We start from the raw sequence: 53,353 nt of genomic DNA, 5'->3' as shown, positions 1-53,353 counted from the left end.
TCCGGCGCGCCTTCTTTGCCTACTTTCTTGGCAAGACAAGAAAGTAGGTCGCCGCCCCGCAGGGGTGGTGAAACCGCAGTTGCTTTTGACGTTAGGCAGTCGCAGTTAAGCAGTTGCAGTTACCCTTGACGTCAAGCCAGCTGAAGCCAATTTTGCTGCTGCAGTCGCCATTTCAAACCCCGCCAAACCTCCCCTATCACTGCCCCCAAACCCTTTTAGTGTATCCTTCAACCGATATCCACCCCGCGCTCGTCGCGCCATGAACGACCCTTATCCCAGTTCGAAGTCAGCCGACCGTCCCCGATCCCTGCTCGAACGGCTCTCGGATTTCATCTCTCCGGAGCCAGACTCCCGTGCCGAATTGCTCGAGGTGCTCCAGGATGCGCATGCGCGCAACCTGATCGACGCCGACTCGCTTTCCATGATCGAAGGCGTGTTCCAGGTATCCGAACTCACCGCGCGCGACATCATGGTCCCCCGCGGCCAGATGGACACCGTCAATATCGCCGATGCGCCGGAGAGCTTCATTCCCTTCATGCGGCAGACAGCGCACTCGCGCTTTCCGGTCTATGAAGGCAGCCGCGACAACATCATCGGCATCCTGCTCGCCAAGGACCTCTTGCGGTATTACACCGATGAAGAGTTCGACCTGCGCGAGACCTTGCGCCCGGCGGTGTTCATTCCCGAGTCCAAGCGCCTCAATATCCTGTTGCGCGACTTCCGCATCAACCGCAACCACATCGCCATGGTGGTGGACGAGTACGGCGGCGTCGCCGGCCTGGTCACCATTGAGGACGTGCTGGAGCAGATCGTGGGCGACATCGAGGATGAGTTCGACCTCGACGAAGACCATGACAATATCGTGCAGCTGCCCGATGGCAGCTGGCGCGTGCATGGACTGACCGAAATCGAGCAGTTCAACGAAACCTTCGGCACGCAATTCTCGGATCACGACGTCGATACCGTGGGCGGCTTGCTGAGCAACCACCTGGGTCACGTGCCGCATCGTGGCGAAGTGGTGGTGTTGCCGCCGATGCGCTTTGAAGTCCTGCGTGCCGACGCCCGCCAGGCGCACCTGATGCTGGTGCGCCGCGAGGCCCCGCCCGACGTGGACGGCGCATGAAGCGCGTTGTCCAGGCATGGTCCGGCGCCGCTAGCGCCGGACGCGACGACGCGCGCGGCGTGAGCCTGCCCCGCCTGCTGCTGGCCGCCGTGCTGGGCGTGGCCCATACCCAGGCCTACGCGCCGCACACCTGGTGGTGGCTGCAACTGCTGTCGCTGGCGGGGCTGGTGGCACTGGTCGCCGATGCGCCGCGCACCCGTGGCGCGGCCGCCACCGGCTACGCCTTCGGCCTCGGCTGGTTCCTCTCCGGCATCTGGTGGCTCTATATCAGCATGCACGTCTATGGCGAGATGCCGGCGTGGATGGCGATGCTTGCCGTGCTGCTGTTCGGCGCCTTCCTCTCGCTCTATCCGGCACTGGCCGCCGCCACGTGGCACTGGCTGGCTGCCCGCCGTACGCGGACAACCTCATTGGCACTGCTTGCGCCACTCGCCTTTGGGGCGGCCTGGGGGCTGTCGGAATGGCTGCGCGGCGTGGTCTTCACCGGCTTTCCGTGGCTGTCGAGCGGCTACGCCCATACCGATGGCCCACTGGCCGGCTTTGCGCCGCTGGTGGGCGTCTATGGCATCGGCGCGCTGGCCGCGACCGTGGCCGCCTTGCTGGTGGCCGCCGCGCGTGGCTTTGGCCGTGGTCGCAATGAGCACGCCAACCCGCATGGCATGCGTGCCGGCGCGATCGCCCTGGCGGCCGCCGTGGCGCTGCCGCTGGCCGGCGCCGCGCTGGTGCCGATCGCCTGGACCACGCCTGCCGGCAAGCCCATTTCGGTGCGGCTGCTGCAGGGCAACGTAGCGCAGGACATCAAGTTCGAGCCGGTCGGCGTGCAGCGCTCGCTCGAGCTTTATCGTGACCTGATCACCGCCGCTCCGGCCGATCTGGTCGTGACGCCGGAGACGGCGTTCCCGGTGATCTTGCAGGACCTGCCTGTGGACATCGCCATCGCGGTGCGCGATTTCACCGTGGCCAGCGGTACCACCGTGCTGTTCGGCGCCGCCGGCGCGGATTCGCCGGTCGATTTCACCAACAGCGTCTTTGGCCTGGGCCCGTTGACCGAACGGCTGTACCGCTACAACAAGCACCACCTGGTGCCGTTCGGCGAGTTCATTCCCTTCGGCTTCCATTGGTTCGTGGACATGATGAAGATGCCGCTGGGGGATTTCCGCCGCGGCGGGCTGGACCAGGCGCCGCTGCCCGTGCGCGGCATCCTGGTGGCGCCCAATATCTGCTACGAGGATCTGTTCGGCGAGGAAATCGCCGAGACCCTGCGCAGCCAGAAGGTGCCGGCCAATATCCTGGCCAACGTGACCAACCTGGCGTGGTTCGGCGACACCATCGCGCTGGACCAGCATCTGCAGATCTCGCGCATGCGCGCGCTGGAAACGCGCCGGCCGATGTTGCGCTCGACCAATACCGGCATGACGGCCGTGGTGACGCCGGACGGCGTGGTGGCGGGACAGCTGCCGACCTTCACCGTCGGCACGCTCACCGCCAATGTGCAGGGCACGCAGGGTTTCACCCCCTACGTGCGTTGGGGCAATGTACCGGCGCTGGCGGCATGCCTGCTGGTGCTGGCACTGGCGGCCTGGCGCCGCCGCCGGCAGGGCTGACGGCGGGCGGGCGGGCCTGCGCCGGGCCAGTCGTCAGGCAGACGCCCCCGCTGCTACCGATAGCAAGGCGGCGGCAATCATCACTGCAATGGCGACGAGATAAGGCTTGCGAGAAAGTAGCGACATGACCGGTGTCCCCGTAACTGGATTGATTCAAACGGTTGCGGCTGTTATGCACAGCTCTGCCTAATACTGTATACAAAAACACTAACGGCCAGTATCCGGCAGGCCTTTAGCACCCTTCGGTGTTTACCCGATTCGTTGCAAAACGCCGACACCACATGCCAGCCCCGCGGGCGGGATTGGACGCCCTGACGTATGCAAGGGCCGTGCCGATGGCTGGCGGCGGCAAAAAAACCGATAGAATTCAGGGTTTGGCACGATCTTCGTGAGGCGCCGCGGCAACTTTGCCGCCACGCCGTCCGCCCTTGCTTGCTGGCCTGCGTGCAGGCCCTTACTAGTCTTCGCCTATGCTGACCTTCCAACAAATGATCCTCACCCTGCAGGCCTACTGGGACCGGCAGGGTTGTGCACTCTTGCAACCTATCGATCTGGAGGTCGGCGCCGGCACCTCGCACGTGCACACCTTCCTGCGCGCGATCGGCCCGGAACCGTGGCGAGCCGCCTATGTGCAGCCGTCGCGCCGCCCCAAGGACGGGCGCTATGGCGAGAACCCCAACCGCCTGCAGCACTACTACCAGTACCAGGTGGTGCTCAAGCCGGCCCCCGAGAACATCCTGGAGCTGTACCTCGGCTCGCTGGAAGCGCTGGGCCTGGACCTCAAGCAAAACGACATCCGCTTCGTCGAGGACGACTGGGAGAACCCCACCCTCGGCGCCTGGGGCCTGGGCTGGGAAGTCTGGCTCAACGGCATGGAAGTCACTCAATTCACCTACTTCCAGCAGGTTGGCGGCATCGACTGCAAGCCCATCACCGGCGAGATCACCTACGGCATCGAGCGCCTGGCGATGTACCTGCAGAAGGTCGAGAACATCTATGACCTGGTGTGGACCGAGTGGGAAGAAAACGGCAAGACGCGCCGCCTGACCTATGGCGACGTCTATCACCAGAACGAAGTGGAGCAATCCACCTACAACTTCGAGCAGAGCAACACCGAGATCCTGTTCCGCCACTTCGCCGAGTACGAGTCCGAGGCCAAGCGCCTGATGGGTGCCGCCGAAGCCACGCAGCAGGACGCACCGGCCGAAGTCACCAAGCGCCTGGCGCTGCCGGCCTACGAGCAACTGCTCAAGGCCGCTCACACATTCAACCTGCTGGATGCGCGCGGCGCGATCTCGGTCACCGAGCGCGCGGCCTACATCGGCCGCATCCGCAACCTGTCGCGGCTGGTGGCCCAGGCCTACTACGACTCGCGCGAGTCGCTCGGCTTCCCGATGTGCGAGCGCGAGGCCACCGCATGACCCGCACAGCGCGCAGCGCGCTATGCCGAGGCGCTGCCCTGGCACTGCTGGCCTTGGGAGCGCATGGCGCCGCCCAGGCCACCGCGCCGATGCCGAGCCCGCAAGTGCTGTACCTGCCGGCCGACCTGTCCAATGTATGCGAGGCCAATCCGCAGGCCCTGCAGCAGGCGATCGACCGGCACTGGCATGGCGCTTTCGGCCCGAACAACTCGCTGGACCAATGGACCCAGCTGGTGCGCACGTTCTCGTGCGATCTCTCGGGCTCCAAGGACCTGGGCTGGCACCGCGTGCCGCTGCGCGCCTATGAAAGCGCAATCCGCTACCCGCTCTCGTGGATTGAGACCGAGACGGTCAACGGGCGGGTGCGCAGGCAGATCAGGACATACTACTCGGCCGCGCAGCTGCCACCCAGGATCGACTTCTGGGTGAGCGGCCGCATCGACGAGATCCGCTACGACAAGCGGCTGCGCCGCCTCGATGCCCGCTTCTTCGCGCCTCGTCCCGCCCCCGGCGGCCGTGGCAGCAGCGCAAGCAACGGCACCAATGGCACCAGCGCAGACACGCAGTGCGTAGCAACCACGCTGCAATTCCGCCAGCAAAACGGCCTGTGGCTGTTGTCCGGCGTAGAACCTACTATTGCACCGCGCTGCTAAAGCGCAGCGCGTGCCACAACTTGTTGGAAACGATTCATGTCGCAACTCCTGACCGATTCGAACGATACGCTGCTGATCGAACTGCTCACCGAAGAGCTGCCGCCCAAGGCGCTGGCACGCTTGGGCGACGCCTTCGCGCAGGGCCTCTTCGCCGGCCTCTCCGAGCGTGGCTTGGTAGGTGACGGCGCCGCCGTGACCGCGTTCGCCACGCCGCGCCGGCTGGCTGCGCTGGTCACCAAAGTGCGCCGTAACGCGCCCGACCGCGAGCAGCGCGAGAAAGTGCTGCCACTGACCGTGGCGCTGGACGCCACCGGCCAGCCCACCGCCCCGCTGGCCAAGAAACTGGTCGCCCTGGCTAAATCGGTAGGCGTCGAGGCGATCGACTGGCAAACCCTGGAGCGCGCCTCCGACGGCAAGGCCGACGCCTTCTTCTACCGCTACACCGCGCGCGGCGCCGAACTGGGCGCCGGGCTGCAGGCAGCGCTGGACGACACCATCGCCAAGCTGCCCATCCCCAAGGTGATGAGCTACCAGCGCCCGGACGGCAGCACGGTGCATTTCGTGCGCCCCGCGCACAGTTTGATCGCACTACTTGGCACCGAGGTGGTGCCGCTCAGCGTGCTGGGGCTGCAGGCGGGCCGCACCACGCGCGGCCACCGCTTCCTCTCCAGCGGCGAGATCGAGATCGCGCATGCAGGCGAATACGCCGCCGTGCTGGCGTCGCAAGGCCACGTGCTGGCCAGCTACGCGGATCGCCGCGAACGCATCCGCACCGCACTGCTGGAGCAGGCGGGCGCCGACCAGGTCGTGATGCCCGATGCGCTGCTCGATGAAGTCAACTCGCTGGTGGAATGGCCGGTGGTCTATCCTTGCCACTTCGAGGAGGCCTTCCTCGAAGTGCCGCAGGAATGCCTGATCCTGACCATGCAGACCAACCAGAAGTACTTCGCGCTGACCGATGCCGCCGGCCACCTGCGCAACCGCTTCCTGGTGGTTTCCAACCTGGCCACCGATACGCCGGAGTCCATCATCAGCGGCAATGAGCGCGTGGTGCGCCCGCGCCTGGCGGACGCCAAATTCTTCTTCGACCAGGATCGCAAGAAGACCCTCGCCTCGCGCGTGCCGCAACTGGCCAACGTGGTCTATCACAACAAGATCGGCACGCAGCTCGACCGCGTGCAGCGCCTGCAGCAGATCGCCGGCCACATCGCCGACGCATTGGCCGCAGCCGGCATTGCCGTGGAAAAGGCGGCCGCCATGCGTGGCGCCGAACTCGCCAAGGCCGACCTGCTGACCGACATGGTGGGCGAATTCCCGGAACTGCAAGGCACCATGGGCACGTACTACGCGCGCCACGACGACGAAGCGCAGAGCGTGGCGCTGGCCTGCTCAGAGCACTACCGCCCGCGCTTTGCCGGCGACGCCCTGCCGGGCAGCCCGGTGAGCCTGGCCGTGGCGCTGGCCGACAAGCTGGAAACGCTGGTGGGCATCTGGGGCATCGGCCTGTCGCCCACCGGCGAGAAGGACCCGTTCGCGCTGCGCCGCCACGCGCTGGGCATCCTGCGCATGCTGGTCGAAACCCCGCTGCCGCTGTCGATCGACGCGCTGCTGGAACTCACCCAGCAAGCCTTCGCCGGCATTGCCGCGGTCAAGCCCGCGCAAGCCGCGATTGCCGATTTCCTGTACGACCGCCTGCGCGGCTACCTGAAGGACAAGGGCTACACCACCCATGAGGTCGAAGCGGTGGTGAGCCTGCGCCCGCAGCGCCTGGACGATATCCTGGCCCGCCTGGAAGCGGTGCGCACCTTTGCCGCCCTGCCCCAGGCCGAAGCGCTGGCCGCGGCCAACAAGCGCATCACCAACATCCTGCGCAAGAACACCGACCCCGTAGGCACGGTGCAGCCGGCCCTGCTCCAGGAAGCCGCCGAAAGCGCGCTGCACAAGGCGGTGGAAAGCGTGCGTCCGCAAGTGGATGCCGCCTTCGCCAACGGCGACTTCGCCACCGCGCTGCGCGACCTGGCACAACTGCGCGAAGCGGTCGACCAGTTCTTCAACGATGTCATGGTGATGGCCGAAGACCCGCAACTGCGCGCCAACCGGCTCGCGCTGCTGGCCTCGCTGCACGTGCTGGCCAATCGCGTGGCCGACATCTCCAAGCTGGCCGCGTAAGCGGGCCGGCACCACAACGGGAAGCCATCATGCCGCAGACACCGCCCAAGCTTGTCGTGCTCGATCGCGATGGGGTCGTCAACCTCGACAGCGACCAGTTCATCAAGACGCCGGACGAATGGATCCCCATCGATGGCAGCCTGGAAGCGATCGCAGCGCTCAACCAGGCCGGCTATCGCGTGGTGATCGTCAGCAACCAGTCCGGCATCGGACGCGGCCTGTTCGAGATGAGCGCGCTCAACGCCATGCACGAGAAGATGCACAAGGCGCTGGCCAACCTTGGCGGGCGCGTCGACGCGGTCTTCTTCTGCCCGCATACGGCGGCGGACGGCTGCGATTGCCGCAAACCCAAGTCCGGCATGCTTGAGCAGCTGGCGGAGCGCTTCGGCGTCGAGCTCAAGGGCGTGCCGCTGGTGGGCGACTCCCTGCGCGACCTCGAAGCCGGGCTGGCGGTAGGCTGCGCCCCGCACCTGGTACTGACCGGCAAAGGCCCCAAGACCGAGAAAAAGGGCGGCCTGCCGACCGGCACGCTGATCCACGACGACCTGCGCGCCTTTGCGCGCTGGCTGCTCACCGGCGATGGCGCCCCGCGCCAGGCCGGCTCCTGAACCCAACTCCCGTACCGATGATTTTTCTCCGCTCCTTGCTGTTCGCGTTGTTCCTCCTGGTACTGACGCCGCCCTATGCCTGCGCGTGCTTCATCGTCTTTCCGTTCATGAACGCCGACCGCCGCTACCGCTTCGTGCGCGGCTGGCCGCGGCTGGTGACCGGTGCGGCCGCGCTGATCTGCGGCATCCGCTACCGCTATGAAGGCCGTGAGCATTTCGATGCCATGCTCGACAAGCCGGTGGTGGTGCTGTCCAAGCACCAGTCGGCGTGGGAAACCGTGGCCTACCTGGCCACCATGCCCAAGCCGATGTGCTTCGTGTTCAAGCGCGAACTACTGATGGTGCCCTTCTTCGGCTGGGCGCTGGGCATGCTCAAGATGGTGCACATCAACCGCAAGGAAGGCACCCGTGCCTTCGCCTCGGCTGTGCGCCAGGGCCGCGAGCGGCTGGCCGAAGGCGCCTGGATCATCATGTTCCCGGAAGGCACGCGCACCCCGTCGGGCCTGGAGAAAACGCGCTACAAGAGCGGCGGCGCCCGCCTTGCGGTGGAGACCGGCGCATGGGTGATCCCGATGGCGGTCAACTCCGGCCGCCTGTGGCCGCGCAACTCGTTCCTCAAGTACCCGGGCCTGATCACGGTCTCCGTCGGCGCGCCGATCTCGTCGGCCAACAAGACGGCCGACCAGGTCAATCAAGAGGTTGAGGCGTGGATCGAACAAGATATGCGTAGAATCGACGCCGAGAGCTACCGGAGCAGAACGCCCGCATGAAATTGCTGCGCCCGACCCCCGACTCCCCCGGTTCCCAGATGGAGCTGCCGCTGTCCGACGCCCTCACAGGCGAAGACAGGGCGCCCGGCATGGTGCCAGGCGGGTTGGCGCCGGCGCAGCCCAACTCCCCGACGGCGCAGCCCTGGCCCCAGCCGCAGCCCAATGCACGACGGCTGCTGGTGGGCGAGCGCGCCGTGCACTACACGCTCAAGCGCTCGTCGCGCCGTACCATCGGCTTCACCGTGGACGACCGCGGCCTGTCCATCACGGCGCCGCGCTGGGTCACGCTGGCCGACATCGAGTCGGCCATTCTGGAAAAACAGCGCTGGATCTTCAACAAGCTGGGGGAATGGCAGCACCGCGAAGCCCGCCGCGTGCTGCCCACCGTGCAATGGCGCGACGGCGCCAGCCTGCCCTTCCTGGGCAAGCCCATCACGCTGCAGCTGGAGTCTCCGGCCGGCGTGCTGCTGTTCGATGCCCAGACCTGCATCCTTCATCTCGCGCTGCCCGTGCATGCCGACGAGCAGCAGATCAAGGATCGCGTGCAAGGCTGGCTGCAACACCAGGCGCGACGCCTGCTGGCACAGCGGCTCGATATCTACGCGGAAAAGCTCGGCGTGCGGCATAGCGCGTTTGCGCTGACCTCCGCCGCCACGCGCTGGGGCAGTTGCACCGCCGACGGCAAGATCCGCCTGAACTGGCGTTTGATGCATTTTCCGCTGTCGATGATCGACTACGTGGCCGCCCATGAGTTGGCGCATCTCAAGGAGATGAACCACAGCCCGAGGTTCTGGGATACGGTGGCATCGATCTTTCCGGAGTTCCGTGATGCCCGCGCGCAATTGCGGGCCCACCCGCCCGAGTTGCTGCCCACGTTCTAGGCTGGGCCTTTGATTTGAAACGGGGAAATGGCACACCTGGGCCAAGGCAAACCGATTGCTTCCATCCCGTTTAGAATAATCGACCTATCCCAAAACAAGATCAGGCCTCTCCCAAAATGCGACTCCTCCACACCATGCTCCGCGTCGGCGACCTGCAACGCTCGATCGACTTCTACACCCGCATCCTCGGCATGCAGCTGCTGCGCGAGAGCGACAACACCGAATACAAGTACCGCCTCGCCTTCGTCGGCTACGGCCCGGAATCCGAAACCGCCGTGCTAGAGCTGACCTATAACTACGGCGTGGAAAAGTACGAGATGGGCACCGCCTACGGCCATATCGCGCTGGAAACCGATAACGCGGCAGCCACCTGCGAGCGCATCCGCGCCGCCGGCGGCAACGTCGTGCGCGAGGCCGGCCCGGTCAAGGGCGGCACCACGGTGATCGCTTTCGTCGAAGATCCGGACGGCTACAAGATCGAGCTGATCGAGCGCAATTCCACGCGCGACGCCAGCCGTCCTTGAGGTGAGCGCGTCGCTGCCAAGCCGGCGCCCGCTCGACGGCACAGCCGTCACGTTGATGGTGGTCCTGTGCGTGGCCTGGGGACTGCAGCAAGTGGTCATCAAGGCGACGGCGCCACTGATGGGCGCCGTGCTCCAGGCTGGCGTGCGCTCGGCGGTGGCAGCCGTGCTGGTGTTCGGCTTTGCCGCCTGGCGCCGCACGCCGCTGTGGCAACACGACGGCACGCTGGGCGCCGGGCTGCTGGCTGGCCTGCTGTTCGGCGCCGAGTTCTTCTGCATCTTCGTCGGGCTCGGCCACACCACGGCTTCGCGCATGGCGGTGTTCCTCTACACCGCGCCCATCTTTACCGCACTCGGCCTGCATCTGAGCGTCGCCGGCGAACGCCTGCGGCGCGGGCAATGGCTGGGCGTCGGGCTAGCCTTCTGCGGCATGGCCCTGGCCTTTGCCGATGGCATCGCCACACCGGCCGTGCATGGCGGCAGCACGTTACGGGGCGATGCGCTGGGGATCCTGGCCGGCTTCCTCTGGGCCGCTACCACGGTGGTGGTGCGCGCCAGCCGGCTGGCTTCGGCAGCGCCCAGCAAGACGCTGCTCTATCAACTCGCAGTGTCCGCGGTGATGCTACTGTCCATGGCGCTTGCAGCCGGGCAGCATCTGCATGCGCGCGTCGACGGCATGGTGGTCGCCAGCCTGTTCTATCAGTCGGTGCTGATTGCATTCGCCAGCTACCTGACGTGGTTCTGGCTACTGCGCCAGTACCTGGCTTCGCGCTTGTCGGTGTTTTCGTTTTTGACGCCGCTGTTCGGGGTGGCGTTTGGCGTGGTGCTGATGCATGACGCCGTGGGCATGCGGTTTGCGATTGCCGCGGTGCTGGTGTTGGGGGGGATTGGGTTGGTGAATCGGCGGGAGTAAAGGGGCTGGGTGTAGTGGCTGCAACTGCAACTGCAACTGCACCTGCAAAATCAGCTTCAGATTCAAGGGCTTAACTGCAAATTCAACGACAGTTTCACCACCCCTGCGGGGCGGCGACCTACTTTCTTGTCTTGCCAAGAAAGTAGGCAAAGAAGGCGCGCCGGATGGGGCGACACCCCCTCGGGATTTCATGAAAAGAGCGGCCGGGACCCAAACTCGCATCGCCTTAAGGCGATACTCAGACATGGGTCCCTCTTCTCCGCTCTTTTCATGAAATCCCGAGGCGCCCCATACGGCCTAGGTGAACCTTTACGGCTCGCTTCGCATCGCCATGGGTGTTTCCCGCCCCCAGGCGGGAAACACGGCAGAACCAGTGGCCGTTGGGATCAAACACCATTCGGTGTAGCCGTGATTTCCGCCCCCAGGCGGAAATCACCTCCCCGCGATGCGAAGCGAGCCGTCTGGGTTTTCATCTCCCGTTATGGGGCGCCTCGTCGGCAGGCAAAAAGAGCGGAAAAGAGGGGGCCATGTCTGAGCATCGCCCTAAGGCGATGTGAGTTTGGCCCCCGGCCGCTCTTTTTGCCTGCCGACGAGGGGGGGGGCGCCCCATCCGGGTCGCTTCTTTGCCTACTTTCTTGGCGAGACAAGAAAGTAGGTCGCCTCCCCCCAGGGGAGGTGAAACGGCAGTTGAAGTTGACCTTGACGTTAAGCCGTTGCAGTTGCAGTTGCAGTTGCCATTAACCTACAACCCCCAACAATTCAACCTCAAAACCTAAAAGTCCCCAACGCCTCGCGCACTTCATCCAACGTAGCCTGCGTCACCAACCGTGCCTGCTCCGTCCCCTGCTTCAAAATGTCAAACACAGAGGCCGGATCCTTGGCCAGCTCCTCGCGCCGCTCACGAATCGGCGCCAGCAGCCCTTGCAGCACACCATCGAGCCTGCGCTTGAGGACCATGTCACCCAAGCCGCCGCGCCGATAGTGCTCCTTCAACTCGGCCACTTCATCGACCGCCTCGTCGAACGCGTCGAGGTAGGTGAACACTACATTGCCCTCCACCTGGCCCGGATCGGACACCTTGAGGTGGTTGGCGTCGGTGTACATGCGCATGACCGCTTCCTTGACCTGCTCGGGCGAGGCCGCCAGCGAGATGGCGTTGCCTTGCGACTTGCTCATCTTGGCCTTGCCGTCGACGCCGGGCAGCCGGCCAAAGCGCGGGATCAGCGCGGCGGCTTCCGGCAGCACTTCGCGGCCAACCTGGTGGTTGATTCGGCGCGCGATCTCGTTGGTCTGCTCGATCAGGGGGGCCTGGTCCTCGCCGACCGGCACCACGGTGGCCTTGAAGCCGGTGATGTCGGCAGCTTGCGAAGCCGGGTAGCACAGGAAGCCCGCCGGGATATCGCGGCCGAAGCCGCGCGCCTGGATCTCTTCCTTGATGGTCGGGTTGCGTTCGAGCCGGGCGACCGTGACGAAGTTCAGGTACATCAGGGTCAGCTCGGCCAGCGCGGGCAGGTGCGACTGCACCGTGATGGTGGTCTTGGCCGGGTCGATGCCGACCGCGAGGTAGTCGAGCGCCACTTCCAGCACGTTGCGCCTCACCTTGTCCGGATCGTGCGCGTTGTCGGTCATGGCCTGGGTGTCGGCCAGCAGCAGATATTGCTTGTGGGTATCCTGCAGCGCCACGCGGCTCTTGAGCGAGCCAACGTAGTGGCCCAGGTGAAGCTGGCCGGTGGGACGGTCGCCGGTGAGAATGACCTTGCGCTGGGGCGCCTGCGTTTCGCTAGTCATGGCATTTCCTTGGGTAAGAGAAGCGCCGCGGTGCCGGTCAGCGCAGGCAGAGTGCTGCCAACCGGGCTGCGGCGGCTGGAGTCGGGATCAGGGGATGACGACGTGCCGCTGCGTTCAGCAGCGCCGCCAATGGGAACGAGAGCCGGTCGCGCGCATCATGTAGCCGGGGTTTCAAGCTGGCGCGCCAGGCCGACGTACTCGGCCACGGGGACTTCCTCGGCGCGCCGCGCCAGGTCGAAGCCAAGGGCTTCAAAATCGACCTGGTCGCGCAGCATCGACAGTGTATTGCGCAGGACCTTGCGCCGCTGCGAGAACGCCGCGGCCACCACGTCGCCCAGCACCGTCAGGTTGCACGCGGGATACGGCGAGCGCAACTGGCCATCGGGCTGGCGCGGCCAGGGGATCATGCGCACCACGGCGGAGTCAACCTTGGGCGGCGGGTTGAACGAGGCCGGCGGCACGTCGAGCACATGCTCCATGTGATAGCGCACCTGCAGCATGATCGACAGCCGCCCGAAGGCTTTGCTGCCTGGCTCGGCCACCATGCGCTCGACCACTTCCTTTTGCAGCATGAAGTGCTGGTCGCGCACCTGGTCGGCAAACTCGGCCAGGTGGAACAGCAGCGGGCTGGAGATGTTGTAGGGCAGGTTGCCGACGATGCGCAGCGGCTTGCCGGCTTCGCACAGCTTGCCGAAATCGAAGACCAGCGCGTCGCCGGCGTGGATCACCAGCCGTTCGCCGTAGCGGCGGCGCAGGCGCTCCACCAGGTCGCGGTCAAGCTCGACCACCTGCATCTGCGGCAAGCGCTCCAGCAGCGGCTGGGTCAGCGCGCCGAGGCCGGGGCCGATTTCGACCAGGGTATCGCCGTGCTGCGGGTCGATGGCACTGACGATGCCGTGGATGATGCCGTCATCGACCAGGAAGTTCTGTCCGAATCGTTTGCGGGCCACATGGCCCTGGTGTACGTTGGAACGCATAGTTAGGTCTCGCTCGGGCGTCAGCGTGTTGCCACCAGCGGCGCGGCGCGCGGCCGGCCGTTGGCGTGGCCGGCCATGACGATGGCGTTGCGGATCGCCTCGATCATGCTGCCGTGCTCGGCCTGGCCACTTGCGGCCAGGTCGAGCGCAGTGCCATGGTCGACCGAGGTGCGGATAAAAGGCAGCCCCAGCGTGATGTTCACGCCGTGGCCAAATGTGCCGTACTTGAGCGGGGCCAGGCCCTGGTCGTGGTACATCGCCAGCACGCAGTCAGCCCCATCTAGATGGCGGGGCTGGAACAGCGTGTCGGCCGGGTACGGGCCGCGGGCATCGATGCCCGCGTCCACGGCATGGGCCAGCGCGGGAATGATCACATCGATCTCCTCGCGGCCCATATGGCCGCTTTCGCCGGCATGCGGGTTCAGGCCGGTCACCAGGATACGCGGCCGGGCGATGCCGAAATGCCGGCGCAGGTCGTGGTCGACGATGGCCAGCGTTTCTTCCAGCATGGACACGGTCAGCGCGTCGGGCACCGCGCGCAATGGCAGGTGGGTGGTGGCCAGCGCCACGCGCAGCATGGCGTTGCCATGCGCGGGCTGCGGGCCGGCCAGCATCATCACGACGCGCGGCACGCCGGCGCGCTCGGCCAGGTATTCGGTGTGCCCGGTGAAGGGCACGCCGGCATCGTTGATGGTGCTCTTCTGCACGGGCGCGGTCACCATGCCGGCAAAACGCCGCGTGCCACTGGTCCCGCCCATGCAGCCATCGATGGCTGCATCGAGCAAGGCGAGCACATAGCCGCCGTTGCGCGCATCCAGCCGGCCAGCATCGCAAGGCACGGCCAGAGGGATGTCGTCGCACACCACGCTGCCATCCGCAAGCCGGTGCGCCCAGGCTTGCGCGACACCCAGCGCGGCGGCGCGCGCCGCCAGCAGGCCCGCGTCGCCAAGCACGTGAAAACGCACCTGCGGATGCTCGCCGGCAAGTTGCAGCAAGGCGCCGACGGTAATGTCGGGGCCAATGCCGGCGGGTTCCCCGGTGGTGATGGCTAGCGCGAGCGGCTCGGACATGGTGGCGATGCGTTCTGGTTAGCGCTGGCGGTTGACGCGGTATTCCACGTAGGCGGCCTGGCGCAACTGGCGCTGCCAGTCTTCATACGCCGCGCGCACCTTCTGCTCGCGAATCTCCGCGCGGGCGAAGTCGCGCTGCTTCTCCGGCGTGATCTCGGTCTCGCGGCGATTGAGCACCTGGATCAGATGCACGCCGAACTGCGTGACGATGGGCTCGGACACCTCGCCCGGGCGCAGGCGGCTCATGGCCTGCTCGAACTCCGGCACCAGCTCGCCCGGCGATACCCAGCCGAGATCGCCGCCGTTCTGCGCCGACCCATCCTGGGAGAAGCGCTTGGCCGCGTCGGCAAAGTCGCCGCCGTGGGTGATCCGGTCGCGCAGCGTGGCCAGCTGGCGGCGTGCCTCGGCCTCCGGCATGTTGGGGCCGGTGCGGATCAGGATATGGCGCACCTGGGTCTGCGTGATGCGATCGCTGGCCGCCGGGTTCGACGCTGCCGGCGGCGCGGTGCGCTTGGCCACCAGCTTGAGCACATGGAAACCGTTGGCGCTCTCGATGACCTGGGGCGCCACGCCACCAGGCTGCAGGTCAAGCACGGCATTGGCAAACAGCGCCGGCAGCCGGCCGATTTCACGGAAGCCGAGCGAGCCTCCCTGAGCGGCCTCAGGGCCGTCGGAGCCCTGCGCCAGCTGGGCGAAATCCGCACCGCCCTGAGCCTGCTTGAGCAACCCTTCGGCCTTGGCGCGCAAGGCTGCCTTCTGCGCCTCGGAGGCATCTTCCGGCACGCGCACCAGGATCTGGGCCACGTTGTATTCGGTGGGGCCGGTGGCGGTGGCGGCCGCGCCCGGTGCGCCATTCGCCGCGAGATAGTTGTCGATCTCGCCGTCGTAGACCTGGATCTTGGAATCCACCTCGCGCTCGCGCAGGCGGATCACCTGGACCTGCTTGCGCAGCTCGTCACGGTACTTGGTCCAGGTCATGCCGCTGCGCTCGACCTGGCTGCGCAGGTCGGTCGCATTGATGTGGTTTTGCTGCGCGACCGACTCAATGGCGCGATCGACTTCCTGGTCGGTCACCTTGATGCCGGCATCCTGCGCCGCTTGCGTCTGGACCCGCTCCATCACCAGCCGCTCGAGCACTTCGCCCAGCAGGTCGGCGCGCGCCGGCACCGGGCGGTTGGCCTGGCGCAGCTGCGATTCGATCTCGTCGGCGCGGTCCAGCAATTCGCGCCGCGTGATCACGCTGTTGTTGACGATCGCCACCACCTCGTCCACCAGTTGCGAGCGCTGCGCGCTCGTGCCCGGCTGCGTCACGCCCAGGCGCGGCTGGCTGGGCGAGGCGGCAGCGCTGTCGCCGGCCTGGGGCATGAAGATGCCGGTGGCCTTCTGCCCGGGCGCCTTCAGCTGTGCCGAAGCCGGCAGTGCGAAGGCGGCCAGCAGTGCGGTCAGCAGCAGGCTTTGCCAGCCGGTCAGGCGGGAAGACATCGAGGAGAGCGCGTTGAATTCTTGACGTTTCATCATGGTCCGTCATTCATAGTGGTCGAGCTGGGATGGGATAACAGGCTTGGCGAGGACGGGCTCATAACCCGGCACGTTCAGCCGCAGCACATCCAGCGGATTGGAACCGATCTTGGACAACCCGCGGAACTCCACCTGGAAGAAGATGCGTCCGGTGTAGCCCTGCGTGGTATTGCGGAAGCGCTGGTAGACCACACGGCCAACCCAGCAATCCGCTGCGTATTCGAAGCCGGCCAGCGCGTCCACCAGTTGGCTTGCGCTCAGGTCGAACGCGACCCGGCCGATGCCGTAGGTGCGCTGTGTCAGCGGCCACTGGCTCGAAACCTCGAACTGGTCGATGGCGGTATTGTCCGTCACCGAAGTGGGGCGCCGGTAGCGATAGCCGATATTCAGCGTCTTGCGCTGCTCCGGCCGCCACGAGAAGGCGATGTTCGAGTAGATCACCCGATCGCTGTCCGGGTTGTACTGCATCCCGGCGTCGAGGTAGTAGCCCTTGAACATCTGGATGGTCGTTGCCGCCAGCAAGTCGGAATAGCCGGCCTTGCCGACCGGGTCTGTACCGCTGATCTGCACGCGCTGGCCGGTCAGGTCGAAACGCTGGGCAATCGTGCCACGGAAGCGCTCAATCCCGCTGCTTGCCTCGATCAGGCGCGTGGTCACGCCCGCCGTCACCTTATTGTTGTCAGCGATGCGGTCGTAGCCGGTAAACGGGTTCTCACTGAAGATCTGGCCGTAGCCAAAGTCGGACTGTACCGTATCGAACAGCGGAAACTGGCTCTGGTCGCGGAATGGCGTGTAGACGTAGAACAGGCGTGGCTCAAGCGTCTGCACGTAGTTGACGCCAAACAGCCGGCTCACGGTCGGCGCATCACGCTCGAAGGTCATGCCCGAGTCCAGGCTGAGCGTCGGCAGCGTGCGGTTCAGTGTGGTCGGTGTGCCGGTGGCGACCGAGCCAGGTTCCATCTGGTACTGGGTGGCGTTGAACGACACCTTGGGCGTGATGAACCAGCCTGGGCGCACAATCGGATAGCTGACCGAAGACTGGACGAAGAGCCGGTCACCTTCCGGTTGCTGCGTGCCATCCGTGGTCAGCGGGATACGGAAGCGAGTGAAATCGGTCTCGACTTGCACGTCGAAACCGCCCAGATCGTACCGCGTATACTTGCCATTAATCTGCGGCACGCGCTCGTAAGAGGGCTGGCTTGGCGTCAGGGTCTGGAACTTCTGCACGCGTGCGAGAAGGGAAAAATCCTGCCAGGCGTAGGAAACGCCCGCTTCCTGCGTGTATTGCCTCTGGGTCGCCTGCGTCACCGATCGCGTGAGGTCGTCCGGGTACTGGTTGTCCGATACCTTATTTACATTAACGTAAGCGGTAAGGCCACGGGCGAGCAACTGGGTATGCTGGACCGAATAAGCCCAGCGATTGGTCTTGGTCTTTTGATCGTCCGGAAGGAACTCGCCGCGCAGGCGGCCGCTATAGCCATCGCCGACGTAGCGAAAGTCGCTGCCTAGTTGCGGCCCGCGCGAACTCAGATAGCGCGGAAAGATCGTCAGGTCGCGGTTGGGCGCGATATTGAAGTAATACGGGACCGTGAGGTCCATGCCCGAGCGCGAGCTATAGCCGAACAGCGGCGGCAGCACGCCGCTGCGGCGCTCGCTGTTCAAGGGGAAGCTGAACACCGGCGCGGCCATGATCGGCACGTCGAAAAAGCGCAGCACGCCGCCATAGGCAGTGCCGACCTGGCGGTCGCTGTCGATATCGAGCTCGCGCGCGCTGAAATACCAGTCCGCGTTGTCGGGCGAACAGGTCGTGTAGGTGGCGCGCTTGATCGTGCTGAGATTTTTGTCGATGAAATCGATGCGCTCGGCCTTGCCGGAGCCACCGGTCTGCTGGAAATAGTAGTCCGGAGACAGCATGTAGCCTTCGTTGGCCTCGACCCGCAGCCGGGCTTCCGGCCCGACCGAGAGCGAGCCGTCGCGGGCGACGCGGGCATTGCCATGGACAAAAGCCTCGTCGCTGTCCTGGTCGTAGGTGAGCTTGTCGCCCTTGACCACGCCGCCATCGCGGCGCAGCTCGGCGTTGCCCTCGAGCTCCACGCCACGCTGGTTATAGCCGGTCATGCGATCGCCCGAGACAAAGGTGGGCGGGTTGTCGTCCGGCTCGGCCGTCTTGGTCTTGGCCGTGCCCGGCTCGGCCAGACGCGGCACCAGTTCGCCGGCTACCGGCGGGGCCTCGGGTGCCGCTTCGACGGTCGGCTCGGCCACCGGCAGGTCGGGAATGGCGGAGCTCACGGCCTGCGCGTGCGCACCCACCGACCAGCCGGCCATGGCCAACACGAGCGGGCGCAACGCGCTGCCGGGGAGTCGTGCCGGTGTCTTGCTAGCCTTCTGGTTCGGTGATCGTCGTTGTTCGGTCATGCGAGCGGGTCATGAGTCAGAGCGGCGGCGGCGGCCCAGCAACCGCCAGCCACCGCCGAAGCAGGCTGTCGGGCTGTAGGAGGCCCGCCTGGGAGCCGCCCCGGGGCCCGGGTCTGGTCGGGTATTATACGGGGCATCCTATTCTCCCTTTCCGGCATGGCAGCACATCCTCTCGACCCGCGTCTCGACCAGCTCAAAGTCTGGGTGTCCGGACTCGGTCCGGCCTGGTCCATTAACCCCGACTCCTGTACCCCCGCATCGGCTGACGCCAGCTTCCGGCGGTACTTCCGGGCCAGCACCAGCCACCCCGACCATCCGAGCGTGATCGTGATGGATGCGCCTCCCGCGCAGGAGGACTGCCGCCCCTTCATCCATGTCGCGGAACTGTTCGGCGCTGCCGGCGTGAGCGTGCCCAAGGTACTGGCGCAGAACCTCGAGCAAGGCTTCCTGCTGCTCAGCGACCTGGGCAACACCACGTATCTGTCGCGGCTGGACGCGGCCAGCGCGCGCGGCCTTTATGGCGATGCCGCCGCCGCGCTTGTGAAGATCCAGCTCGCGACCCGCCCCGGCACCTTGCCCGCCTACGACCGCGTGCTGCTGCAGCGCGAAGTCGACCTGTTCCCGCAGTGGTACGTGGCCCGGCACCTGGGCGTGACACTGACGCCCGACCAGGAATCCGGGCTGGCCGAAGTGATGCAGACGCTGCTGGCCAACAACCTGGCACAGCCGCAGGTGTATGTGCATCGCGACTATCACTCACGCAACCTGATGGTGCTTGAGGGCGAGGCCAATCCCGGCATCCTGGATTTCCAGGACGCGGTGATCGGCCCCATTACCTATGATGCGGTGTCGCTGTGGCGCGATGCCTATATTGAATGGGACGAGCAGGAGCAACTCGACTGGCTGATCCGCTACTGGGAGCGCGCGCGCAAGGCCGGGCTGCCGGTGGCGCCCGATTTTGGTGACTTCTACCGGGATTTCGAGTGGATGGGCCTGCAGCGCCACCTCAAGGTACTCGGCATCTTTGCCCGCCTGTACCATCGCGACGGCAAGGATGGCTACCTGGCCAACCTGCCGCTGGTGCTCAAGTACGCGCGCCAGGTGGCGGGCCGCTACATCGAGCTGCGCAGGCTGGTACGGCTGTTCGACGCCCTCGACGGCGTCGAACGCCCGGTCGGCTACACGTTCTGATGCCGGCGCAAGCCATGACGGACGCACAGCCATGACATCCGGCGGCGATCCCACGGCCACGCTCACCCGCGGCGGCGAGTGGTGGGCTGGCGTGCGGGCGCTGGCGCCGATGCTGCTTGGCGTGGCGCCGTTCGGCCTGATCTACGGCGTGCTGGCGGTCAACGCCGGCATGCCCGCGTGGCTGGCCTGCGCCATGAGCGCAATCGTGTTCGGCGGCGCCTCGCAGATGATCCTGACGCAACTGTGGGCGGCGGGCACGCCGGCGGTGCTGATCGCCGTGACGGTCGCCATGGTCAACCTGCGCCATGCGCTGTACTCGGCCACCATGGCCCCGGCGCTGGCGCACCTACCGGGCCGCTGGAAGGCACTCATCTCCTACTTGCTGACCGACGAGGCCTTCGCCGCCATGACGCGGCGCCTCAGTGACGACGACGAACACAAGCGCTACCGCCACTGGTTCTTCTTTGGCGCCGGCTTCGCGCTGTGGGCCAGCTGGCAGGTCTCGACGCTGGCGGGTGTGCTGGTGGGCGCCCAGGTCCCGCGCGACTGGCCGCTTGATTTCTTCCTGCCGCTCACCTTCATCGCCATCATCGTGCCCGGCATCAAGCACCGCTCGCACGCCGCGGCGGCGCTGGCGGCCACGGCGCTGGCGGTGGCCTGCTACGGCATGCCGCACAAGCTTGGCCTGATGGTCGCGGCGCTGGGCGGGATTGCCGCGGGCATGCTGCTGCTTGGCAAGGACCGCAGGCAGCGCAAGCCGGCCGCGACGGAGCCCGCCGCATGAGCCAGCTCACCCTGCTGCTGGTGTTTATCGGCGCCGGCCTCGCCACCTTCCTGATCCGCCTGTCCTTCATTGCCGTGGAAGGCCGGGTGCGGCTGCCGTCGTGGTTCCGCACCGCGCTGCAATTCGTGCCGGCCGCCATGCTGTCGGCGTTGATCGCGCCCGACCTGCTGATGCGTGATGGCCAAGTCGACATCGGCCCCGGCAATGCGCGCCTGGTAGCAGGGCTGGTGGCCATTGTCATCGCCGCCAGGACGCGCAGCATTGGCTGGACCATCGCTGGCGGCATGGGCGCCCTGATCGCGCTGACATACCTGCTGAACCACGCGCTGAAATAAGCGCCGGAGACCCTGCATTGAAAGCCATGATTTTTGCAGCCGGGCGCGGCGAACGCATGCGCCCGCTGACCGATGCCCATCCCAAGCCGCTGCTGCAGGTGGGCGGCAAGCCGCTGATCGTCTGGAAGATCGAGGCGCTGGCGCGCGCCGGCTTCAAGGACATCGTGATCAACCACGCCTGGCTCGGCGAGCAGATCGAGCAGGCGCTCGGTGATGGCAACCGCTTCGGCGTTCGCCTGGCGTACTCAGCCGAGCCCAGCGCGCTGGAAACCGCCGGCGGGATCGCCCAGGCGCTGCCGCTGTTGTCGGCCGCACCCGAGCGCGGCGAGATCTTCCTGGCGGTATCCGGCGACATCTTTACCGATTACAACTTCCGCGCCCTGCTGCCCCGCGCGCGCGCCATGGCCGGTGCCCCCGAGCCGCGCATGCACCTCGTGATGGTGCCCAATCCGCCGTTCCATCCGGGCGGCGATTTTGTGCTCGGTGCCGACGGCCTGTTGTCGCTCACGCCCACGGCGACAGCGCCGAGCCTGACCTTCGGCAATATCGGCCTGTACGACACCCGGCTGTTCACCGCCATCGAGCCCGGCCAGAAAGTTGCCATGACGCCCTACTATCGCGCCGCCGTGGCGGCCGGGCTGGCCAGCGGCGAGCGCTTCGACGGCGCCTGGGAGAACGTCGGCACGCCGGCCCAGCTGGCGGCCCTCGATGCCACGGTGCTAGCGCGGGCCGGCGCCGCTTGCGCACCCCTGCCCTGAGGTCCGGCCAGTCCAGGCCCGCGCCGGCAATCCGACGGCGTTAGAATCGTCCTATTCCCCATCCACGTGGCCCAACACATGTCCGCACCCGACTCCGCCCTCCTTCTCGCCTGTCGCGACCGGCGCGCCCGCGTGCTGCAGCAATTGCGCGCCGCCGGCGGCGGCGTGGCGATCCTGCCCACCGCGCCGGAAGCCATGCGCAACCGCGATAGCGACTATCCCTATCGCCATGACAGCTATTTCTATTACCTGACCGGCTTCACCGAGCCGGAGGCCGTGCTGGTCCTGGTGGCGCAGGCGGGCGGCGCCGAGCGCAGCATCCTGTTCTGCCGCCCCAAGCACGAGGAGCGCGAGATCTGGGATGGCTTCCGCTATGGCCCGGAAGGCGCGCAGGCGGCCTTCGGCTTCGACGAAGCACATTCGGTCGAGGAAATCGACGCCCTGCTGCCCTCGCTGCTGGCCGACCACGCTGTGGTGGCCTACCCGCTGGCCGCCAACACCCGCACCGATATGCAGGTGCGGCGCTGGCTCGAAACGGTGCGCATGCAGGGCCGTGCCGGCGTGACCGCGCCATCGACGGCGATCGACATCCGCACCATCCTCGACGAGATGCGCTTGTTCAAGGATGCCGGCGAGATCGCCACCATGCGCCGCGCCGCCGAGATCTCGGCCCAGGCCCATGTGCGCGCCATGCGTGCTTCGCGCGAGGGCCTGCGCGAATACCACCTGGAAGCCGAGCTGCTCTACGAATTCCGCCGCCACGGTGCGCAGAGCGTCGCCTACAACTCGATCGTCGCCACCGGCCCCAATGCCTGCGTGCTGCACTACCGCGCCGGCCCCGCCGAGCTGCGCGACGGCGACCTGTGCCTGATCGACGCCGGCTGCGAGCTCGATGGCTACGCGTCCGACATCACCCGCACCTTCCCCGTCTCCGGCCGCTTTTCGCCGGCCCAGCGCGAGCTGTACGACCTGGTGGTGGCGGCGCAGGAAGCGGCCATCGCCGAGACCCGCCCCGGCGTGCCCTACAACGTGCCGCACGACGCCGCCACGCGAGTGCTGGCGCAGGGCATGCTTGATACCGGCCTGCTCGACGCGAACCGTTGCGGCGGCCTGGACGAGGTACTCGCCAGCGGCAGCTACCGCCAGTTCTACATGCACCGCACCGGCCACTGGCTGGGCATGGACGTGCATGACGTGGGCGAGTACCGCGTGCCCGGCGCCGCGCCGGCCGAGGGCGAACGCGCCTGGCGTCCCCTCGCGCCCGGCATGGTGCTGACGGTGGAGCCCGGCATCTACGTGCGCCCGGCACCGGAAGTGCCGGAGCGCTTCTGGCATATCGGCATCCGCATCGAGGACGATGCGGTTGTCACCGGGGGCGGCTGCGAGCTGATGACGCGCGGCGTGCCGGTCAAGGCGGACGAAATCGAGGCGCTGATGCGCGACGCGGGAGGTACACGATGATCAGTTGGCTACGCAAGATACTTCCGAGCGGCGAGCGCCCACAGACCAGCCGCGCACGCGCCGTTGATCCCGCGCAACCGTTCGTGGTCAACCTCTATGATGACCGCCTGGTCGTGCATCGCCCCGATGGCCAGCGCGAAGAACTCGAATGGGACGTGATCGAACGCGTGGTGGTGCGGGTCTCGAACCGCGAGCCATGGGCCGGGAAGGCCTGGCTGATCCTGGTGGGAGACCCCAAGGCCGACGGCACGCCCCGGGGCTGCGTGGTACCGCTCGACGCGGCCAACCATGCGGCGCTGGTGGAACGCCTGCAGGCATTTCCCGGCTTCAACCAGCAGAAGCTGGACAACGCCCTGAGCGACGCGGCGGCGGGCAAGCACCGCACCGACGCCAACTGCTGGAAGCGCGGCGTACAGCCGGCGGAGTCCGGCGCCATGGGCAATGCGAGCAACGACAGCAACCTCGTCGCCCAGCCAGGCAGCGCGCATGAGCCCGGCAAGCACTGAAGCCTGCGCGGACACGGATATCGCCATCGTCGGCGCAGGGCCGGTAGGCCTCGCGCTGGCCTGCCTGTTGCTGCGCAAGAGCCCGTGGCGCCTGACCTTGATCGACGCCGCCACGCCGGCGCGCGCGTCCCGCGATCCGCGCGCCATCGCGCTGTCGTACGGCAGCCGCCAGCTGCTTGAGCAGATCGGCGCGTGGCCCCGCGCTGTCACCCCGATCGAGCATATCCATGTGTCGCAACGCGGGCGGTTCGGCCACGTCAAGCTCCACAGCCACGACTACGACGTACCTGCGCTGGGCTATGTGGTGCGCTACGGCGAATTGTGCGAGGCACTCGAGCGTGCGCTGGCCCAGGCCGTCCAGGCCAGCCCCGCCCCCGCTGGCGAACGCCTGCGACGGGTCTACGAGACGCGCATCGATCAGCTGGAGCAATCTGGTCCCGATACGGCTGCAGCCAGCCTGGTGCGCCTCTGCGGCCATGGGCATGACCAGCAGCCCGCCGCCTTCGGCGCGCGCCTGGTGGTGCAGGCCGAAGGCGGCCTGTTCCACCAGCAGTCCACCCGCGCGGAGCGTGGCGTGCAGGGGCAGAAATACCGGCGCGACTATGGGCAGACCGCCATCGTGGCCCACGTGGCCTGCTCGCGCCCGCAGCCCGGCTGGGCCTGGGAGCGCTTTACGGAGGAAGGCCCGCTGGCACTGCTGCCGCATGAAGAGCACGGCACACCCGGCTACGCCCTGGTCTGGTGCTGCCCGCCGGAACAAGCGGCGCGCCGGCTCGCGCTGCCCGAAGGGGAGTTCCTGGCTGAACTGGAACAAGCCTTCGGCCCGCGCATGGGCCGCTTCACCGGCATTGGCAAGCGCCATGCCTTCCCGCTTGGGCTGAACGCGGCGCCCGTCACCGTGCAGGGCCGCGTGGTAGCGGTCGGCAATGCGGCGCAGACGCTACATCCGGTAGCCGGCCAGGGTCTCAACCTCGGCCTGCGCGACGCCTTTGCCCTGGCGCTCGCGCTGCGCGCCGACTGCAGCCCGCAGGCCTTGCAGGCGTTTGCGGCGCAACAAAAGCTGGATCGGGCAGTCACCATCGGCGTGACCGACCTGCTGCCGCGCGTGTTTGGCGTTTCCTACCCGCTCGCTGCCCACGCGCGTGGGGCGTCCCTGGCGGCGCTCGCTTGCCTGGGACCGCTCAAGGACACGCTGGCGCACCAGATGATGTACGGCATGCGCCGCTAAAGGCTGCCAAGGGCCGCCGGCGGCCCTGTTGTCAACATTGTTTGCAATCCGGCCCGGTGCAATATTTGCTCAAATCTTGAGCAACCCGGGGCGTTTGGCGGTAAAATCCTGCCCTCACACATGCCCACTGAATGACGCCGAGCACTGTTTCGGCAGGGCATGCCATTTTCATTTTTGTCTAGTTGCGGGCCGCCTTGCGGCCCCTCGTCAGTCGCTACAGTCGCTACCAGTCTCTATCGTGCAAATCGGACCGCACCAACTCCGCAACAACCTGTTCGTCGCGCCCATGGCCGGTGTGACGGACCGGCCATTCCGCCAGCTGTGCAAACGGCTGGGGGCGGGCTATGCGGTGTCCGAAATGGTCGCCTCCAACGCACAGTTGTGGAAGAGCGAAAAGACCATGCGGCGCGCCAACCACACGGGCGAAGTCGAGCCCATCGCGGTGCAGATCGCCGGCGCCGAGCCGGCCATGATGGCGCAGGCCGCGCGCCACAACGTGGAGCGCGGCGCGCAGATCATCGACATCAACATGGGCTGCCCGGCCAAGAAGGTGTGCAATGTGGCCGCCGGCTCGGCGCTGCTGCAAAACGAGCCGCTGGTGGTGCGCATCGTCCAGGCGGTGGTCGCCGCCGTGGCCGAGGTCGATCCGCGCGTGCCCGTCACGCTCAAGATCCGTACCGGCTGGGACCGCCAGAACCGCAATGCGCTTCGCATCGCGCGCATGGTGGAAGACGCCGGCATCAGCATGCTCACCGTGCACGGGCGCACGCGCGCCGACCTGTACAAGGGCGAAGCCGAGTACGAGACCATTGCCGCGGTCAAGGCAGCGCTCTCCATCCCCGTGGTCGCCAATGGCGACGTCACCACGCCGCAAAAAGCCAAGCATGTGCTGGCCGTGACCGGCGCCGACGCCATCATGATCGGCCGCGCGGCGCAGGGCCGGCCCTGGCTGTTCCGCGAGATCGAGCACTACCTGGCCACCGGTGAGCTGCTGCCGTCACCGGAAGTGGCCGAGATCCGCGCCATCATGAACGCGCACCTGGAAGACCACTACGACTTCTACGGCGAGTTCACCGGCGTGCGCACCGCGCGCAAGCACATTGCCTGGTACACGCGCGGCCTGGCCGGCGCCAACCTGTTCCGCCACCGCATGAACACGCTGGACAGCACCACGGCCCAGCTCGCCGCGGTCAACGAATTCTTCGATGAGCAGGCGCTGCTGTCCGAGCGCCTGGTCTATGTGGAAGACGGCGCGGACGGCACGGATGACGCCGACGACGAGAAATGCAACAAGTCGAACAACAACAATAACGGGGAGTTGCTTGCCGCATGAGCCGCAACGCTATCGACCAGTGCATCCGGGACAGCCTGGGTGCCTACTTTCGCGACCTGGACGGTGAAGAGCCGTCGAATATGTACAACATGGTGCTCGAAGCCGTGGAACGGCCGCTGCTGGAAGCAGTGATGGCGCGCGCCGAGCGCAACCAGTCGCTCGCGGCCGCCTACCTGGGCATCAATCGCAATACGCTGCGCAAGAAGTTGCAGCAGCACGGTTTACTTTGAAGCGTCTCCCCATAGCCATGATCAAGCAAGCCCTCCTCTCCGTATCCGACAAGACCGGCATCGTCGAATTTGCCCGCGAGCTCAACTCGCTCGGCGTCGCGCTGCTCTCCACCGGCGGCACCGCCAAGCTGCTGGCCGATGCCGGCCTGCCCGTCACCGAGGTGGCCGACTACACCGGTTTCCCCGAAATGCTCGACGGCCGCGTCAAGACCCTGCACCCGAAGGTGCACGGCGGCATCCTGGCCCGCCGCGACCTGCCCGAGCACATGGCGGCTCTCGCCGAGCACAACATCCCCACCATCGACCTGCTGGTCGTGAACCTGTACCCGTTCCAGCAAACCGTGGCCAAGGATGACTGCTCCCTGCCGGACGCCATCGAGAACATCGACATCGGCGGCCCCACCATGCTGCGCTCGGCCGCCAAGAACCACCGCGACGTCACCGTCATCGTGGACCCGGCCGACTACGCGCCGGTGCTGGAAGAAATGCGCGCCAACGCCAACAGCGTCGGCTACGACACCAACTTCCGCCTGGCCACCAAGGTGTTCGCCCACACCGCGCAGTACGACGGCGCCATCACCAACTACCTGACCAGCCTCGGCGCGGACAAGGCGCACCAGACCCGCAGCGCCTACCCGCAGACGCTGAACCTGGCCTTCGAGAAGGTGCAGGAAATGCGCTATGGCGAGAACCCGCACCAGTCAGCCGCCTTCTACCGCGACCTGAAAGCCTCCGACGGCGCGCTGGCCAACTACACGCAGTTGCAAGGCAAGGAACTGTCGTACAACAACATCGCCGACGCCGATGCGGCATGGGAATGCGTCAAGACCTTCGGCGCTGCCACCGGCGCGGCCTGCGTGATCATCAAGCACGCCAACCCGTGCGGCGTGGCAATCGGCGCCAATGCGCTGGAAGCCTACGAAAAAGCCCTCAAGACCGACTCGACCTCGGCCTTCGGCGGCATCATCGCCTTCAACGTCGAGCTGGACGAAGCCGCCGCCCAAGCCGTGGCCAAGCAGTTCGTCGAAGTGCTGATCGCCCCGTCGTTCAGCGCCGGCGCGCGCGCCGTGTTTGCTGCCAAGCAGAACGTGCGCCTGCTGGAAATCCCGCTGGGCAACGGCCTCAACCCGTATGACTTCAAGCGCGTCGGCGGCGGCCTGCTGGTGCAAGGCCCCGACGCCAGGAACGTGCAGCGGGACGAACTGCGCGTGGTGACCAAGCGCCAGCCCACGCCCAAGGAAATGGACGACCTGATGTTCGCCTGGCGCGTGGCCAAGTTCGTCAAGTCGAACGCCATCGTGTTCTGTGGCGGCGGCATGACGCTAGGCGTCGGCGCCGGCCAGATGAGCCGCGTGGACTCGGCCCGCATCGCCAGCATCAAGGCGCAGAACGCCGGCCTCACGCTGGCGGGCTCGGCCGTGGCATCGGACGCCTTCTTCCCGTTCCGCGACGGCCTGGACGTAGTGGTGGACGCAGGTGCCACCTGCGTCATCCAGCCGGGCGGCTCGATGCGCGACGACGAAGTGATCGCCGCGGCCGACGAGCGCAATATCGCAATGGTGTTGACCGGCGTGCGCCACTTCCGCCATTGAGGTCCGGGCCTGGTCCGTGCGGTTGCAGCGGGCTTGGCAAACGAACTCATCGCGGCATCGCGAGCGCCCGCCCTCTCCCCCGGCCCCTCTCCCGCAGGCGGGAGAGGGGAGCCAACCAGCGGACAAGGTGAAGGATTCGGTGTAGCCGTGATTCCCGCCCGAGGGGCGGAAATCACCCAAGCGCGATGCGAAGCGAGCCGTGAAGGTGTGCCAAGGCCGTATGGGGCGCCTTCTTTGCCTACTTTCTTGGCAAGACAAGAAAGTAGGTCTCCGCCCCGCAGGGGTGGTGAAACTGCAGTTGCAATTGCAGTTGCTTTTGACTTCAGGCCGTTGCAATCGAAGTAGCAGTAGCAGTAACAGTCGCCCCTCCCCTCCCAACGTTACAATCCCCCATCACCCATTAAAAGCCGAGCCCGACCCCCATGCGTATCCTCGGCATCGACCCCGGCCTCCGTACCACCGGCTTCGGCGTGCTGGAAAAGCACGGCAACAAGCTAACCTACATCGCCTCCGGCACCATCAAGAGCGACGGCGACAGCGGCCTGCCGGCAAGGCTGAAAACCCTCTTCGACGGCATCAGCGAAGTCACCCGCACCTACGCGCCCGATTGCGCCGCAATCGAGAAGGTATTCGTCAACGTCAACCCGCAATCCACGCTGTTGCTGGGCCAAGCCCGCGGCGCGGCGATCTGCGGGCTGGTCACGCATGGCCTGCCGGTGTTCGAGTACACGGCACTTCAGTTGAAGGTGGCGGTGGTCGGCTACGGCCGCGCCAACAAGGAGCAGGTGCAGGAAATGGTGATGCGCCTGTTGAGCCTGACGGGACGCCCCAGTTCCGACGCGGCGGACGCCCTGGGCATGGCAATCTGCCATGCCAATGGCAGCAACACGCTCACCGCCCTGACCGGGCTGGCCCCGGACCTGGTGCGCAAGGGCATGCGGGTACGGCGTGGGCGCCTGATCGGCTGAGCGAGCCCAGGCGGCCAGGCAGCCGCTGGCACCTTCAAGTCTCTTACAATCGAGCGATCGCCCGTCAAAGGATGCCGCATGCTCCGCTCGCCTCGCGCGTTCCGCGCCTTGAATCCGCCTCGCTCCGCTCGCCTGCCGGCGCTGTTGTCCGCGCTGGCCGCCGCGGTTCTCGCCGGCTGCGCCGCGCCGCCGCCCGTGGCCACTGTCCCGGCAGCCCCAGCCCCGGCCGTGCCCAAGGCGCTGGTGATCGGGCATCGCGGCGCTAGCGCGCTGCGCCCTGAACACACGCTGGCGTCCTACCAACGCGCCATCGACGACGGTGCCGACGTGGTGGAACCAGACCTGGTGATGACGCGCGACGGCGTACTGGTGGCCCGGCACGAGAACGAGATCGGCACCACGACCAACGTGGCGGAGCTGCCCCAGTTCGCCAGCCGCAAGCGCATCAAGGTAATCGACGGCGAACGCCTGGATGGCTGGTTCACCGAAGACTTCACGCTGGCCGAGCTCAAGACGCTGCGCGCGCGCGAGCGTATTGCGCAGGTGCGCAAGGCCAATACCCAGTACAACGACAAGTTCGAGATTCCCACCTTCGACGAAATCATCGATCTGGTGGCCAAGGCATCGCAACGCAGCGGCCGCGTGATCGGCCTGTACCCGGAAACCAAGCACCCGAGCTATTTCCGCGGCATTGGCCTGCCGCTGGAGGAGAAGCTGGTGGCCACGCTGCAAGCCCATGCGTACACGCGCAGCGCGCCGGTGTTCGTGCAGTCCTTCGAGACCGGCAACTTGCGCGAGATGCGCCAGCGCCTGGCCCAGGGCATGCCGAATGTGAAGCTGATCCAATTGATGGGCGGCGCGAAGAACCGGCCTGCCGACTGGCGCCTGGCTGGCGACACCCGCACCTACGCCGACATGATGACGCCGATCGGCTTGCGCGAAGTGGCCAGCTACGCCAACGGCATCGGCCCGGAGAAGTCCAGCGTGGTGCCCCGCGACGCCAACGGCAACCTCGGCACGCCGACCGCGCTGGTGCGCAACGCGCATGCGGCAGGCTTGCTGGTTCATCCCTATACTTTCCGTCCCGAGAACACCTTCCTGCCGCGCAACCTGCGCACCGGCGGCGACGATGCCACGCGCAGCCCCAGCGGCATGGTGCGCGAGGTGCAAGCCTTCCTCGCCGCCGGCATCGACGGCTTTTTCACCGACGATCCCGCGCTGGGACGCCAGGCGGTGGACACGCTGGGCCAATAGCAGATAGCAGATAGCCAATAGCTAATGCAGCCCGGCCGCGCCGGTACGCCGCACGCTGGGCTACACTGGCGGCCTTCGCGATGGCGGGCCTTTCCCCGCGCTGGCCGCCGCACTCCCTTCCCATCCCGGCGCGCGCGCCGTAATTCGCTGCAGACACTACACCATGATCGGACGCATCGCCGGCACCCTCATCGAGAAGAATCCCCCGCACCTGCTGGTCGATTGCCACGGCGTCGGCTACGAGATTGACGTGCCGATGAGCACCTTCTACAACCTGCCCGCCGTCGGCCATCCCGTCACCCTGCTGACCCAGCAGATCGTGCGCGAGGACGCGCACCTGCTGTACGGCTTTGGCAGCGCCACCGAGCGCAACACCTTCCGCGAGCTGATCAAGATCACCGGCATCGGCGCGCGCATGGCGCTGGCGGTGCTATCCGGCATGTCGGTCAGCGAACTAGCGCAGGCCATCACGCTGCAGGAAGCCGGACGGCTGACGCGCGTGCCGGGCATCGGCAAGAAGACCGCCGAGCGCCTGCTGCTCGAACTCAAAGGCAAGCTGGGCGCCGAGCTTGGGGCAGCGCCCGGCAGCACGCCGGTGCACGACAACGCCGTCGACATCCTCAACGCGCTGCTTGCGCTCGGCTACTCGGAGAAAGAGGCGGCGCTGGCGATCAAGCAGGTGCCCGCAGGCACCGGCGTGTCCGACGGCATCAAGATGGCGCTGAAATCGCTATCCAAGGGTTGACCCGGCCGGGCCAAGGAGGCTCCCGGCGTTGAGCCTGCGCGGCGCGCGCAGGATTCGCGCGGCCGGCGCCATGCCCGGAAGGGCTACAATCCAACCAATTTGCCCGCATCCGTAACATGATCGAAACCGACAAGCTAGCCACCGAGCGGGGCGCCGATCGCGTGATCGCCCCCACCGCCGTCTCCCCCAACGAGGAGGCCTTCGAGCGGGCGCTGCGTCCCAAGCTGCTCGACGAATATGTCGGCCAGGAAAAAGTGCGCGGCCAGCTCGACATCTTCATGCACGCCGCGCGCAACCGGCGCGAAGCGCTCGATCACGTGCTGCTGTTCGGGCCGCCGGGGCTGGGCAAGACCACGCTGGCGCACATCATCGCTCGCGAAATGGGCGTCAACCTGCGCCAGACCTCCGGCCCGGTGCTGGAACGCCCGGGCGACCTGGCGGCGCTGCTGACCAACCTGGAAGCCAACGACGTCCTGTTCATCGACGAAATCCACAGGCTGTCCCCGGTCGTCGAGGAAATCCTGTACCCGGCGCTCGAGGATTACCAGATCGACATCATGATCGGCGAAGGCCCTGCTGCACGCTCGGTCAAGCTGGACCTGCAACCTTTCACGCTGGTCGGCGCCACTACCCGCGCGGGCATGCTGACCAACCCGCTGCGCGACCGCTTCGGCATCGTGGCGCGGCTGGAGTTCTACACCGCCGAGGAGCTGTCGCGCATCGTCACGCGCTCCGCCCAGCTGCTGGGTGCCCGCATCGACCCGCTGGGCGCGCTGGAAATCGCACGCCGCGCGCGCGGCACGCCACGGATCGCCAACCGGCTGCTGCGCCGCGTGCGCGACTTCGCGGAAGTCAAAGGAGATGGAAACATCACTCGCACCATCGCGGACGCCGCCCTCGCCATGCTCGACGTGGACGCGGTCGGCTTCGACCTGATGGACCGCAAGCTGCTGGAAGCGATCCTGCTCAAGTTCAGCGGCGGCCCGGTGGGCGTGGATAACCTGGCCGCTGCCATCGGCGAGGAGCGCGACACCATCGAGGACGTGCTCGAGCCCTTCCTGATCCAGCAGGGCTACCTGCAGCGCACGCCGCGGGGCCGCATGGCCACGGCCGCCGCCTACCGGCACTTCGGGCTGGCGGCGCCCGGCGAGAGCGATTCGGCCCCGGCCTGAGCGGCATCGAAACCCGCACATCGAAACCCGCATTAAGTAGTTTCGAGGCCCGCAGACAATTCTTTTGTCGTGCATTGCTGGCTGCTTCCTCCTTGTCCACAATGACTTAGCCCCGACCGCCAAGGCAAGGCGACAACTGACGGCAGATGCCCGACGGCCGGCTAACTGATCCCAGACAGGAGAGAGCACATGAATCGACGCCACTTTGTCAGCCGGCTGGCGGGCTCGGGCCTGGTCGTGGCCACCGCGTTCGCGGCTGGCTGCACCACCACCGGCACCAATGCGCCAACCGACGCGGCGGCCAAGAAGAAAGAGATCGACGCGGGTGCCGACGGGGCGCTCAACCGGCTGTTCGCGACGGTCGACAGCTCGCGCGAGCTGGCCTCACGCGCCCAGGGCATCCTCGTGTTCCCGCGAGTGCTGTCGGCAGGGCTGGTGGTCGGCGGCGAATACGGCGAGGGCGTGCTGCGCTCCAAGGGCGCCTCGGTGAGCTATTACCGCACCACCTCGGCCTCGGTCGGCGCGACCGCCGGCGGCCAGTCCAAATCGGTGGTGCTGATGTTCATGACGCCCGATGCCTACAACAAGTTCGTCAACAGCAGCGGCTGGACGGTCGGTGCGGATGCCGGCGTGGCGCTAGCCAAGGTCGGTGCCAACGGCAAACTCGATACGATCACCGGGCAGCAGCCTGTGATCGGCTTCGTGCAGACCAATGCCGGGCTGATGTTCGATGTGTCGCTGGACGGCTCCAAGATCAGCAAGCTGAACATCTAGCCGCAGCCCGCGCAGGCAGCCCTGGCCCGGGGCGACCCGGCCAGGGCACGCGCTCGTCTACAGTGTGGCGGGGCAAGGTGGCGGCGCGGCTGGCATAATCGCCCAAAAATCGCCCCTGGAACACCCCGATGACCATGTCAAGCGCCACGCCCGCCCACAGCGGGCGCGTCTATCGTTACTACGATCTCGTGATGGTGGCTTTCGTCACGGTCCTGCTGTGCTCCAACCTGATCGGCGCGGCCAAGGCGGCCCAGGTCACGCTGCCGGTGATCGGTCCGGTGACCTTCGGCGCGGGCGTGCTGTTCTTCCCGATTTCGTACATTTTTGGGGACGTGCTGACCGAGGTCTACGGCTACGGGCGCGATCGCCGCGTGGTCTGGGCCGGATTCGCGGCGCTGGCGTTCGCCACCTTCATGAGCCTGGTGGTGCTGAAGATGCCGGTGGCGCCCTTCATGAGCGATTACCAAAAGAGCCTGGAAGACGTCTTCGGCAATACCTGGCGCATCGCGCTGGGCTCGCTGATCGCGTTCTGCTGCGGCAGCTTCACCAACAGCTATGTGCTGGCCAAGATGAAGCTGTGGACCAACGGCCGCTGGCTGTGGACCCGCACCATCGGCTCCACGCTGGCCGGCGAGCTGGTCGATTCCTCGCTGTTCTACGTGATCGCCTTCTACGGCATCTGGCCGCTGGAGAAAGTGATCCAGGTCGCCATTGCCCAGTACTTCCTCAAGACCACGTGGGAAGTGGTGATGACGCCGGTCACCTACAAGGTGGTGAACTTCCTCAAGCGCGCCGAGCGCGAAGACTACTACGACCGCAATACCGATTTCACGCCCTTCCGCCTGCGGGTGTAAGACGCGCCTGGCGCAGCCAGCGCGGCTCAGGGCACCCTGCGGTCGACTTCGTCGAGGGTGAGCGCTTCCAGGTGGCCCACGTCCGCCCATTGCATGACCGTGAGCCGCACGCTGTCGCAGCGCAGCCGGTTGATGCTGGCATTGAGCAATTCGTGCCGGCGCGGCGCCTCCAGCGTCATGTCATTGGCTTCGCGGTACAGGCAGTCCAGCACGCCGCCGTGGGCCACCAGGGCAATGCGCTCGCCGGGATGGCGGCGCCCGAGCGCCAGCGCGGCTTCCACCGCGCGCTCATGAAACGCCAGCAAGGACTCGCCGCCATCGGGCGCGTAGTCGGGAACCCGCGCTTGCCACCTGGCGAAATCCTCGGGCAGCTGCTCGGCCACTTCCGCGTAGGTCATGCCTTCGAGCGAGCCGTAGCAGCGCTCGCGCAAGCGGGGATCGGGCTGCACCGCCAGGCCGAGCGCCTCGGCCAGCGGCGCCGCCGTCTGCATCGCGCGCGACAGGTCGCTGGCGTAGACCGCATCGATCGGCTCGACCGCCAGCGCCTGGGCCAGGGCATCCGCCTGCGCCACGCCGGTGGCGTTGAGCGGAATGTCGAGCTGGCCTTGCAGGCGCCGCTCGCGGTTCCATGCTGTCTCGCCGTGGCGGATCAGGATCAGGTGGGTGAAGGCCAGCGAATGCGGCCCGGGCAATTGCGACATGCCGTTTCCTTTAGGCGATCTTGGCGGCGCTACGCTGTGCTGTCATGGCGCCCCCGGGCGCGCAGCGCTTGCGCGCCGCGCGGCCCGTGCTTACTTCGCCGGCTGGCCGGCGAGATTCGGGTTGAGGGTATAGGTGCCGGTGTAGGCAGCCTGCGCCAGCACATGGCTCTGGATGGCCTCGCGCACCTGGGCGCCGGTGAAGGTGCCCTCTAGCGGCAGGCGGTCCAGGTCGAGCGCATAGACGGTGAACACGTAGTGGTGCACCAGGCTGTCGTTCCACGGCGGGCAAGGGCCGTCGTAACCGTAGTAGTCGCCCTTCATGTCCGGGTCGCCGGCGAACCAGCCGGTGTAGTCGTTCAGGCCGTGGCGCAGCCCACCTGCCGCGGCCGTGCCGCCGGTGGCCTCGGGGCCCGGCTTGCCACGCGCGATCACGCCATCGCTGTGGGTGCCCGCGGAGATGGTGCGCAGCCCCATCGGAATATCCACCAGCACCCAGTGAAAGAAGTCCACGCGCGGCAGCGAAGCGGGCACTTCGCGGCCTTCCTGGTTGACGTCGTCACCACGGCTGGGCACATCCGGATCGTGGCAGATCAGCACGAAGGAACGCGTCTCGGCCGGGGCCTCGTCCCAGTGCAGGTCGGGATTGCGGTTGCTCGACAGCGTCACGTGGGTGGCGGGGTCGATCGCACCGAAAGCGAACTCGATCGGAATCGGCCCGTTGTCGCTGAATGCCTTGCTCCAGAGCTTCATGTTTCTCTCCTTGCTGGGTTGCGCCGCGCACTGCGCGGCATGCGGGATCAGGCCAAGGCCGGTCCCGGCGGTGACGTGCGGCGGCGGTAGCTGAGCTGCAGCAGGCCGTCGTCGAAGGCGCGGTGCGCCGCCAGTTGCCAGTCCACGCTGCCATCCGGCGAAGCGATCATGCCGTCGAGGCTGGTGGCGATGTAGAGGGTGACTGTCTGGGTCATGTCCTGGGTCATGTCCGGTCAGGCCGTCGCCGCATCAGCGGCTGGCCTGGGCTGGCTGGGAGTGGGCGGACGGCGCGGCCGGCGGCACGCGCAGCCAGAAGGTGACCGGACCGTCGTTGACCAGGCTGACTTGCATCATGGCGCCGAACTCGCCGGTCTGCACCTCGCCGTGCGCGGCGCGCGCACGCGCCACGAAATGGTTGTACAGGCGTTCGCCATCGGCGGGCGCCGCGGCCGGGGTGAAACTGGGCCGCGTGCCACTGTTGGTATCGGCGGCCAGCGTGAACTGCGACACCACCAGCAGGCCACCGCGCGTGCCACGGCCATCGATGTCCTGCACGGGCAGGTTCATCTTGCCGGCCTCATCGGAGAACACACGGTAGGCCAGCAGCTTGGCGAGCAGGCGTTCGGCCTGCGCTTCGGCGTCGCCGCGCTCGGCGCAGACCAGCGCCAGCAGCCCGGCGCCGATCTCCCCGGTGGTGCGGCCATCGACAGTGACGCGGGCCTGGGCGACCCGCTGGATCAACGCAATCATGAGCCGTTCCTGCCCGGCCTCAAGCCAGCGTCACGCGTGCGAAGCGGCGCTTGCCCACCTGCACGACGTAGCTGCCGGCCTCGACCTTCAGCCCCTTGTCGCTGATGATGGTACCGTCGATCTTGACGCCGCCCTGTTCGATATTGCGGTTGGCTTCCGACGTGGACGGCACCAGATTGGCCTGCTTGAGCAACTGGCCGATGCCCAGCGGTGCGCCGGAAAGGCTGACCTCGGGGATTTCGTCGGGCACGCCGCCGCGCGCGCGGTGGTTGAAATCCTCGAGCGCGCGGTCCGCGTCGGCCGCGCTGTGGAAGCGCGTGACGATCTCCTGGCCAAGCATCACCTTGCAGTCGCGCGGATTGCGGCCCAGCGAGATCTCCTGCTTCATCAGGTCGATCTCGCTCATGGGGCGGAACGACAGCAGCTCGTAGTACTTCCACATCAAGTCATCCGAGATGCTCATCAGCTTGCCGAACATCTCGCTCGGGGCTTCGGTCACGCCGATGTAGTTGCCCTTGGACTTGGACATCTTCTCCACGCCATCCAGGCCCACCAGCAGCGGCATGGTCAGGATGCACTGCTGCTCCTGGCCGTATTCCTTCTGCAGCTCCCGGCCCACCAGCAGGTTGAACTTCTGGTCGGTGCCGCCCAGTTCCAGGTCGGCCTTGAGCGCGACGGAGTCGTAGCCCTGCATGAGCGGGTAAAGGAACTCATGCACCGAAATCGGAATCCCAGTGCGGAAGCGTTTGGTGAAGTCGTCGCGCTCCATCATCCGCGCCACGGTGTACTTGGCCGCCAGCTGGATCATGCCGCGCGCGCCCAGCGGATCGCACCACTCGCTGTTGTAGCGGATCTCGGTCTTGGCCGGATCCAGTACCAGGCTCGCCTGGCTGTAGTAGGTCTGGGCGTTGGCCTCGATCTGCTCGCGCGTGAGCGGAGGACGGGTGGCGTTGCGCCCGGACGGATCGCCGATGGTGGAGGTGAAATCGCCGATCAGGAAGATGACCTGGTGGCCCAGGTCTTGCAACTGACGCATCTTGTTGAGCACCACCGTGTGGCCGATATGGATATCGGGCGCGGTCGGGTCCAGCCCCAGCTTGATGCGCAGCGGCACACCGGTGGCCTCGCTGCGCGCGAGCTTGGCCAGCCATTCGGATTCGACCAGCAGTTCGTCGCAACCGCGCTTGGACACCTCCAGGGCGTGCATCACGGTGGGCGTGAGGGGGTAGGAAGTGGCAGCGCCGGAGGAAACTTCAGTCATGACGTAAGTCTTTGAAAAACATGAGAATTCAGACCGCGGCACAAAACGGCTTGCGGCCGGTTTTGGTATAATCCGCGCTTCTTGTGCAAACGGGATTGTTCCCGTGGGCCAACCGCCATTCTAGGCGGCAAACCAATATGGCAGGCGCCGCACCTCCGGGGAGGAAGGCAGACGAGGCAAAAAATCGTCGCGGCAACGCAGCCCGAAACAAAGAGTGAATTTTACGTGATGTGGTCCAGACTCCGCGAAGTTTTCGCGCGGGAGCTGGTGGTTCTGGTCGATCCTACCAATGCCCTGCACGCCCGTCGGCGCAAGCAGTTGACAGCGGCGGTGGGTACGGTGTTCACGCTGGGCATGGCAGCCGCCATGGGCGTGGCCCCCCGTAGCGCCTTCGACGACCCCCAGGCTCCGCGTGTCCGGGAGGCGATACGCCTGCCCGATCTACGCACGCAACTCGAACAGCTTACCGAAACCGACGCCACCTTTGTGCGCGAAGAGCGCATGCAGCGCGGCGACACCATTGCCAGCCTGCTCAAGCGGCTCGGTGTGGACGACCCCGATGCGCAGGCCTTTATCCGCCGCAACACCACCGCGCGCGGCCTGTTCGACCTCAATCCCGGCCAGACGGTGCAGGCCGAGGTTGACGAGAACAACCTGCTGGTGTCGCTGCAAGCCAATCTCGGTGGTGACGCAAACGCCTCCCGCGAACTGGTGATCGAACGCGCGGGCGACCCTGCCGATCCGGTCTACAAGGCCCGCGTGCAGTCGGTGAAGAACGAGCTGCACTATGAGATGCTGTCCGGCGCCATTGCCTCGGGTGGCTTCTTCAAGGCCATGGACGCGGCCAATGTGCCCGACGAGATCGTCCAGCAGATGCTATCGATCTTCTCCGGCGTGATCGATTTCCACCATGACATCACCAGCGGAGACCGCTTCCGCATCGTCTACGAAGCGGGCTTCCGCGACGGTGCGTTCGTGCGCAACGGGCGCGTGATGGCGGTCGAGCTGATCAACCACAACCAGTTGCACCAGGCGCTCTGGTACGCACCGGAAGGCAGCAAGCAGGGCGCATACTACACCTTTGACGGGCGCAGCATGAAGCGGCCGTTCCTGCGCTCGCCGGTGGAGTTCTCGCGCGTGTCGTCGGGCTTTGGCGGGCGCGACCATCCGCTGCACCACCACTGGGCACAGCACAAGGGCGTGGACTTTGCCGCACCTACGGGCACCAAGGTGATGGCCACCGGCGACGGCGAAGTCGAGTTTGTCGGTCAGCAGAACGGCTACGGCAACATCGTCATCCTCAAGCACCATAGCGGCTACTCCACCTACTACGCGCACCTGTCCGGCTTTGCCACGATGAAGCGCGGGCAGCATGTGTCGCAAGGCGAGGTCATTGGCTACGTCGGCCAGACCGGCTGGGCCACCGGCCCGCACCTGCACTACGAGTTCCGCGTCAACGATGTGCCGCTGAACCCGCTGGCCATCGCCGCGCTCGACACGCCCGCTCTGTCCGGCCCGGCGCGCCAGCAGTTCCTGAGCTATACCAGCGAGATGCTCAGCCGCATCAACGCGCTGCGTACCTACAACGTGGCTTCGGCCAGCAATTGATCCATCGAGCCTGCCCAGCATGCCAACTTCGTCCCCAGACTGCTTTATCGGCATCATGTCCGGCACCAGCATGGACGGCGCGGACGGCGTGCTGGTCGATTTCTCGGGGCCACGGCCCACGGTGCTGGCGGCGGCCTTCCAGTCCTTCCCGGCCGAACTGCGCGACGCGTTCAGCGCGCTGCAGCAGCCCGGCGATGATGAAATCCACCGCGAGGCGCTGGCCGCCAATGGGCTGGCGCGCGTCTATGCGGCTTGCGTGGCAACCCTGCTGCGCAATGCCGGGCTGGCGCCGGAGGCCATCGCGGCAATCGGTGCGCACGGCCAGACCGTGCGCCATCGGCCCGGCTTGTACGACGGCATCGGCTATACCCGCCAGAGCCAGCAACCCGCGCTGCTGGCAGAGTTGACGGGCATCGACGTGGTGGCGGATTTCCGCAGCCGCGACGTGGCGGCCGGCGGCCAGGGCGCACCCTTGGTACCGGCGGTGCACCAGGCGCTGTTCGGCGACGCCGCCCAGACACGGGTGGCCTGCAATATCGGCGGAATCTCCAATATCAGCGTGCTGCCCGCCGCCAGCGAAGGCGGCGCGGCGCGGCCGGTCACCGGCTTCGACTGCGGCCCGGGCAACGTGCTGCTCGACTACTGGATCGACCGGCATCACGGCCTGGCCTACGACGCCGACGGCGCCTGGGGCGCCAGCGGCAAGGTCGACCAGGCGCTGCTGGCGCGCCTGCTGGCCGAGCCTTATTTCAGCGTGGCCCCGCCCAAGAGCACGGGCCGCGACCTGTTCCATCCTGCTTGGCTGGAAAATCATCTTTCCCAGCACGGCACGGCACTCGATCCCGCCGACGTGCAGGCCACGCTGGCCGCGCTGAGCGCCGAAGCCATCGCCCGCGATGTCAAGCAGCACGCGCCCGACGCGGCGCGGCTGATTGTGTGCGGCGGCGGCGCCCGCAACCGCCTGGTGATGGCGTTGCTGGCGCAGGCGCTGCCCGCTGTCACGGTGCAAAGCTCGGACGAACTGGGCGTTCCGGTATCACAGGTGGAGGGCATCGCTTTTGCGTGGCTGGCGCGGCAGATGCTGCACGGGGCGCCGGGCAATGTGCCTACCGTCACTGGCGCGGCCGGCCCGCGTGTCTTGGGCGCGCTCTACCCTCGATAGCCACACCTCGCCACCCTCACGCCGGCTCGGCGTGGCCTGCCTCGCAAACCCACTGGATAAACGCTTGCGCGACGGGCGAAGGCCGCATGGCTGGCGAACGCGCCAGCACCACGCGCTGCGGCGCCACGGCCTCGCGCAGCGGCAAGCAAACGATGGGCTGCCCGTCATAGCTGTGGTCGCCCGCGGGGCGCGTGCATGACAGCGCCACGCCATAGCCGTGCGCCACCAGGCCGCGCTGCATCTCGAAGGTCTGCGTGTACTGGTGCAGTTGCGGGCGCAAGCCGTGCGCCCAGAACAGCGAGAGGAAGTACTCACGTGTTTGCGCAATATCCTCCAGGATCAGCCGTTCGCCAGCAAGGTCTTTCAGACTTACGCTTTGCTGGGCGGCCAGCGCATGGCCGGGGTGCAGCAGCGCGTAAGGCGCAAGCCGGGCAAGTATCCAGCGCGCAATGCGCTGGTCGAAGCCGAGATCGTAGGTCAGCGCCAGTTCCGCCTTGCCGGCAGCGAGCGTGCGATGCACCGTGGCCAGGTCGGCCTCGAACAGCGTCACGGCAACATGCGGATGCAGCCGCCGGAAGCCGGCCAGCAGCCGCGGTGCGTAGTAAGCGCCAAGATCCTGGAAGCACGTCAGCGACAGTTGCCCGCTAAGGCCGCGCGCCTGTGCCTGGTCCACGCCATCGGTTGCCAGGCCGGCGGCCAGCGCCAGGATGTCGCGGGCGCGGCCCAGCAGGCGCTGGCCAGCCGGCGTCAGCTCCAGACCGCGGCTGACCTGGCGGCGAAACAGGGTCTCGCCTAGCGTTTCCTCAAGCTGCGCCACGGCCTGCGACACGGAAGGCTGCGATACGTGGCGCGCACGGGCAGCCGCGCTGATGCTGCCGTGCTCGGCGGCCGCGACAAAATACTCGAGCTGGCGGAAGGAGAATCCAATCATGATTTCCTATACTACAGCATAGGAAATATATTCTTTTCCTATTGCCATGCTGCCCCGATACTCGTCCCAAGCCAGCCATCCACGGGACCCTCATGCACATCACCGCAACCGAAATCGAGACCTACCAGCGCGACGGCGCCCTGGTGTTGCGCGGCGCCTTCACTGATTGGGTGACGCCGCTGCGCGAAGGATTCGAGCAGAATCTCGCGAAGCCGGGCCCTTTTGCCATCGAGAACGTCGGCAGCGGTGAGCGCGGCCGCTTTTTCGAGGATTACTGCAACTGGGAGCGCATCCAGCCGTTCGCCGACTTCATCCGGCGCTCACCGGCCGCAGCCATCGCCGGCCACATCATGCAGGCCGAGGCCGTCCAGGTGTTCCACGAGCACATCCTGGTCAAGGAACCGGGCACGGCAAAGCCCACACCGTGGCACCAGGACCTGCCCTACTACTGCGTGGATGGCCTGCAGACCGCGAGCTACTGGATCCCACTGGACCCTGTCACCACCGCCAATACCTTGCGCGTGGTGCTGGGCTCGCACCGCTGGCCCAAACTGGTCAGGCCCAAGCGCTGGGCCAGCAATGAGAATTTCTATGCTGGCAGCGACCGCTTCATGGAGATGCCGGACGTGGACGACGGCAGCCACACAATCCTGATACCGGAGCTGGAGCCGGGCGATGCCGTGGTGTTCGACTTCCGCACGGTACATGGTGCCGCGGGCAATACCGGCACGGGACGCCGCCGCGCCTTCTCGGCACGCTTCCTGGGCGACGACGTGCGCTACCTGGAGCGGCCTGGCCGCACCTCGCCGCCCTTCCCCGGAATCGGCCTGGCCAGCGGCGAGCGGATGCGCGAGGACTGGTTCCCGGTGGTCTGGCGCCGGGACGCATAAATAAAAAAGCGCACCAAAGTGCGCTTTTTTATTGCCGCGAGAACCTGTCGGAAGCCGCGGCGCCCTTGCGAGCCTTATACCGAGAACGAAGAGCCGCAACCGCAGGTGGTGCTTGCGTTGGGGTTCTTGATCACGAACTGTGCGCCGTTGATGTCTTCCTTGTAATCGATCTCGGCGCCCACCAGATACTGGTAGCTCATCGAATCGATCAACAGCGTGACGCCATTCTTGTCCAGCGTGGTGTCGTCCTCGTTCACCTCTTCGTCGAAGGTGAAGCCATACTGGAAGCCGGAACAGCCGCCGCCCTGCACGAACACGCGCAGTTTCAGATCGGCATTGCCCTCTTCCTCGATCAACTGCTTGACCTTGTCGGCAGCGCTGTCAGTAAAGACGAACGGGGCCGGCATGTCCTCGGTAACGGGTGCCTCTGCGACTGCGTTCATGGGGTTCTCCTATGTAGATACGCCTGTATTTTAAGCGCTCCGGGAAGATCGTGCCGAAACCCCGTGAATTCAAGGGGTTCTGTTGATGCAACCAGGCCACGGGTGCCGTATCAGGCGGATTCTTGCGTGCCGGATGCCAGAACCAGGTTGGGCAGCGCCTTGGGTTGCGCATTGCCGAGCGGCACGAGACGGCCCTCCACCAATGCCCCCTGGTGCATTTCCAGCGCGGCGTAGTGCACCTCGCCCTGCACGCGGGCGTGCGGTTGCAGCTCCAGCAGCTCGGTCGCGTGCACAGGCCCGGTGACCGTGCCGTTGAGAATCAGGTGCCCGACCCGGACTTCGCCCTCGACCACACCTTTTTCGCTGATGACCAGCATGCTCGCCTGGTCGGCAGCCGCCGTCACGTTGCCGCGTACCCGGCCATCCAGGCGCAGGCCACCCGAAAACGTCAGGTCGCCCTGGATCACGCTGTGCTGGCCAATCAGGGTATCGATCGACAAGCCCTTCTTTTTGGAAAACAACATAGGTCCCTTTTTTCGTTGCTGGCCCAGCGCACCCTCACGGCATGGCCGTCTGGGTCGCGCGCAACTGACCGTTTTGCAAAATTCGTACCGTGACCGCCCGCACTGTGGCGCCGGCAGGCAGCGCAAAGGCACTTTCGATCCGCTGGTAGTGCGTGACCTGCAGGCCAGGCAACGAACCGGCGCCATTTTCCGGCAGGCTCAGGGTGACCGGCTTGCCATCCCGCAACAGCGAAACGACCAACTGTAACTCACCGCGGAACTCCGGCAAGGATGAAAAAGCCTTGGATCCACCCTGCATTATCAGCAATCGATAGTGCATCTTCAGTGGGTCGGCTTCATCAAGACCCACGCGAAAACTCCGCACATGGATGCCGGACGTATTGCCGCTGGCCGGGAGCAGGCCCTCGAAAAATGCCAGGTCTTCCTTGAGTTGAGCGACCTCGCCTTCCGCCGTCTTCAACTGCCCGGCCAGCGCCTCCTGGGCGCTGCGGGCCATCTGCAACTGCGCCTCGGCGGTGTTGGCCACCGCCTGCAAGCGCTCGTGCTGAGCCGTCATCGCCGCCACCTGCTCGCGCAGCGCCTTGTTTTCCGCCGTCATATCCGGCGCACCCGTCAGCCGCCGGCCAGCGTCGTACGCCCAACGCGCGGCGACCACCACCACCACGAGCACGACGACGAGCGCCGCGGCGGCGCCCAGCACGCGCAGCGGCCACGGCAGATGCGAACGCACCGCCAGGCTCCCGGATAGTGAGCCCCGGCGCGGGCGCAGCACGCGATACTTCATGCGCCGCGGGCTCGCGGCACCGTCAGGCGGGCGCGGTGCAGGTCGGCAGGCCATCGCATCCAATGCATCATGGTCGGGTTCTCCGGACGGCAAGAGCAGGGATTGTATCCGGGGAGATGCAAAGTATTTGTAAAACGTGGTGATAGCCTGCCGTTGCGCGGCATTGCACGCGCCTTCACCGGCGCTAGCGGCGAAAAAAAAAACCGCACGGCGAACCGTGCGGTTTTTTCTGAACGGCCAGATCCGGTTGAACCGGACCCGCCGAACACACATTAACGCTTCGAGAATTGCTTCCGACGACGCGCCTTGTGGAAACCGACCTTCTTACGTTCCACTTCACGCGCATCGCGCGTGACGAAACCGGCCTTGGACAGCGACGGCTTCAGGGTGGCATCGTAGTCGATCAGTGCACGGGTGATGCCGTGGCGCACTGCGCCGGCTTGACCCGTTTCACCGCCGCCAGTGACGTTGACCTTGATGTCGAAGGTCTGTGCGTTGGCAGTCAGTTCGAGCGGCTGGCGCACGATCATCAGCGAGGTTTCGCGAGCGAAATACTCATTGATGGGCTTGCCATTGACGATGATATCGCCCTTGCCCGACTTGATGAAGACCCGAGCCACTGCGCTCTTGCGGCGGCCAGTACCGTAATTCCAATTTCCGATCATGGATGGCCCCCTTAGATTTCCAGCGCTTTAGGCTGCTGCGCTTCATGCGGATGCTCGGCTTCGGCGTAAACCTTCAGCTTCTTGATCATCGCATAGCCCAGCGGGCCCTTCGGCAACATGCCCTTCACAGCTTTTTCCAGGGCACGGCCCGGGAAACGTTGCTGCATCTTACCGAACGTCGTTTCGTAAATGCCGCCCGGGTAACCCGAGTGACGATAGTACTTCTTGTCGGTTTCTTTGGTACCCGTGACACGCAGCTTGCCTGCGTTGACGATGATGATGTAATCACCCGTGTCGACGTGCGGAGTAAATTCCGGCTTGTGCTTGCCGCGCAGTCGGCGTGCCACTTCGCTGGCAACACGGCCGAGGACTTTGTCCGTCGCGTCAATCACGTACCAGTCGCGCTTAACCTCTGCAGGCTTTGCGGAAAAGGTCTTCATGATTTTTCCTGAGACTTGTAGAACCTGCCCGAAACATTGACTTTACGTCGTCGGCCGACCCTTAGGATCTGACCTTCCTGCTTGTATGTGCAGGCTCTCCCTGAATTCCTTCCCGCGGGCATGACGGAAAAGCCTACGAGTATACTGCGGACTGAGGCCGGAGCACAAGGAAAGTTAGGGAAGAACGCCAAGATGGTGCCGCTCCGTGCGCTGCTCGCCATCCGGAATGGCAGCAAACAGCATAAAAGCAAGCCATGAAGCACTTCACAGCAGGATGTGCATCCGGCCTGGCTGGCGCAGAATAAAAAAAACCCAAGCTATTGAGCTTGGGTTTGAATCCACCAAAGGAGGAGGGTGGAGGAGACACCGGGAGATCGACGGGGCTGGATCGTGGTGCGGGCCGGCGAATGTGGCTGAAACCATCCGATTCGCTTTCGCACTCTGCGCCGTGTTGTGCGCCGTCGTTCAATGATTCAAATTATACATGAGCGCTCTCCCAGCGCAAGGAAATTTGCAGTGCGAAATGTTGTTCCGCATTGTGAAAAACCATCAAGAGGCACAGGGAGATTTTTTATATAATAAAATCAACAACTTAATGATTGATCGTGTTGTCACAGCACTGTCATCTTAGAAGAAAGCTTCAGTTTTCGGGAAAATTGTCGAGTTACGGCGCTTCTAGCTAAGTGGCCTATACTCAAAAAGCAAGCTTTGAAATCGCGTGTTCATGATCGAATACGCACTCACTAGAACGCAGGATCGAACAAAATGGAATGCAAAGTAACTTGGATGGGCACCGACGGCATGAGTTTCGTGGCCGAGACGGGCAGCGGCCATATCGTGGCGATGGACGGTGCGCCCGAGGGCGGCGGCCACAACCTTGCCCCGCGTCCGATGGAAATGGTTCTGCTGGGCACCGGCGGCTGCACCGCCTATGACGTGGTGCTGATCCTGAAGAAGAGCCGGCAGGATGTGCGCGGCTGCAGCGTGAAGCTGCAAGCGGAGCGCGCCAGCGAAGACCCGAAGGTGTTCACCAAGATCAACTTCCATTTCACGGTGAGCGGGCGCAACCTGAACCCCGGCGCGGTCGAGCGTGCCATCCACCTGTCGCACGACAAGTATTGCTCGGCCTCCATCATGCTGGCCAAGACGGCGGAAATCACGCACACGATGGAAATTGTAGAGGTGTAGGCGCCTGGCGCCTGCCCAGCCCCGGGGGAGCCGGCGGTGGCGCCCCCAATTGGGATGGGTGCGCGCCACGCTAAAGAATCAGAAGCAAAGCAGGCCGATAAGCCGGATTCTGTGCGCGCCGGCTTCCTTGCGGTTGCCGGCACGTGACAATCATTCCTCTAGGCCGGTCGTTACCGACCGGCTCAAGCTCCCTACCCGCAGGCTCAGCGGGCCGCCTCAATGCCTGCCTATTTGGGATTGCTCCAGGTGGAGGTTACCGCGTTTCACCCTTCCCATCGGGCGAACCCGATGGCAAGACTCGTCTCTGTGGCCCTATTCCGCACGTTGCCGTGGATGGCTATTAGCCAACACCCTGCCCTATGGAGTCCGGACTTTCCTCCCCTTGCACCACGAGGGTGCAAGCAGCGATTGTCTGGCCTGCTTTGCGGCCCGCAGTCTAACACCGTTTGGCCACGAACCGGCCACCCTCATGCGGCCTGCGCGCGGCGCCCGCGACGGAACACCGTGGTATCCGCGTAGTAGGCCGGATCGCGATTGGCTTCGCACCAGCCGGGAATGCCCAGCACCGGCAACGGCGCAAAGCGGCCGCTGTGCAGCTCGGCCGCTTCCAACGAGGCGCACACGGAATCGTCGAGCGAGCCGGGGAGCGCGGCGCCTGCAGCCGGCGGGACGGCCAGCGGCCATGCATGCGCGGTCAGGGCCTTATAGGGCCGCACCAGCTTCTCCAGCAAGGCGTGGCCGAAGGGCACCACGCTGCAGCGGGCGGTGCTGTCACGGCTGCCGGCATGCTCGCTACCGTCCCAGACATCCCGCCGCGCCACGAACAGGTGCTCCCAGCCGAAACCGCGCAAAACAGACTCCAGGCCACTGTCGGCACTCAGGAACAGAATGGCGTTCTCGTCGAACAAGGTCGCGGCATCGCGCAGGCTGCCACGGCGGCCCTGCACGCCCGCCACCGCGATAGCGTGGGCCTGCAGCCGGTTCAGCACGCGTTTGGAACGGGGAAAATGCAGCCAGATGAGCGCATTGAAGAAATCGTGCAGGTTGTCGCGCGTCGGCACGGCGCCGGTGGCGTAAATATGTGCCTCGTAGGCCGTGCCGGCGGGCAATTCGGCTTGCGCAACGAAACGCAGCGGCACACCGCGGGCGTTGCGCAGCGCGCGCTGCGTGGCCACTTCGCTGAGGACGGCGCGCAGGTCGGCGCCGCCTCGCAACGCGCTGCCCAGCGCCGAGCCGATGGTGGCGAACGGCCGGAACCACGGCTGTGCCCAGTCGATCTGCGCCACCGCCGCAGCCAGCGCCAGCCGGACCTGGCTTTCTGCTTGCACTTGCACTTCGCCAGTGCGGCTTAGCGGGCCTTCCAATGCAGCGTCTCGCCGCCGCGCAGCGGCACCAGCGTGGTGTCGCCATAGGGCAGTTCGGCCGGCAGTTCCCACGCCTCGCGGACCAGGGTGAGCGTGCCGCTATTTCGCGGCAGGCTGTAGAACGCCGGGCCGTTGAAGCTGGCGAAGGCTTCCAGCTTGTCCAGGGCACCGGCGGCTTCGAAGGCCTCGGCGTAGAGCTCCATGGCGTGCAGCCCGGTATAGCAGCCGGCGCAGCCGCAGGCATGTTCCTTCAGCCCGCGCGCGTGCGGCGCGCTGTCTGTGCCGAGGAAGAAGCGCTCGCTGCCGGACACGGCCGCGGCCACCAGGGCTTCGCGGTGGGTCTCGCGTTTGAGCACCGGCAGGCAGTAATAGTGCGGGCGGATGCCGCCGGTGAAGATGGCGTTGCGGTTGTACAGCAGGTGATGCGCAGTGATGGTGGCGGCGACGGGGCCTTCCGCGTCGCGCACGTACTCGGCCGCATCCTTGGTGGTGATGTGCTCGAACACCACCTTGAGCGCCGGGAAATCGCGGCGCAGCGGCGTCATGACCTTGTCGATGAAGACGGCTTCGCGGTCGAAGATGTCGATCGCCGGATCGGTCACTTCGCCGTGCACCAGCAGCGGCAGGCCCACGCGCTGCATGGCTTCCAGCGCTGCCGCGCAGTGACGCAGGTCGGTCACGCCGGCATCGCTGTTGGTGGTGGCACCGGCCGGATACAGCTTCACCCCGTGCACGAAGCCGCTGGCCTTGGCAGCGACGATCTCCTCGGCGGTAGTCTTGTCGGTCAGGTACAGCGTCATCAGCGGCTCGAACGCCATGCCCGCCGGCAGCGCGGCCAGGATGCGGTCGCGGTAGGCCGCGGCCTGCGCAACCGTGGTCACGGGCGGCTTCAGGTTGGGCATGATGATGGCGCGGGCGAACTGGCGGGCGGTATCCGGCAGGACGGCGGCGAGGGCCGTACCGTCGCGCAGGTGCAGGTGCCAGTCGTCCGGGCGGGTAATGGTGAGAGTCTGGGTCATGGCTTTCGGGGGCCGGCCGGCAGTCGCGGCTGGCGCTTATCAGGGATTACAGAATCAGGATGGCGCGGTAGTCATTCACATTGGTCCGCGTGGGGCCCGTCACCACGAGGTCGCCGGCGGCTTCGAAGAAACCCCAGGCATCATGCGCATCGAGCCGGGCGCGCGCCGGTGCACCGGCAGCCTGCGCACGCGCGAGCGTGGACGGGTCCAGCAACGCGCCGGCATTATCCTCGGAGCCGTCGATGCCGTCGGTGTCCGCCGCGATGGCGTACACATTATCAACGCCATCCAGCTCCAGGGCGAGCGACAGCAGGAATTCCGAGCACCGGCCGCCACGGGGCTTTCCAGCCGCCCCGCCACCGCCCTGCGGCAACGTGACGGTGCACTCACCACCGGAAATCAGCACCACGGGCACCGCGAATGGCGCATTGTACGCGCGTATCTCGCGCACCAGCGCCGCGTAGACCCGGGCAACTTCCTGCGCCTCGCCAGTCACCGTGTCGCCCAGCACCACCGGCTGGATGCCGCGCGCGCGGAAGTGATCCGCTGCCGCCATCAGGCTGCCGTGGGCGGTAGCAATCACACGATTCTCAACCCGCGCGAACAGCGGATCGCCAGGCTTGGGCGTTTCCGCCACTTCGCCGCGCGCACCGCGCTCCAGGTAAGCCTGCACCACGGGCGGGACCACCGCACCGTAGCGGCGCAGGACCGCCAGGGCATCGGCGTAGGTACTGGCGTCGGGCACGGTGGGGCCGGAGGCGATGGCGCTGGGGTCATCCCCGGCCACGTCCGACACGATCAGCGTGGTCACCGGCGCGCGGCAAGCCTGGGCGAGGTGCCCACCCTGGATGCGCGACAGGTGCTTGCGCACGATATTCATGTCCGTGATGGGAGCGCCGCAGCGCAGCAGCTCCTGCGTGGTGGCCTTGAGGTCCGCCATGCCGATGCCCTCGGCCGGCAGCGACAGCAGGCTGGAGCCGCCGCCGGACACCAGCACGATCAGCCTGTCATCCGGCCCGAGCTCGCCCGCCCGCGCCAGGATCTCGGCCGCGGCGCGCTCGCCGGCCTCGTCCGGCACCGGGTGGCCGGCCTCTATCACGCGCACGTGTTCGGTCGGCAGGCCGTGGGCGTAGCGCGTCACCACCAGCCCGTCGAGCTGCACCGCGCTGTTCTGGCTGGCATATGCCCGCTCCACGGCCAGCGCCATCGAGGCCGCAGCCTTGCCGGCGCCTACCACCAGGGTACGCCCGCCAGCCTGGGGCGACGGCAGGTGGTCCGCCACGATGCGCAGCGGATCCGCTGCCGCCACCGCGGCATGGAAGCTATCGAGCAGCAGGGCACGCGCGTCGGCCGCGGCGACCGGCAAAGGTTGGGCGGTCGTGCTCACAGCGCTTGCGCGATGGCCTGGCCCAGGTCGGCCGTGCCAGCCTTGCCGCCAATGTCGCGGGTCAGCGGGGCATGCTCCGGCCCGGCCGACAGCACCTTCTCGATGGCGCCCAGCACGGCCGCGCCGGCTTCCGGCTGGCCCAGATGCTCCAGCATCATGGCGCCACACCAGATCTGGCCGATCGGGTTGGCCACACCGCGCCCTGCGATGTCCGGCGCAGAGCCATGCACCGGCTCGAACAGGCTGGGGAAGGTGCGGTCGGGGTTGATATTGCCCGAGGGCGCGATGCCGATGGTGCCGGTACAGGCCGGCCCCAGGTCGGACAGGATGTCGCCGAACAGGTTGCTGGCGACCACCACGTCGAACCAGTCCGGATGCTGGACGAAGTGCGCGGTGAGGATGTCGATGTGGTACTTGTCAACCTTCACGCCGGGGTAGTGGGTAGCCATGGCCTCCACCCGCTCGTCCCAGTACGGCATGGTGATGGAGATGCCGTTGGACTTGGTAGCCGAGGTCAGATGCCTGGCCGGACGCTTTTGCGCCAGCTCGAAGGCGAACTTGAGGATGCGGTCCACGCCCGTGCGCGTCATCACCGTTTCCTGGATCACCACCTCGCGCTCGGTGCCGGGGAACATGCGCCCGCCGATGCTGGAGTACTCGCCCTCGGTGTTCTCGCGCACTACGTAGAAATCGATGTCGCCCGGCTTGCGCGCATTGCCGTCGCGGTCCACCAGCGGGCTGCGGATACCGGGCATCAGCCGCACCGGGCGCAGGTTGACGTATTGGTCAAAGGAGCGCCGGAACTGCAGCAGCGAGCCCCACAGCGAGACATGGTCGGGCACGGCGTCCGGCCAGCCCACCGCGCCGAAGTAGATGGCGTCGTACTTGACCAGGGTGTCGAACCAGTCGTCCGGCAGCATCTTGCCGTGGCGGGCATAGTAGTCGCAGCTGGAGAAGTCGAAGTGATCGAACTGCATGTCGATGCCGAACCGGCGCGCGGCGGCGTCCATTACGCGCAGGCCCTCAGGCATCACTTCAGTGCCGATGCCATCGCCGGGAATGACTGCGATCTTGTATTTGCTCATGTCTCGAGGGCCCGCTGAATGGTATTGAAATCGGGGAAAAACGCGCTGCGCTTGGCAGATAACCCGGGCAGGCCGGATAATGGAACATTCTATTGCAATCCGGCAGCCTGCTGCCGGTCCGGTGCCCGCCATGTGCCAGCTGCTCGGCATGAACTGCGCCACGCCGACCGACGTGACGTTCTCCTTTACCGGCTTCGCCGCCCGCGGCGGCGTCACGGATCACCATGCCGATGGCTTTGGCGTAGCGTTCTTCGAGGACAAGGCCTGCCGCCTGTTCATCGACAACCAGTCCGCCGGCACCTCGCCCGTGGCTGAGCTGGTCAAGCGCTACCCGATCAAGTCCAAGAACGTCATCTCCCATATCCGCAAGGCGACCCAGGGCACGGTGCGGCTGGAAAACTGCCACCCCTTCATGCGCGAACTGTGGGGGCGGCACTGGATCTTCGCCCACAACGGCGACCTGAAGGACTTCTCGCCTTTCCTGTCGGGGGTCTACCAGCCGGTCGGCGACACCGATAGTGAACTCGCCTTCTGCACGCTGATGCAGGGGCTGCGCAAGCGCTTCCCCGGCTCGCAGCCGCCGCTCAACGAGCTGTGCCACGCGCTGGCGGACATCACGCGCGAGATCACGCAGCACGGCGTGTTCAACTACCTGCTGTCCAATGGCCAGGCCTTGTTCTCCCACTGCTCCACGCGCCTGTACTACATCGTGCGCCAGTGGCCCTTCTCCACCGCCCACCTGATCGATGCCGATCTGTCGATCGACTTCGCCCAGGTCACCACGCCCGACGACCGCGTGGCGGTGATCGCCACCGCGCCACTGACCGACAACGAAACCTGGACCGCCTTCGCGCCCGGCGAGCTGATGATGTTCGAGGAAGGCCGCTCGGTGATGACGCTGACCGTGCCGATCCCGCCGGAAGTCCAGGCCAAGAACGCGGCCAACAGCGACTGCACCTGAACCATTGCGGGCAAGCCATGCAAAAAGGGACGCCGAGGCGTCCCTTTTTGCATCCTGCCTGCCACCCATCAGCGCGGCGAGGCGGCCACCCGCATCAGTGATGCAGGATCTTCGACAGGAACTGCCTGGCCCGCTCGGAGCGCGCTTCGATATTGCCGAAGAACTCTTCCTTGGCGCAGTCCTCGACGATCTTACCCTGGTCCATGAAGATCACGCGGTTGGCGACCTTGCGCGCGAAACCCATTTCGTGGGTCACGCACATCATGGTCATGCCTTCCTGCGCCAGCTGCACCATCACATCCAGCACTTCGTTGACCATCTCCGGGTCCAGCGCGGAGGTCGGCTCGTCGAACAACATGCAGATCGGATCCATCGACAGCGCGCGGGCAATTGCCACGCGCTGCTGCTGGCCGCCCGACAGCTGGCCCGGGAACTTGGCCGCCTGGGCTTTGAGGCCCACGCGATCCAGGTACTTCAGGCCCTTCGCCGTTGCCTCTTCCTTCGAGCGGCCAAGCACCTTCATCTGCGCGATGGTCAGGTTCTCGGTGATCGACAGGTGGGGGAACAGCTCAAAGTTCTGGAACACCATGCCCACGCGCGAACGCAGCTTGGGCAGGTTGGTCTTGGGTGAGCCCACCGAGGTGCCGTCCACCGTGATGTCGCCCTTCTGGAAGGGTTCCAGCGCGTTGACGGTCTTGATCAGCGTCGACTTGCCCGAACCCGAGGGGCCGCACACCACCACAACTTCGCCCTTGGCGACCTTGGTGGTGCAATCGGTCAGCACCTGGAAGGCGCCATACCACTTGGAGACGTTATTGATTTCAATCATACGGCCACCTTTTTCTGGTAACGCTTGACCAGCAGCGATGCGGAGAAACAGATAATGAAATACACCAGCCCGGCGAACAGCAGCATCTCCACGATGCGGCCGTCACGCTCGCCGATGCCGTAGGCCTGGCCAAAGAAGTCCGCCAGCGCACTCACGTAGACCAGCGACGTATCCTGGAACAGGATGATGCCTTGCGTGAGCAGCAGCGGCACCATGTTGCGGAAGGCCTGCGGCAGGATCACCAGACGCATCGACTGCCCGTAGGTCATGCCCATGGCCTGCGCGGCGAACATCTGCCCGCGCGACACGCTCTGGATACCCGCGCGGATGATCTCGGAATAGTACGCCGCCTCGAACAAGGCAAAGGCAATCAGCGCCGAGGTCATGCGCAGGTCGGATGCCTGCGACAGGTTGAACGCCTTTTGCAGCAGCTGCGGGATGATCAGGAAGAACCACAACAGCACCATCACCAGCGGAATCGACCGGAAGATGGTGACGTAGCCCTGCGCGAACCAGTTCAGCGCCTTGACGGAGGACAGCCGCATCATCGCCAGGATGGTGCCCCAGACGATGCCGACCACCACCGCAGTGACGGTGATCTTGAGCGAGACCAGCATCCCCTCGCCCAGCACGTCCAGCGTGGTCGCGTTGATCGAGCTGAAATCGAATGTATATGCCATGACGTGTCCTCTTACTTGCCGCCGATGAAGCCGGGCACGCGGGTGCGGCCTTCTACCCAGCGCATGAGCAGCATGACCACGATATTGATCAACGCGTACATGATGGTCACCGCGATGAAGGACTCATACGGGCGCGCCGTGTAGTCCACCAGTTGGCGCCCCTGCGCCGCCAGCTCCAGCAGCCCGATGGTCGACGCCACAGCGGAGTTCTTGAAGATGTTCAGGAACTCCGAGGTCAGCGGCGGCACGATGACGCGGAACGACATCGGCAATAGCACGTAACGGTAAGTCTGGGCCAGCGTGAAACCCATCGCC

General features: G+C 66.0%; 54 protein-coding genes and 1 other RNA gene (1 of these 55 running past the window's edge). 31 read left to right on the top strand and 24 right to left on the bottom strand.

What is annotated here, in order from left to right; all coding sequences use genetic code 11:
* Window positions 1-259 precede the first annotated feature (259 nt).
* The 10 genes from AC1RQK_RS33120 (at window position 260) to AC1RQK_RS33075 (ending at window position 10,663) form a co-directional block, all read left to right on the top strand.
* Window positions 260-1,123: a CorC family transporter gene (locus tag AC1RQK_RS33120; protein ID WP_492376000.1), complete on the top strand. Its 864-nt coding sequence runs from the start codon at window positions 260-262 to the stop codon at window positions 1,121-1,123.
* Window positions 1,120-2,727 carry an apolipoprotein N-acyltransferase gene (gene lnt / locus AC1RQK_RS33115; protein ID WP_492813598.1) on the top strand — a complete coding sequence of 536 codons (1,608 nt, stop codon included), beginning with the start codon at window positions 1,120-1,122 and terminating at the stop codon, window positions 2,725-2,727. Before AC1RQK_RS33120 ends, lnt begins: the two co-directional genes overlap by 4 nt.
* A gap of 470 nt (window positions 2,728-3,197) precedes the next feature.
* On the top strand, window positions 3,198-4,148 hold the full coding sequence (gene glyQ, locus AC1RQK_RS33110) for a glycine--tRNA ligase subunit alpha (protein WP_492813596.1): 951 nt from the start codon (window positions 3,198-3,200) through the stop codon (window positions 4,146-4,148).
* A complete protein-coding gene (locus AC1RQK_RS33105) occupies window positions 4,145-4,801 on the top strand; it encodes a hypothetical protein (RefSeq protein ID WP_492376003.1) in 657 nt (218 codons plus the stop codon). Before glyQ ends, AC1RQK_RS33105 begins: the two co-directional genes overlap by 4 nt.
* Before the next feature lie 36 nt (window positions 4,802-4,837).
* Window positions 4,838-6,970 (top strand): glycine--tRNA ligase subunit beta, encoded by a 2,133-nt coding sequence (glyS, locus tag AC1RQK_RS33100; RefSeq protein WP_492376004.1) that lies wholly within the window; start codon window positions 4,838-4,840, stop codon window positions 6,968-6,970.
* Window positions 6,971-6,999: 29 nt separating this feature from the next.
* A complete protein-coding gene (gene gmhB / locus AC1RQK_RS33095; protein WP_492813593.1) occupies window positions 7,000-7,578 on the top strand; it encodes a D-glycero-beta-D-manno-heptose 1,7-bisphosphate 7-phosphatase in 579 nt (192 codons plus the stop codon).
* 17 nt (window positions 7,579-7,595) lie between these two features.
* Window positions 7,596-8,348, top strand: coding sequence for a lysophospholipid acyltransferase family protein (locus AC1RQK_RS33090; RefSeq protein WP_043343766.1), 753 nt, complete (start codon window positions 7,596-7,598; stop codon window positions 8,346-8,348).
* Window positions 8,345-9,229 carry a M48 family metallopeptidase gene (locus AC1RQK_RS33085; protein ID WP_492376006.1) on the top strand — a complete coding sequence of 295 codons (885 nt, stop codon included), beginning with the start codon at window positions 8,345-8,347 and terminating at the stop codon, window positions 9,227-9,229. The genes AC1RQK_RS33090 and AC1RQK_RS33085 overlap by 4 nt, the downstream gene beginning before the upstream one ends.
* A 116-nt stretch (window positions 9,230-9,345) precedes the next feature.
* A complete protein-coding gene (gene gloA, locus AC1RQK_RS33080) occupies window positions 9,346-9,753 on the top strand; it encodes a lactoylglutathione lyase (protein WP_006162781.1) in 408 nt (135 codons plus the stop codon).
* A gap of 55 nt (window positions 9,754-9,808) precedes the next feature.
* The gene (locus AC1RQK_RS33075) at window positions 9,809-10,663 is read left to right on the top strand and encodes a DMT family transporter (protein WP_492813601.1); all 855 of its coding nucleotides are present in this window, start codon (window positions 9,809-9,811) and stop codon (window positions 10,661-10,663) included.
* Between the two features lie 765 nt (window positions 10,664-11,428).
* Here AC1RQK_RS33075 and trpS read toward each other — a convergent pair.
* From trpS to AC1RQK_RS33050, 5 genes are all read right to left on the bottom strand, one after another.
* Window positions 11,429-12,451: a tryptophan--tRNA ligase gene (gene trpS, locus AC1RQK_RS33070; RefSeq protein WP_416047618.1), complete on the bottom strand. Its 1,023-nt coding sequence runs from the start codon at window positions 12,449-12,451 to the stop codon at window positions 11,429-11,431.
* A 155-nt stretch (window positions 12,452-12,606) separates the two neighbouring features.
* On the bottom strand, window positions 12,607-13,428 hold the full coding sequence (gene rsmA, locus AC1RQK_RS33065) for a 16S rRNA (adenine(1518)-N(6)/adenine(1519)-N(6))-dimethyltransferase RsmA (RefSeq protein ID WP_492813590.1): 822 nt from the start codon (window positions 13,426-13,428) through the stop codon (window positions 12,607-12,609).
* A 20-nt stretch (window positions 13,429-13,448) separates the two neighbouring features.
* Window positions 13,449-14,498, bottom strand: coding sequence for a 4-hydroxythreonine-4-phosphate dehydrogenase PdxA (gene pdxA, locus AC1RQK_RS33060; protein WP_492376418.1), 1,050 nt, complete (start codon window positions 14,496-14,498; stop codon window positions 13,449-13,451).
* 18 nt (window positions 14,499-14,516) lie between these two features.
* The gene (locus AC1RQK_RS33055) at window positions 14,517-16,013 is read right to left on the bottom strand and encodes a peptidylprolyl isomerase (protein WP_492376419.1); all 1,497 of its coding nucleotides are present in this window, start codon (window positions 16,011-16,013) and stop codon (window positions 14,517-14,519) included.
* Between the two features lie 9 nt (window positions 16,014-16,022).
* A complete protein-coding gene (locus AC1RQK_RS33050; RefSeq protein WP_492813588.1) occupies window positions 16,023-18,431 on the bottom strand; it encodes an LPS-assembly protein LptD in 2,409 nt (802 codons plus the stop codon).
* A 156-nt stretch (window positions 18,432-18,587) separates the two neighbouring features.
* On the opposite strand from AC1RQK_RS33050, the gene AC1RQK_RS33045 reads away from it, so the two are divergent.
* The 16 genes from AC1RQK_RS33045 (at window position 18,588) to AC1RQK_RS32970 (ending at window position 33,616) form a co-directional block, all read left to right on the top strand.
* The gene (locus AC1RQK_RS33045) at window positions 18,588-19,622 is read left to right on the top strand and encodes an aminoglycoside phosphotransferase family protein (RefSeq protein ID WP_492813586.1); all 1,035 of its coding nucleotides are present in this window, start codon (window positions 18,588-18,590) and stop codon (window positions 19,620-19,622) included.
* Between the two features lie 31 nt (window positions 19,623-19,653).
* A complete protein-coding gene (locus AC1RQK_RS33040) occupies window positions 19,654-20,406 on the top strand; it encodes an AzlC family ABC transporter permease (RefSeq protein ID WP_492376415.1) in 753 nt (250 codons plus the stop codon).
* Window positions 20,403-20,741 carry an AzlD domain-containing protein gene (locus tag AC1RQK_RS33035; protein WP_492813583.1) on the top strand — a complete coding sequence of 113 codons (339 nt, stop codon included), beginning with the start codon at window positions 20,403-20,405 and terminating at the stop codon, window positions 20,739-20,741. Before AC1RQK_RS33040 ends, AC1RQK_RS33035 begins: the two co-directional genes overlap by 4 nt.
* Before the next feature lie 17 nt (window positions 20,742-20,758).
* Entirely contained in the window at window positions 20,759-21,499 is a 741-nt protein-coding gene (murU, locus tag AC1RQK_RS33030; RefSeq protein WP_492813581.1) for an N-acetylmuramate alpha-1-phosphate uridylyltransferase MurU, read from the top strand.
* Window positions 21,500-21,577: 78 nt separating this feature from the next.
* Window positions 21,578-22,960 (top strand): aminopeptidase P N-terminal domain-containing protein, encoded by a 1,383-nt coding sequence (locus tag AC1RQK_RS33025; RefSeq protein ID WP_492376413.1) that lies wholly within the window; start codon window positions 21,578-21,580, stop codon window positions 22,958-22,960.
* Window positions 22,957-23,466, top strand: a complete 510-nt coding sequence (locus AC1RQK_RS33020; RefSeq protein WP_492376412.1) for a hypothetical protein — start codon at window positions 22,957-22,959, stop codon at window positions 23,464-23,466. Before AC1RQK_RS33025 ends, AC1RQK_RS33020 begins: the two co-directional genes overlap by 4 nt.
* Window positions 23,447-24,694 carry a UbiH/UbiF/VisC/COQ6 family ubiquinone biosynthesis hydroxylase gene (locus tag AC1RQK_RS33015; protein WP_492813579.1) on the top strand — a complete coding sequence of 416 codons (1,248 nt, stop codon included), beginning with the start codon at window positions 23,447-23,449 and terminating at the stop codon, window positions 24,692-24,694. Before AC1RQK_RS33020 ends, AC1RQK_RS33015 begins: the two co-directional genes overlap by 20 nt.
* Window positions 24,695-24,932: 238 nt before the next feature.
* Window positions 24,933-26,027, top strand: coding sequence for a tRNA dihydrouridine synthase DusB (dusB, locus tag AC1RQK_RS33010; RefSeq protein ID WP_492376410.1), 1,095 nt, complete (start codon window positions 24,933-24,935; stop codon window positions 26,025-26,027).
* Complete coding sequence (locus AC1RQK_RS33005) at window positions 26,024-26,257, top strand: Fis family transcriptional regulator (RefSeq protein ID WP_006156396.1); 234 nt, start codon at window positions 26,024-26,026, stop codon at window positions 26,255-26,257. Before dusB ends, AC1RQK_RS33005 begins: the two co-directional genes overlap by 4 nt.
* Before the next feature lie 17 nt (window positions 26,258-26,274).
* A complete protein-coding gene (purH, locus tag AC1RQK_RS33000) occupies window positions 26,275-27,849 on the top strand; it encodes a bifunctional phosphoribosylaminoimidazolecarboxamide formyltransferase/IMP cyclohydrolase (protein ID WP_183034453.1) in 1,575 nt (524 codons plus the stop codon).
* A 422-nt stretch (window positions 27,850-28,271) separates the two neighbouring features.
* Window positions 28,272-28,817 carry a crossover junction endodeoxyribonuclease RuvC gene (ruvC, locus tag AC1RQK_RS32995; RefSeq protein ID WP_174427462.1) on the top strand — a complete coding sequence of 182 codons (546 nt, stop codon included), beginning with the start codon at window positions 28,272-28,274 and terminating at the stop codon, window positions 28,815-28,817.
* A 78-nt stretch (window positions 28,818-28,895) separates the two neighbouring features.
* Window positions 28,896-30,071, top strand: a complete 1,176-nt coding sequence (locus AC1RQK_RS32990; RefSeq protein ID WP_492813576.1) for a glycerophosphodiester phosphodiesterase — start codon at window positions 28,896-28,898, stop codon at window positions 30,069-30,071.
* Between the two features lie 163 nt (window positions 30,072-30,234).
* A complete protein-coding gene (ruvA, locus tag AC1RQK_RS32985) occupies window positions 30,235-30,816 on the top strand; it encodes a Holliday junction branch migration protein RuvA (RefSeq protein ID WP_150988018.1) in 582 nt (193 codons plus the stop codon).
* 116 nt (window positions 30,817-30,932) lie between these two features.
* Window positions 30,933-31,988, top strand: a complete 1,056-nt coding sequence (gene ruvB, locus AC1RQK_RS32980) for a Holliday junction branch migration DNA helicase RuvB (RefSeq protein ID WP_043343714.1) — start codon at window positions 30,933-30,935, stop codon at window positions 31,986-31,988.
* Window positions 31,989-32,177: 189 nt separating this feature from the next.
* Window positions 32,178-32,762 carry a BPSL1445 family SYLF domain-containing lipoprotein gene (locus AC1RQK_RS32975; RefSeq protein WP_492375694.1) on the top strand — a complete coding sequence of 195 codons (585 nt, stop codon included), beginning with the start codon at window positions 32,178-32,180 and terminating at the stop codon, window positions 32,760-32,762.
* A 128-nt stretch (window positions 32,763-32,890) separates the two neighbouring features.
* The gene (locus AC1RQK_RS32970) at window positions 32,891-33,616 is read left to right on the top strand and encodes a queuosine precursor transporter (protein WP_492375695.1); all 726 of its coding nucleotides are present in this window, start codon (window positions 32,891-32,893) and stop codon (window positions 33,614-33,616) included.
* 26 nt (window positions 33,617-33,642) lie between these two features.
* On the opposite strand, the gene AC1RQK_RS32965 is transcribed toward AC1RQK_RS32970, so the two are convergent.
* The 5 genes from AC1RQK_RS32965 to tyrS all read right to left on the bottom strand — a co-directional run bounded on the left by AC1RQK_RS32965 (window position 33,643) and on the right by tyrS (window position 37,078).
* Window positions 33,643-34,317 carry a histidine phosphatase family protein gene (locus AC1RQK_RS32965; RefSeq protein ID WP_492375696.1) on the bottom strand — a complete coding sequence of 225 codons (675 nt, stop codon included), beginning with the start codon at window positions 34,315-34,317 and terminating at the stop codon, window positions 33,643-33,645.
* Between the two features lie 90 nt (window positions 34,318-34,407).
* Window positions 34,408-35,067: a YbhB/YbcL family Raf kinase inhibitor-like protein gene (locus tag AC1RQK_RS32960; protein ID WP_492813572.1), complete on the bottom strand. Its 660-nt coding sequence runs from the start codon at window positions 35,065-35,067 to the stop codon at window positions 34,408-34,410.
* Window positions 35,068-35,114: 47 nt separating this feature from the next.
* Window positions 35,115-35,282, bottom strand: coding sequence for a hypothetical protein (locus AC1RQK_RS32955; protein WP_492375698.1), 168 nt, complete (start codon window positions 35,280-35,282; stop codon window positions 35,115-35,117).
* Between the two features lie 34 nt (window positions 35,283-35,316).
* On the bottom strand, window positions 35,317-35,817 hold the full coding sequence (gene dtd / locus AC1RQK_RS32950; RefSeq protein ID WP_492813570.1) for a D-aminoacyl-tRNA deacylase: 501 nt from the start codon (window positions 35,815-35,817) through the stop codon (window positions 35,317-35,319).
* 19 nt (window positions 35,818-35,836) lie between these two features.
* Window positions 35,837-37,078: a tyrosine--tRNA ligase gene (gene tyrS / locus AC1RQK_RS32945; RefSeq protein ID WP_492813569.1), complete on the bottom strand. Its 1,242-nt coding sequence runs from the start codon at window positions 37,076-37,078 to the stop codon at window positions 35,837-35,839.
* 228 nt (window positions 37,079-37,306) lie between these two features.
* On the opposite strand from tyrS, the gene AC1RQK_RS32940 reads away from it, so the two are divergent.
* Together AC1RQK_RS32940 and AC1RQK_RS32935 are read left to right on the top strand one after the other, a co-directional pair.
* The gene (locus tag AC1RQK_RS32940) at window positions 37,307-38,686 is read left to right on the top strand and encodes a M23 family metallopeptidase (RefSeq protein ID WP_043343687.1); all 1,380 of its coding nucleotides are present in this window, start codon (window positions 37,307-37,309) and stop codon (window positions 38,684-38,686) included.
* Window positions 38,687-38,705: 19 nt separating this feature from the next.
* A complete protein-coding gene (locus AC1RQK_RS32935; RefSeq protein WP_492375701.1) occupies window positions 38,706-39,848 on the top strand; it encodes an anhydro-N-acetylmuramic acid kinase in 1,143 nt (380 codons plus the stop codon).
* Between the two features lie 16 nt (window positions 39,849-39,864).
* Here the strand turns inward: AC1RQK_RS32935 and AC1RQK_RS32930 are convergent, their stop codons facing one another.
* A complete protein-coding gene (locus AC1RQK_RS32930) occupies window positions 39,865-40,779 on the bottom strand; it encodes a LysR substrate-binding domain-containing protein (protein WP_492375702.1) in 915 nt (304 codons plus the stop codon).
* 92 nt (window positions 40,780-40,871) lie between these two features.
* Between AC1RQK_RS32930 and AC1RQK_RS32925 the strand changes: the two genes are divergently transcribed.
* On the top strand, window positions 40,872-41,669 hold the full coding sequence (locus tag AC1RQK_RS32925) for a phytanoyl-CoA dioxygenase family protein (RefSeq protein WP_492813568.1): 798 nt from the start codon (window positions 40,872-40,874) through the stop codon (window positions 41,667-41,669).
* A 74-nt stretch (window positions 41,670-41,743) separates the two neighbouring features.
* Here the strand turns inward: AC1RQK_RS32925 and erpA are convergent, their stop codons facing one another.
* The 5 genes from erpA to rplM form a co-directional block, all read right to left on the bottom strand.
* Window positions 41,744-42,112: an iron-sulfur cluster insertion protein ErpA gene (gene erpA / locus AC1RQK_RS32920; RefSeq protein WP_017225530.1), complete on the bottom strand. Its 369-nt coding sequence runs from the start codon at window positions 42,110-42,112 to the stop codon at window positions 41,744-41,746.
* Between the two features lie 110 nt (window positions 42,113-42,222).
* Window positions 42,223-42,636, bottom strand: a complete 414-nt coding sequence (locus AC1RQK_RS32915; RefSeq protein ID WP_174427448.1) for a bactofilin family protein — start codon at window positions 42,634-42,636, stop codon at window positions 42,223-42,225.
* A 34-nt stretch (window positions 42,637-42,670) separates the two neighbouring features.
* A complete protein-coding gene (locus tag AC1RQK_RS32910) occupies window positions 42,671-43,420 on the bottom strand; it encodes a DUF6776 family protein (RefSeq protein WP_492375704.1) in 750 nt (249 codons plus the stop codon).
* Between the two features lie 272 nt (window positions 43,421-43,692).
* Entirely contained in the window at window positions 43,693-44,085 is a 393-nt protein-coding gene (rpsI, locus tag AC1RQK_RS32905) for a 30S ribosomal protein S9 (RefSeq protein ID WP_006156414.1), read from the bottom strand.
* 11 nt (window positions 44,086-44,096) lie between these two features.
* Window positions 44,097-44,525, bottom strand: coding sequence for a 50S ribosomal protein L13 (rplM, locus tag AC1RQK_RS32900; RefSeq protein WP_006156415.1), 429 nt, complete (start codon window positions 44,523-44,525; stop codon window positions 44,097-44,099).
* Between the two features lie 765 nt (window positions 44,526-45,290).
* Here rplM and AC1RQK_RS32895 point away from each other — a divergent pair.
* Window positions 45,291-45,713, top strand: a complete 423-nt coding sequence (locus AC1RQK_RS32895) for an OsmC family protein (protein ID WP_150987978.1) — start codon at window positions 45,291-45,293, stop codon at window positions 45,711-45,713.
* An 82-nt stretch (window positions 45,714-45,795) separates the two neighbouring features.
* On the opposite strand, the gene rnpB is transcribed toward AC1RQK_RS32895, so the two are convergent.
* From rnpB to AC1RQK_RS32870, 5 genes are all read right to left on the bottom strand, one after another.
* Window positions 45,796-46,137: RNase P RNA component class A (gene rnpB / locus AC1RQK_RS32890), an RNA gene on the bottom strand.
* A gap of 43 nt (window positions 46,138-46,180) precedes the next feature.
* Window positions 46,181-47,047, bottom strand: coding sequence for a DUF3025 domain-containing protein (locus tag AC1RQK_RS32885; RefSeq protein ID WP_492375705.1), 867 nt, complete (start codon window positions 47,045-47,047; stop codon window positions 46,181-46,183).
* A gap of 14 nt (window positions 47,048-47,061) precedes the next feature.
* Window positions 47,062-48,096: a dihydroorotase gene (gene pyrC, locus AC1RQK_RS32880; RefSeq protein WP_492813567.1), complete on the bottom strand. Its 1,035-nt coding sequence runs from the start codon at window positions 48,094-48,096 to the stop codon at window positions 47,062-47,064.
* A 46-nt stretch (window positions 48,097-48,142) separates the two neighbouring features.
* Complete coding sequence (locus tag AC1RQK_RS32875; RefSeq protein ID WP_492375707.1) at window positions 48,143-49,483, bottom strand: glycerate kinase type-2 family protein; 1,341 nt, start codon at window positions 49,481-49,483, stop codon at window positions 48,143-48,145.
* Window positions 49,480-50,568, bottom strand: a complete 1,089-nt coding sequence (locus tag AC1RQK_RS32870) for a tartrate dehydrogenase (protein WP_492375708.1) — start codon at window positions 50,566-50,568, stop codon at window positions 49,480-49,482. The genes AC1RQK_RS32875 and AC1RQK_RS32870 overlap by 4 nt, the downstream gene beginning before the upstream one ends.
* 130 nt (window positions 50,569-50,698) lie before the next feature.
* Here AC1RQK_RS32870 and AC1RQK_RS32865 point away from each other — a divergent pair, with 130 nt between their 5' ends.
* Window positions 50,699-51,529: a class II glutamine amidotransferase gene (locus AC1RQK_RS32865; RefSeq protein ID WP_492375709.1), complete on the top strand. Its 831-nt coding sequence runs from the start codon at window positions 50,699-50,701 to the stop codon at window positions 51,527-51,529.
* 94 nt (window positions 51,530-51,623) lie between these two features.
* On the opposite strand, the gene AC1RQK_RS32860 is transcribed toward AC1RQK_RS32865, so the two are convergent.
* The 3 genes in view from AC1RQK_RS32860 to AC1RQK_RS32850 are tightly spaced (at most 11 nt apart) and all read right to left on the bottom strand, a layout consistent with a single transcriptional unit that may run on beyond the window.
* A complete protein-coding gene (locus tag AC1RQK_RS32860; protein ID WP_150987966.1) occupies window positions 51,624-52,358 on the bottom strand; it encodes an amino acid ABC transporter ATP-binding protein in 735 nt (244 codons plus the stop codon).
* Window positions 52,355-53,038, bottom strand: coding sequence for a glutamate/aspartate ABC transporter permease GltK (gene gltK, locus AC1RQK_RS32855; protein ID WP_492375710.1), 684 nt, complete (start codon window positions 53,036-53,038; stop codon window positions 52,355-52,357). Before gltK ends, AC1RQK_RS32860 begins: the two co-directional genes overlap by 4 nt.
* 11 nt (window positions 53,039-53,049) lie before the next feature.
* A protein-coding gene (locus AC1RQK_RS32850; RefSeq protein ID WP_441640555.1) for an amino acid ABC transporter permease crosses the window boundary here: on the bottom strand, window positions 53,050-53,353 show its 3' portion. The gene runs 425 nt beyond the window's last position; the window shows 304 of its 729 coding nt (coding positions 426-729); its start codon lies beyond the right edge, outside the window; its stop codon occupies window positions 53,050-53,052.

The sequence above is a fragment of the Cupriavidus sp. GW822-FHT02D05 genome, from assembly GCF_058802485.1.
Note: the sequence above shows the minus strand (reverse complement) of the source record. Positions and strands in the feature narration are given on the sequence as shown.

Coding starts and splice junctions, on each gene's coding strand:
- AC1RQK_RS33120 (WP_492376000.1), top strand. CDS start 260: ATGAACGACCCTTATCCCAGTTCGAAGTCAGCCGACCGTCCCCGATCC.
- lnt (WP_492813598.1), top strand. CDS start 1,120: ATGAAGCGCGTTGTCCAGGCATGGTCCGGCGCCGCTAGCGCCGGACGC.
- glyQ (WP_492813596.1), top strand. CDS start 3,198: ATGCTGACCTTCCAACAAATGATCCTCACCCTGCAGGCCTACTGGGAC.
- AC1RQK_RS33105 (WP_492376003.1), top strand. CDS start 4,145: ATGACCCGCACAGCGCGCAGCGCGCTATGCCGAGGCGCTGCCCTGGCA.
- glyS (WP_492376004.1), top strand. CDS start 4,838: ATGTCGCAACTCCTGACCGATTCGAACGATACGCTGCTGATCGAACTG.
- gmhB (WP_492813593.1), top strand. CDS start 7,000: ATGCCGCAGACACCGCCCAAGCTTGTCGTGCTCGATCGCGATGGGGTC.
- AC1RQK_RS33090 (WP_043343766.1), top strand. CDS start 7,596: ATGATTTTTCTCCGCTCCTTGCTGTTCGCGTTGTTCCTCCTGGTACTG.
- AC1RQK_RS33085 (WP_492376006.1), top strand. CDS start 8,345: ATGAAATTGCTGCGCCCGACCCCCGACTCCCCCGGTTCCCAGATGGAG.
- gloA (WP_006162781.1), top strand. CDS start 9,346: ATGCGACTCCTCCACACCATGCTCCGCGTCGGCGACCTGCAACGCTCG.
- AC1RQK_RS33075 (WP_492813601.1), top strand. CDS start 9,809: ATGGTGGTCCTGTGCGTGGCCTGGGGACTGCAGCAAGTGGTCATCAAG.
- trpS (WP_416047618.1), bottom strand. CDS start 12,451: ATGACTAGCGAAACGCAGGCGCCCCAGCGCAAGGTCATTCTCACCGGC.
- rsmA (WP_492813590.1), bottom strand. CDS start 13,428: ATGCGTTCCAACGTACACCAGGGCCATGTGGCCCGCAAACGATTCGGA.
- pdxA (WP_492376418.1), bottom strand. CDS start 14,498: ATGTCCGAGCCGCTCGCGCTAGCCATCACCACCGGGGAACCCGCCGGC.
- AC1RQK_RS33055 (WP_492376419.1), bottom strand. CDS start 16,013: ATGAAACGTCAAGAATTCAACGCGCTCTCCTCGATGTCTTCCCGCCTG.
- AC1RQK_RS33050 (WP_492813588.1), bottom strand. CDS start 18,431: ATGACCGAACAACGACGATCACCGAACCAGAAGGCTAGCAAGACACCG.
- AC1RQK_RS33045 (WP_492813586.1), top strand. CDS start 18,588: ATGGCAGCACATCCTCTCGACCCGCGTCTCGACCAGCTCAAAGTCTGG.
- AC1RQK_RS33040 (WP_492376415.1), top strand. CDS start 19,654: ATGACATCCGGCGGCGATCCCACGGCCACGCTCACCCGCGGCGGCGAG.
- AC1RQK_RS33035 (WP_492813583.1), top strand. CDS start 20,403: ATGAGCCAGCTCACCCTGCTGCTGGTGTTTATCGGCGCCGGCCTCGCC.
- AC1RQK_RS33025 (WP_492376413.1), top strand. CDS start 21,578: ATGTCCGCACCCGACTCCGCCCTCCTTCTCGCCTGTCGCGACCGGCGC.
- AC1RQK_RS33020 (WP_492376412.1), top strand. CDS start 22,957: ATGATCAGTTGGCTACGCAAGATACTTCCGAGCGGCGAGCGCCCACAG.
- AC1RQK_RS33015 (WP_492813579.1), top strand. CDS start 23,447: ATGAGCCCGGCAAGCACTGAAGCCTGCGCGGACACGGATATCGCCATC.
- AC1RQK_RS33005 (WP_006156396.1), top strand. CDS start 26,024: ATGAGCCGCAACGCTATCGACCAGTGCATCCGGGACAGCCTGGGTGCC.
- purH (WP_183034453.1), top strand. CDS start 26,275: ATGATCAAGCAAGCCCTCCTCTCCGTATCCGACAAGACCGGCATCGTC.
- ruvC (WP_174427462.1), top strand. CDS start 28,272: ATGCGTATCCTCGGCATCGACCCCGGCCTCCGTACCACCGGCTTCGGC.
- AC1RQK_RS32990 (WP_492813576.1), top strand. CDS start 28,896: ATGCTCCGCTCGCCTCGCGCGTTCCGCGCCTTGAATCCGCCTCGCTCC.
- ruvA (WP_150988018.1), top strand. CDS start 30,235: ATGATCGGACGCATCGCCGGCACCCTCATCGAGAAGAATCCCCCGCAC.
- ruvB (WP_043343714.1), top strand. CDS start 30,933: ATGATCGAAACCGACAAGCTAGCCACCGAGCGGGGCGCCGATCGCGTG.
- AC1RQK_RS32975 (WP_492375694.1), top strand. CDS start 32,178: ATGAATCGACGCCACTTTGTCAGCCGGCTGGCGGGCTCGGGCCTGGTC.
- AC1RQK_RS32970 (WP_492375695.1), top strand. CDS start 32,891: ATGACCATGTCAAGCGCCACGCCCGCCCACAGCGGGCGCGTCTATCGT.
- AC1RQK_RS32965 (WP_492375696.1), bottom strand. CDS start 34,317: ATGTCGCAATTGCCCGGGCCGCATTCGCTGGCCTTCACCCACCTGATC.
- AC1RQK_RS32960 (WP_492813572.1), bottom strand. CDS start 35,067: ATGAAGCTCTGGAGCAAGGCATTCAGCGACAACGGGCCGATTCCGATC.
- AC1RQK_RS32955 (WP_492375698.1), bottom strand. CDS start 35,282: ATGACCCAGACAGTCACCCTCTACATCGCCACCAGCCTCGACGGCATG.
- dtd (WP_492813570.1), bottom strand. CDS start 35,817: ATGATTGCGTTGATCCAGCGGGTCGCCCAGGCCCGCGTCACTGTCGAT.
- tyrS (WP_492813569.1), bottom strand. CDS start 37,078: ATGACTGAAGTTTCCTCCGGCGCTGCCACTTCCTACCCCCTCACGCCC.
- AC1RQK_RS32940 (WP_043343687.1), top strand. CDS start 37,307: ATGTGGTCCAGACTCCGCGAAGTTTTCGCGCGGGAGCTGGTGGTTCTG.
- AC1RQK_RS32935 (WP_492375701.1), top strand. CDS start 38,706: ATGCCAACTTCGTCCCCAGACTGCTTTATCGGCATCATGTCCGGCACC.
- AC1RQK_RS32930 (WP_492375702.1), bottom strand. CDS start 40,779: ATGATTGGATTCTCCTTCCGCCAGCTCGAGTATTTTGTCGCGGCCGCC.
- AC1RQK_RS32925 (WP_492813568.1), top strand. CDS start 40,872: ATGCACATCACCGCAACCGAAATCGAGACCTACCAGCGCGACGGCGCC.
- erpA (WP_017225530.1), bottom strand. CDS start 42,112: ATGAACGCAGTCGCAGAGGCACCCGTTACCGAGGACATGCCGGCCCCG.
- AC1RQK_RS32915 (WP_174427448.1), bottom strand. CDS start 42,636: ATGTTGTTTTCCAAAAAGAAGGGCTTGTCGATCGATACCCTGATTGGC.
- AC1RQK_RS32910 (WP_492375704.1), bottom strand. CDS start 43,420: ATGAAGTATCGCGTGCTGCGCCCGCGCCGGGGCTCACTATCCGGGAGC.
- rpsI (WP_006156414.1), bottom strand. CDS start 44,085: ATGATCGGAAATTGGAATTACGGTACTGGCCGCCGCAAGAGCGCAGTG.
- rplM (WP_006156415.1), bottom strand. CDS start 44,525: ATGAAGACCTTTTCCGCAAAGCCTGCAGAGGTTAAGCGCGACTGGTAC.
- AC1RQK_RS32895 (WP_150987978.1), top strand. CDS start 45,291: ATGGAATGCAAAGTAACTTGGATGGGCACCGACGGCATGAGTTTCGTG.
- pyrC (WP_492813567.1), bottom strand. CDS start 48,096: ATGACCCAGACTCTCACCATTACCCGCCCGGACGACTGGCACCTGCAC.
- AC1RQK_RS32870 (WP_492375708.1), bottom strand. CDS start 50,568: ATGAGCAAATACAAGATCGCAGTCATTCCCGGCGATGGCATCGGCACT.
- AC1RQK_RS32865 (WP_492375709.1), top strand. CDS start 50,699: ATGTGCCAGCTGCTCGGCATGAACTGCGCCACGCCGACCGACGTGACG.
- AC1RQK_RS32860 (WP_150987966.1), bottom strand. CDS start 52,358: ATGATTGAAATCAATAACGTCTCCAAGTGGTATGGCGCCTTCCAGGTG.
- gltK (WP_492375710.1), bottom strand. CDS start 53,038: ATGGCATATACATTCGATTTCAGCTCGATCAACGCGACCACGCTGGAC.